Origin of the sequence: Acetobacter tropicalis (genome assembly GCF_001580915.1) — a bacterium.
Taxonomy (GTDB): Bacteria; Pseudomonadota; Alphaproteobacteria; order Acetobacterales; family Acetobacteraceae; genus Acetobacter; species Acetobacter tropicalis.
This window is the reverse complement of sequence record NZ_LHZQ01000222.1, coordinates 173,014-230,684: the sequence shown is the minus strand read 5'-3', so window position 1 is coordinate 230,684 and position 57,671 is coordinate 173,014. Positions and strand designations below refer to the sequence as shown.

Below are 57,671 nucleotides of genomic sequence, written 5' to 3'. Positions count from 1 at the left end.
CTTGCGGACCAGCCGGGACGGTTGATAAGTGCGCTTCATTGCTGCACTCCCTTCATTAAAATGTCATACAGGCAGCACAGAACCACCTGCCCAGATCAGGGGCGGCTTATACTGTTCAGATGTGTGTCCGTCAATCACAACCACAGAGTCTTCCAGCCGGTTTTACGCCACAAACGCAAAGGTTGATCCCTAGTGAACCAGATTCGTCCTTCAACCAGTCCTCTAATTGCCCTGTTCTGCCTACCGATCCTGGGAGCTCTTGTTTCAGGCGTACTGGGTCTCTCCTTCCCAGCAGGCCTGCTACCAGTGATATTGGCCGCTGCCATCGGCGCGTGGCTGGGGTGCCGATTGCATGTTGCGGCGCTCGGCCATCAGACTTCTTCTGAGACCACTCTTGCGCGCCCCGAGCAGGCCGCTGCCACCACACAACCCGCCACGCCGCCTGCCCCCTTTTCCGCAACCGGGTCAGAGTTAACGCCCAAGCTGCGGCATGATATTCGCGGCATTATCTCTCCCGCCATGCTGGCGGCCGATCAGCTTGATGAAAATCCCGACCCGCTTGTGCAGAAAGCCGCCCAGACCATTACCGAGTCCCTTGAGCGACTACTGCTCCGCCTGAAACAGCAGCCTCCTGCCTGATATCCATTTTATTCCAATCATTCAGACATCACTCAGCTTTCAGCGCTCATAAAAAATGCCGCCATGAAAGTGGCGGCATTTCCCCATCAACGGTCCTCCGAAGACTGTGGCCTTATTGTCAGTCAGGCCGCTGGATCAGTTCAATCTTGTAGCCGTCCGGGTCTTCAACAAACGCGATAACACTCGTGCCGAATTTCACGGGCCCGGCCTCACGCGTCACCTTGCCGCCACCAGCCCGCACTTTTTCTACGGCATCGGCAACATCTGGCACGCCTACGGCAAAATGTCCGAATCCTGTGCCCACGTCGTAGCTGTCATCCTTGCCCCAGTTATAGGTCAGTTCAATTTCGGCTTCTCCCGCAGCGTTATCTGCGTATCCTATAAAAACCAGCGTATACTGGCCTTCCGGCACTTCCCGACGGCGCAGTTCATGCATCCCCAGCAATTTGTAGAAAGCGATGCTGGCATCCAGATTTTTTACGCGAACCATGGTGTGCAAATAACGGGGCATAGGTTGTCCTCTCTTCAGTGCTCTGCGGTCTAAAAGAATTCTACACAGTATGGTTCACACAAAAAGCCGTATGAACTTTTTGAAAACAGAGGCTCCAAAACCCCATGGATACGCTGACGGTCCGGGTTTCAGTCAGCAAATGTCTCTGGCGTAATGGCTATCAGGAACAAGCCGGCCTGATCAGCGGCGGCAATGCAGGCTTCACGATCTGTCATCAATGTGTGGCCCGCTTCAAAGGCAATCCCTTTCAAGCCGGCAGCATGAGCATTCCTGACGGTAGCTGGCCCTATGGTCGGCATATCGGCGCGCTTTTCCTGTCCAGGTTTCAACATTTTGACCAGCACGCCGCCGTCACCCGGCTGACGGCATTCACCTGCGCGCGCGAGCATGCGGTCCGTGCCCTCCATGGCCTCTACGGCCAATACAAGGCCATTCTGCACCACGCAGCCTTGCCCGATGTCCATGCGCCCCAAAGCCTGCACAACCTGTATACCGCGCTGGATATCAGCCTTCGCCTGTTCATCCGGAACGATACACCCCAGCACCCCGGGTCGCGCCACAGACTGCGCAAGAAATTCATGCGCACCACGAACGGTAAACCCTTCTTCCCCCAACAGACGCACAAGGGCCGCCAACAAGCCGTCATCCCCCGCGAACAAGGCGCGCCCCAACCTTGCGAGAATACGTGCGCCTTCTGCATCAGGGTACAAACTACGGAGAGAAGGACGACGGATTGGGCCTATCAGCACCAGATCCGTGCACCCATGAGCACGCAGAAGAGAGAGCATCCGTCCGGCTGCACCCAGCCGAACAGTTTCATGAGGCCAAGGCGCAATGACCTCTGACTCAGCAAACCCTTCAAAGCCTAGAATAAAAACTGGACGCCCCGCAGCCGCAGCCGCCTCGGCAACACGGGCTGGCAGAGGGCCTCCCCCTGCCAGAATACCGACAGCGCCGGTTTGTGCGCTCACGCGCCCTCGGTTTCTGCCGTGCTGAAGTCACCCCGCGCCACGCGCACCAATCCGCGTTTGCTGGGGCCATCTATGAAGTCGAGAATTTCACGCACGCGCACATCATCGCCAAATTCACGACGCACCACATCCAGGCGCGATGCGAATGTACCGTCCTCGTCCGTCTTTGGATAAAGCGTGAAAAACGCCTTGCGCATCCTATGAATTTCAGCCGACCGCACTCCATTCCGGCGCAACCAGATCCAATGCAGCCCCACCAAACGCGCCCGGTTACCAAGCACGCTGCCATAGGGAATCACATCAGCTTCCACACCGGCCACGCCGCCAACGAGGGCTGCATGGCCAATCCGTACAAACTGATGGATGGCGGCAGAACCCATCACGCGGGCATCATCTTCAATCGTGACGTGACCGCCCATAACCACATTGTTAACGATAATAACGCGATCGCCCAGCCAGCAATCATGTGCAACATGCGCATTAGCCATGATCAATACGTTATGACCCACATGCGTCAGGCCTGTGCCGGTTGCCGTGCCGCGATGAATGGTCACGTGCTCACGCACCACCGTTCCGGCGCCAACCTCACAGCGGGTTGGTTCACCTTTATATTTCAGATCCTGCGGCGCCATACCCACAGTACAGAAGGGAAAATAACGAGACCCCTCACCCAACCGGGTATGACCATCAATCACAACGTGGGAAATAAGTTCCACATTGTCTTCAATAACCACATTCGGGCCAACCGAACACCATGGCCCAATCACCACACCACGTCCAAGCCGGGCTTCCGGTGCAACAATGGCAGACGGATGAATAACCGCTACCCTGTCTTCTCCTACAGCGTGCACCACCTCAGCTCCTCTCCTGCTTGCGCCACGCCTGCGCCTGTTTACGCATGAACCGTGAGCAGCCTTGCCTCAGAAAGCGGGCGTTTTCCGGGCAAAAATCGTCTCTATCAAAAATTAAAGCGCTAAAACGCTTCATTCAGCCCATGATCATGGCGCTGAACGTAGCTTCCGCCACAATCACATCATCGACTTTGGCAACACCACGGAATTTCCACACATTGGAACGGTGACGCTCTTTTTTTACATGGATGCGCAACTGATCACCCGGTTCTACAGGGCGACGGAACTTGGCACCTTCAATGGTCATGAAATACACAAGCTTGCCTTCAAAGGCCTTTCCCAGCGTCAGAACCACAAGGGTAGCTGCCGTCTGGGCCATGGCCTCCACAATCAAGACACCCGGCATGACAGGCCGCTCGGGGAAATGTCCCTGAAAAAACGGCTCGTTGACGGAAACATTCTTGATACCTGTCGCCTCTTCTCCCAGGACGATTTCCACCATCCGGTCGATCAGAAGAAAAGGATATCTGTGTGGAATCGCCTGCATAATGCGGTTGACGTCAATCTTGTCGATTGTCTGAACGTCCTGCTGCGACTCTTGTTTCGTCTCCACGTCCCCTAGACCACCCTGCTCGGCCGGACAACGCCCGGCATGTGTTCACTCTTTACCCGAACCGCCTTCAGCCGATCCGGACGCTTTCTTGGCCAACTTGCGCAACACGGCAACATTCCGGAAAAACTCCCGGAAAGGCATGGCCGGACTGCCAATAACATCCGCACCACTTTCCACATCGGACATTACGCCACACTGCGCGCCAATACGTGCTTTGGCACCAATACGGATATGACCGATCAGGCCAGCCTGTGCAGCCACAGTCACAAAATCTTCCAGAACGGTAGAACCGGAAATTCCTGCCTGCGACACCACAATGCAGCACCGTCCAAGACGGGCGTTGTGGCCGATCTGAACAAGATTGTCGAGACGCGAGCCCGCACCAATAACCGTATCGTTCACAGATCCGCGGTCTATGGTGGTATTCGCCCCTATTTCCACATCATGCTCAAGAACCACGCGCCCCAGTTGTGGCACGCTTTCAAAGCCCTCTGGCCCAACTGCAAAGCCAAAACCGTCCTGCCCGATCCGTGCGCCGGGCAGAATTATCACACGTTCCCCAATAACGGCATGAGAAACGGTAACATGGTTGCCAATCCGGCAATCCTGCCCAATTTGCACACCCTGCCCCACCACGGCGTGGGAACCGATAATACAACCCGGGCCGATTTCCGCACCGGCTTCAACAACTACAAATGGCCCTATTTCACAGGATGGATCCACGCTTGCGCTGGTATCAATGCAGGCAGAAGGATGAACACCCGGCTGTGCAGGCTTTTTGGGGTGAAAAAGGCGCGCCACACGTGACCACGCCAGATAAGGCTTGCTTGAAACCAGCGCGGCACAGTGGGGCGGAACCTTATCCGCAAAAGCGGGAGCAACAATAACCAGTCCCGCTTTTGTATCTTCCAGCAACGGAGCATAACGCCGGTTGTCCAGAAAGCTGACCTCCTGCGGGCCAGCCACCTGAAGCGGCGCAATACCTGTATATCCTGAGACAGACAGTGCCCCCTCCCGCGGAGGAAGCAGAGTGGCCTCAGCCGCATCTGCCAGAACCTGAGCCTCAAACGGACCAGACCGATTGAAAAACCGGGGATCAGCTGGCCCGGAAGAAGATGTCTGCCGCCCTGTCATGCTTATTTTTTCGGAGCAGCGGCAGGAACGGGAGCAGGCTCAGATGAACCAGCCTGCTGCTGGTCTGCGTCTGCCGTTGTCGGCATCTTGCCAGACTTTGCCAGCTCTTCCGGGTCCACATTGGCTTCCGGAATAAACACGCCCGGCAGAATACCGTTCAGCTGCTTCGCGACTTCGTTGGTAATATCCTGGCCGTCCACATGCAGAGCAACCTGCTCGCTGTGCAGAACCAGATTCATACCGTGAGATGCCGCAACTTTCTGAATGACCTGTACCAGTTCACGCTCAATCTGGCCCAGAGAAACCTGAGCGGCTTCCTGAATGATCCGATTACGGTTACGGAAATCACGCTGCGCCTTCATGACTCGTGCCTGAAGACTGCGTTCCCGCGTCTGGATCTGGTCAGACGTCATGGTTTTTGCCTGTGCCTGCAGCTTCTGCTGCTCATCACGCCAACCAGCCTGTTCTTTCTGCAAATCCTGCGCCAAGGCATCACGACGGCTGCCCAGAACACGTTCTACCTGCATGGCAGCAGAAGACTGACGCATCACGCCGGAAACACTGATAACCCCGATAATGGTTGTTGGCGGAGCCACGCCTTTAGGGAGATCGGGTGCTGCAGGAATAGGGGGCAGCGGCAGGACCGGCGGAGTTTGATCCGCTTCTCCGCTATCCGCTGGCGGTGCAGGCAATTGAACCGGTGCAGGTGCCGCACGGCGAGGCGCATGAGCCGCAGGAGGAGGCGCAGGCTGCTGCGCGGCCTTCGGCACAAACCAACCACCACCGGAATTCTGCGCCATGGCCATAGGAGCCAGCGCAACAGAAAATGACAGGAGAGCCGCACCAAAAACGGCTTTTCTGCAGAAATAGGGCATCATTACCTCAGAATTGCTGGCCGAAGCCAAAGCGAAGAAGCTGCGTACGGTCATTATGGCTACGCATAACAGGAACACCCAGATCGATGTTCAGCAGGCCGAAGGGACTCTTCCAGGAGAACCCGGCACCGGCACTTACGCGCGGCCGCAGCGTATCACCACTTACACGCGTATAGTAGGGGGCATCCGTAACAGGATTTGTCAGATTCCGGCGCACACGCAGGCCGGCCACACTCCCGGAGTCCACAAAGGCGCGTCCCTTGACGCCCATATCAGACAGGAACGGAATGGGGAAATTCAACTGGGCAGAGGCGTTATACATAAACCGCCCACCCAAAAGATCTTCAGAGGAGTGACCTGGCTGCCCCACACTACGCGGACCGGCACCCCCATCAAGGAAGCCACGCAGATTGTTACCGCCAAGATAGAAGTTATCGATAATATCATGACGACCACCGCCCCAGTCCGTCATGTAGCCCATCCCGGCACGGAAGGACGCGGTCCATTCATGACTGTTGGTCAGGTCATCAAGCGGGATGTAATAGGCCCCGTTGATCTTGCCACGCACATAGCGTTCATCGCCACCCAGCCCGGCAAAATCACCACCGACGGAAACCATGTACCCGCTATGCGGTGCCATGTGATTATCGCGGGTATCATACACCAGATTGGTGCTGAGCTGGGAAAGAAGAGACTTACCGGACTGATCCAGAATGTACCAGGAGGACTCACTCCACGTATCACCCACGCTACGGCGAATAAGGCTGTAGTTCCAAGATTGAGACAGATAGCGGTTATAGGCATACCCCATACGGAGTGTGATCCCATACCGGCTTTCTGAATAGTTCTGGTAGGTCTGATACTTGTTCTGGATGCCAAAAATATCCACACCGGCAACCAGGTTACGCCCAAGGAAAGCCGGATTGGTCAGCGAGAAATCCGCCTGTTTTTCCCACAGAGACATGGTGCCAGACAAACCCGCGTCCACGCCTGTGCCGAGTAGGTTGTGCTGCTTGAGGCCAATATTACCAATCACGCCCACGTCTGTTGAGTAACCGCCGCCGAGTGAGAATTCACCCGTCGGCTTTTCCACAACACTGACAGCAACGTTTGTCCGGTCCTGTGATGCTCCGGGCGCTTCATCAATGGAAACACTCTTGAAGAAGCCTAGATCCTGCAACGCGGCCTTGGCATATTTTTTGTAGCTGGGGGTATACGGATCGCTTTCCGCAAACGGAAGCTGACGGCGGATAACATTATCCTGCGTGACCGTGTTCCCATTTACATCAATACGCTCAATATAACGGCGCGGCCCTTCGCTCACATCAAACAGCAGATTGACCACGCCCTTTTCAGGGTTTCGGGCAATTTCAGGATGCACCATGGCAAAGGGATGCCCCTGCGCCTGAAGGGTTTCTTCCATGTCGGTCGCGTTATCCTGAACCGCCTTGCCATCGTACCACTGGTGCGCAAACAGTTCGATGTATTTACGCAGGGACTTGGCAGGAACGTGGCGCAGACTGGAACGAATATCCACTTTACCCAAACGGTAACGCGGGCCTTCATCCATCGTGAACGTCACATAGAACGATTTTCTATCTGGTGAGAGTTCACCCGTGGCATTCTTGATCTGGAAGTCCACATACCCGTTACTGAGATAGAAACGACGCAATAGCTCCGCGTCATACTTCAGACGGTCAGGGTTATATTCATCCGAGGACGAGAAAAAGCGGTACCAGGCTGTTTCTTTTGAAGACACAACACCGGACAGACGCGCTTCCCCAAACGCCCTATTACCGACAAAAGCAATTTTCCGAATAAGCGTCTGCGGTCCTTCGTTGATCTGGAACACCACATCAACACGATTATGCGCCAGACGGATAACCTGAGGCGTCACTACAGCAGCGTATCGCGCTTTCTGGGCATAAACCTCAAGAATTTTCTGGCGATCATCAGCCGTATTTTCAGCCGAGAACACCGCACGTGGGCGCAGGGAGATAACCTTCCGCAGGTCCTCATCCTTGGCGGCGTGATTGCCCTCAAACACGATACGGTTGACGATGGGGTTTTCCACCAGACGGACGTGCAGGATATTCCCTTCACGCCGCAACGTCACATCGCGGAACAGACCTGTAGCGTAGAGTGTCTTCAGCGAACGATCCAGATCATCCTGACTAAAGGAATCTCCGGGCCGCACCACCATGTAAGACAGCACGGTATTGGTCTCGATCCGGGTATTACCCGTGACCTGAATATCTTCAATCACACCACCCGGGCGCACCGGAGTAGAGGTTGAAGCGGTAAACCGATTATGGCGCTCTGCCGTTACGGCGGCAGGTGGAGTCGCCTGGGCGGCCGATGCCCTACCGGCCGCTGATGCACTACTGCTTCCCTGAACAAGGAAAGGAAGAAGGCAGACAGAAACAAACAGGGCTGAACGCTTACCCGTCAAGATATGCCACCCTCCATCCGGGTCGTTCTGTAGTCAGGAGCCGATCTCCCACCGTTGTGCCGCCCGCAGGGGGACGTATCCGATATAACCCTTGTCACGCAAGTTCTTCCGATCCAACCCTGCTGTAATTCAGCCAACAAGAGACGCAATCCATTTGAATAATCCAAAGCTGGACAGATCATTAAACGTTGAAAACAAGAACAGACCCGCAAGAACGGCAAACCCGGCCTGAAAACTGATTTCCTGAATCCGTTTTGAAACCGGACGTCCCCTGACTGCTTCTATGGCATAAAAAACCAGTCTGCCACCATCAAGAAGCGGCACCGGGAATAAATTTATTAGACCGAGGTTTACAGAAAGCAAAGCCATGAAAGATAGCAGACTGGCAAAGCCATACTGTGCCACCTGCCCTGAAAGCTGAGCAATCTTGAGCGGACCGCCCAGATCCTTGGCCGTATGCTGGCCTGTCAGGATCTGCCATACCCCTTGCAAGGTCTGCACGGAAACCTTCCAGGTTTCTTCCACACCCGCCACCACTGCATGTGGCACGGACATAGGTTTACCAACCTCGGTTGCAAACATCACACCCAGCTGGCCATGCGGCTTGGCGCTTGCCGAATCCGTGACGCTTCCAATGGTGATTGGCAGGTCCACATCCTGCCCATTGCGGCGCACGGTCAGCGTGGTCTGTACGCCCGGCTCAGCCATAACCGTGCCCTGCACATCTTCCACACCCGTAACCTGATGAGTGCCGATTCTCCTGATAACATCTCCCGGCTGTACGCCTGCGGTTGCCGCAGCACCATTGGAGACAACAGAGGCGATCTCGTTCCGTACTGAGGGCTGCCCTGCCGTGGAAAACAGTAGGGTAAACAGCACAATAGCCAGCAGGAAGTTGAAAACCGGCCCTGCAAGAATAACGATAGCGCGTGACGCAACGGACTTATCATGAAATGTGCGGCCCGGAAGCCAGGCTGCTTTCTGTTCCAGCGTAGCGTCCTCCGGATCTTCAAACCCATGAGGCCGCACATACCCACCCAACGGAATAGGGCATATACGCCATTCTGTGCCGCTCCGATCATGCCAGCGGAAGAGTGCGGGGCCGAAACCCAGCGAGAATACCTCCACATGCACCCCCCGCCAGCGGGCTGCCAGATAGTGCCCAAGCTCGTGAATGGTTACGAGCACACCCAGGACAAAGGCGAAGGAAACAAGCGTACGCAGGTATTCGTGTATCATGATAATCCGAGTATCGGCTCAAACGTGCGTGAACTCAAGCCGCGCGGGCTGGAGTCAGAGCCAAGGCTTCGCGTCGGGCTTGTGCATCCCAGTGCAGAACGGCTTCCAAGGTATCGGCGGGAGGCGCTCCCAGCTTGGTCATGACACGCTCTACAACGCGCGCGATATCCAGGAAACCGATCTGTTCGTTCAGGAAGGCTTCCACGGCCACTTCATTAGCGGCAGACAGAATAGCCGATGCCGCCCCACCTGCCCGCAGCGCTTCACGCGCCAGCCGCAGCGCCGGGAAACGCTGTTCATCCGGCGCTGAAAACTCCAAGGCGGCATACGTGGCCAGATCAAGCCGTGGAGACGTGGTGGCCATCCGCTTGGGCCATGCCAGCGTATGCGCGATGGGAATCCGCATATCGGCAGATCCCATCTGAGCAATCAGGCTGCCATCCGTGTATTGCACCATGCCATGCACCACGGACTGAGGATGCACCAGCACGTCAATACGGTCTTCTGTCAGGCCAAAGATACGGGCCGCCTCAATCACTTCCAGCCCTTTGTTGAACATGGTGGCGGAATCGATGCTGATTTTTGCGCCCATGCTCCAGGTTGGATGTTTGAGGGCCTGTGCAGGGGTAGCCGCTTCCATGTCGGCCACGGAAGCCTTACGGAACGGCCCACCAGAGGCCGTGAGAATGATTTTTTCCACCTGATCAAGCTGACGATCCGCCATCGCCTGGAACACGGCATTATGTTCAGAATCCACGGGCAATAAGGTGGCGCCTGCCGCATCCACGGCACGGAGCATGACATCTCCGGCACAGACCAGCGCTTCCTTGTTAGCCAGCGCCACGGCATTTCCATTGCGCACGGAGGCGAGCGTAGGCTCAAGCCCCGCTGCGCCGGTAATGGCGGCCATGGTCCAATCTGCCGGAAGCGCTGCCGCATCAATTACGGCCTGACGCCCACAGGCCACTTTGGTGCTGCTGCCCTTCAACAGTGCTGAAAGCTGTTCGAATGCACCTTCATCCGCTACCACGGCCAGCTCCGCATTCAGGCTCAGCGCCTGCTCCGCCAGACGGGTTGCATTTTTTCCACCCACAAGCGCCCGCACCCGGTACTGATCTCGTGCCTGCTCAAGCAGATCAACAGTAGAGCAGCCAATACTGCCAGTACTTCCCAGAACGGTTACGGTTCTCATGGTCTTTATTTTCCAACCCACACAATGGCGGCACTGACCAGCACGGCTTCAGCCACCAGATCCACCCTTAACCCGGCAGTTTCCCCGCCAGAGCCGCGAATATAGCATGGAGACCTGCCTGCCAGAATGGCACGCCCACCTCCACACACAAGGACGCCACAGCCGCCAGGGGCGCAGCAGCCACTAGACCATCAAACCGGTCCAGCAGGCCACCGTGTCCCGGCAACAGGGTTCCTGAATCTTTCACACCCAGCGCACGCTTCATGGCACTCTCGGCCAGATCGCCAGACTGCGCGGCCACTCCCAACAGGGCCGCCCAGACAGCCGCCGTGGCAATCCCTCCCTGCCCGGATACCAAGGCAATCAGGCAGCCCACCAGAACAGCCCCCAGCAGACCACCGACAGCCCCAGAACGTGTTTTACCGGGGGAGATACTCGGGGCCAGCTTGGGGCCACCCACAAGCCGTCCGGTCAGATAGGCGCAGCTATCGCTTGCCACAACAACACAGACAACAAACAGAACGGGCATCAGGCCGCCCAACCGTAACCACTGCAACGCCGTACCAGAGAGCACAATAACGCACATGATGGCACATAAGGGCGCACCAAAAACCAGAGATGTAATGCAGAAAACCGGGAAGGCATCCCACCGCCCGGTTGCCGCAGCAAGCCCCGCACCCAGCGCCCAGAGCACGTAAACGATCCCCCGCCAGGATTTTACGGAAACACCCAGTAGCGTAGCGGCTTCCGCCGCCATACCCGCCATGACACCCAGAATGAGGATTTGATACAGCAGGCCGCCCACACCAATGGCCGTACCGGCCACCGCAACCAACACCACGGCGGAAATCAACCGGACGCGTAAATCACGCCAAGCATTGTTGTTCCCTGCGTCACTCATACTGAAGGCCGCGCGCCAAAACGGCGTTCTCGCCGGGCGTACGTATCCAGAACGGTCGCAAAATGGCCTTCATTGAAATCCGGCCAGAACACATCCAGAAACACCAGTTCCGCATAGGCGCTCTGCCAGAGCAGAAAATTTGAGAGCCGGAACTCGCCACTTGTGCGCACCACAACATCAGGATCGGGCACACCGGCTGTCCAGAGTTTACCCGCAAACAGGGATTCCGTAATTTGCTCCGGCTTCAGGTCGCCCTGCTGCACAGCCTGCGCCACTCTGCGCGCAGCCTGCACGATATCTCCCCGCCCACCGTACGAGAGGGCAAGCAGCAAGGTGATCCGATCATTATTGCGTGTGAGGGTCTCAGCACGCGCCAGCTCCTCGCGCAGGCTCACATCAAAACGCGCCAGATCTCCAATAAAGCAGATCCGCACACCTTCGCGGTGTAGTTCGGCAACCTTGTGACGGAGATAATAACGCAGCAGGCTTGTAAGATCGGCAACTTCCGTAGGTTCGCGCTGCCAGTTTTCTGAAGAAAAGGCATAAAGCGTCAGGTATTTCACACCCCGATGAATGGCCGCCCGCAAACACCGCGAAACAGCCTCAGCCCCAGCCTTATGCCCGGCAAGGCGCGGCAATCCGCGTTCGGAGGCCCAACGCCCGTTCCCATCCATGATTACGGCAACATGCGCAGGGATAACTGCCTTACTGTCCGTTTTCCCTGCTGACATTACCGGCACTGATCCACCAAGAGGAGTCTGAGAAAGAAAACCTGACGCCACAAACGTCAGACCTGCTTAATCTCACGATCTTTTTCGGCCAGCATGTCATCAACTTTTTTCACATACTGGTCAGTCAGTTTCTGAATGGCGTCAGACCACGTCTTGACGTCATCCTGGCTGATTTCGCTTTTCTTTTCCAAACCCTTGGTTTTGTCCATGCCATCGCGTCGCACGCCACGAACAGCCACCTTTGCACCTTCAGAATAACGGGCGGCAGCACGGGCCAATTCGTGACGACGTTCTTCAGTCAACTGCGGAATGGGCACGCGGATGATCTGGCCATCAGCAGCCGGGTTGAGGCCCAACCCGGAATCCCGAATAGCGCGCTCCACTGCCCCTACCAGGGCACGGTCCCACACCTGCACGGTCAGCATACGGGCTTCCGGCACAGCAATGGAGCCAACCTGCGTCAGCGGCACTTCACCACCATAGGCTTCCACACGCACAGGCTCCAGCAAAGCCGGACTGGCGCGGCCAGAGCGCAGACCAGCAAAATCACGACGAAGACTATCCAGAGCACCATCCATACGGCGCGTCAGGTCGTCCATCAGAGCATTCAGATCAGACACGGTTTGTTTCTCCCGTTTCCCGGGCGGCTCTTATGCCGCCCCTTAGACAAGCAAGCAGCACACATGCCGCCCGATTAGATATCAGGCAGCTTCAATAATCTGCGTAAAGGCCCCTTCTCCGCGCATTACGCGCCCGAAAGCCCCCGGCTCACCAATGTTGAAAACAATAATAGGCAGCTTATTTTCGCGCGCCAGACTGATGGCTGCGGCATCCATGACGTTCAACTGGTTGGCCAGCACATTCATGTAGGTCAACTGGTCATAACGGACAGCCGAAGGGTCTTTTTTGGGGTCAGCCGAATACACGCCATCAACCTGCGTGCCTTTCAACAGCACATCACATTCCATTTCCGCAGCCCGCAGGGCGGCCGCTGTATCGGTTGTGAAGAAAGGATTGCCCGTACCCGCAGCAAAGATAACCACACGTCCTTTTTCCATATGGCGCACGGCCCGCCGCCGGATATAGGGCTCCGCAATGGAAGACATGTGAATAGCGGACATCACACGGGTGGGAATCTGTTCCCGCTCAAGCGCATTCTGCAAAAGCAGGGCATTGATAACGGTTGCCAGCATACCGGCATAGTCACCCTGGGCCCGGTCCATTCCCTTGGCGGCTGCGGCCAGACCACGGAAAATGTTTCCGCCGCCAACAACAAGGCAGACTTCCACACCACCACGGACCACATCTGCCACATCATTGGCAATCCGTTCGACCGTCTTCTGATCGACCCCGAAGGCACCATCACCCATCAGAGCCTCACCAGACACCTTGAGCAACACCCGTTTGCGGCTTGGCGTTTCGCCTGTGGAAGCAGTCATTGGCCCTCGATCACGCAGTACTAGTCTGAAATTAGGCCCTGCTCAGCTAGGGGGCAGGGCAAGCTGCCCCTCTCTTATCCTTCATACGCCAAGGCCACAAGCGGGCAGCGCGGCCTTATGGCACATCATCCAGCCCGATAGCCCGCAAACGGGCGCGTTCTTCATCCCAACCAGACCGTTCCTTCACGTTCAGAAACAGATGGCAGGGCCGTTCCAGCAAAGCCGAAAGCTGCTTGCGGGCGCGCTCACCAATCTGGCGGATTTTCTGCCCACGTTCACCAATCAGGATTGCCTTGTGTCCTGCACGGGAGACATAGATGGTCGCGTCAATCCGCACTGAACCATCCGGTCGCTCCTTGTAACTTTCCGTCTCGACCGTTGCGCCGTAGGGCACTTCCTCATGCGTCTGCATGAAAATCTGCTCACGCACCAGTTCCGCTGCCAGCAGGCGGTCCGGCAGGTCTGTCAGATCATCTTCCGGGTAGAGATACGGCCCTTCCGGCAGGTTTGCCGCCAGACGATCAAGCAGATCATCCACCCCGCTGCCAGACCGCGCGCTGACCATGAACACATGTTCAACAGTCAGTTTTTCGGTAATGGCCGCTGTAAGCGGAAGCAGAACCTCCGGTGTGACCAGATCCGTCTTGTTCAGCACCAGCCAGATCTTGCGTCCGGCCTTGGCCAGCCGATCAATGATTTCTGCCACCGCCTCCGTCAGGCCGGATTTGGCGTCCACCAACAGCAACGTGATGTCTGCATCATCCGAACCAGTCCAGGCTGCCGCCACCATGGCGCGATCCAGCTTGCGGCGCGGACGGAAGATACCGGGGGTATCCACCAGCAGAATCTGCGTATGCTCGCGCATGAGAATACCCAGCACCCGAAAGCGCGTGGTCTGAGCTTTGGGGCTGACAATGGAGAGCTTTGCTCCGGTCATGCGGTTCAGCAAGGTGGATTTGCCCGCATTGGGGGCTCCCACCAACGCTGCAAACCCGCACCGTGTTGTTTCAGCCATGACGTGTGCCTTCCAATTTTTCCAGCAGACTGGCAGCCGCAGCGCTTTCCGCCGCACGTTTGCTGCCAGCACGCCCCTCCCCGCTGTGACCACCTGCGCGGACTTCCACCACAAACAGAGGCGCATGCGAGGGGCCATCTGCCCCTATTGTTTCATAAACCGGCAGAACCTGCCCTCGCGCCAGAACCCATTCCTGCAACGCGGTTTTAGGGTCCTTGGGCGGACGCGCCTGCGCATCCAGCATGGGTTTCCAAGCCTGACGAACAATTTCACGAGCCGGATCAAGACCGCCATCAAGGAACACAGCCCCAAGAACGGCTTCAAGTGCGTCTGCCACAACGCTAGCTGTAGCCTGCACACCAACACGCGCTTCATGCGCCGCAACCGTCAGATAATCCGCCAGTTCAAAACGCTCGGCTATGTCCGCCAGAGTATTTCTGGAGACCAGATGCGCCAGCCGGGACCCTAAGGCCCCCTCCTGCTCATCCGGATAACGCTCCAGAAGCCATTCCGCCATCAGGAGGCCCAGAACGCGGTCCCCCATGAATTCCAGCCGCTCGTTAGAGCCTGCGCCTTTGGTCTTTTGGGAACGTCGCCGTCCGCCTGCGTTCTGATACGCTGCGGAGCGATGTGTCAGAGCTTCATGCAAAAGGGCAGGCTTTACAAACTGATATCCCAACCGCTGCTGCAAAGCTTGGGCAGCAGGATGCAGGCCTACAGTGGTGCGTTCGCGGCTCACATTACGCTCCGGAACAGGCGCGCCCAGCGCACTTCAACCGGCCAGTACCAGAACTGCCATGCTGGATGCGCGGAATCGATAGAGAAGAACACGCGCTGCGCTTTTCCCACCAGATTTTCCATCGGCACAAAACCCAGATCTTTCGGACCATCCCCCATGAAGCGGCTATCCGCACTATCATCACGGTTGTCACCCATGGCGAAGAAATGGCCCGGTGGCACAACGTAATCAGGCGTATTGTTCTGGGCACCATCATCCATCAGCTTCAGCACCTGATGCTTGACTACACCCGAACCCTCGCTGTCCGGAAGCTGCTCTTCACAGGCCTCCCCTTCCATGGAGACCTGAGATTCATCCACGGCTGTGTAAGGATGGGCATCCACACAGGGCACGAGCTTGTCATTCAGATACAAATGCCCGGCCGTGACACGAATATGGTCACCGGGAAGACCCACAATCCGTTTGACGTAATCAACAGATGTATCTTTGGTGAAACGGAAGACAGCAACATCCCCCCGATGCGGCGTGCCGGACCAGACGCGCCCCTCAAACAGATCAGGAGAAAAAGGAAGCGAGTATTTTGAATACCCGTAGCTGTATTTTGAAACCCAGATGTAATCACCCACCTGAAGAGTGGGAATCATGGAGCCTGATGGAATCACAAAAGATTCCACCAGAAAAGTCCGCACCACGGTAACAACCAGCGCCACAACAATAATGGTACGCGCATATTCAAGAATAATCTGCCCAGTTGATGCGGGACGATCCACGCCTGCCTCTGAGGGAGGATGTTCCAGTTTGGTCATGTCCTGCATCGCCTGTTTTACATCAGTTCTAAAAAGAGAAATCGTGAGGGATGAAGCCGTGCCCCCTTCCCCATGTCAACCCGGAGTGACAGAGATAATCACCTCGGCAAAAGCATAAGGGGGTTCATCCGTCATACTCAATACCAGATGCGGGCTGCTTCCGGCCGGGATGAGCGCAGCAAGGCGGAGTTTGGCCGCCCCTGCCAACACCAGAGTAGGTTGCCCTGAAGGCAGATTTTCCACTCCGATCAAACTATGCGCCACACCCTGAGCAAACCCGGTTCCCAACGCCTTGGCGCAAGCTTCCTTGGCGGCCCAGCGTTTGGCATACGCCCCAATCCGGGCCTGCCCGGACCGACGCTCCGCCCGTGCCCGCTCCGTAGGCGTGAAAACACGCTCCAGAAAGCGGTCCCCAAACCGGTCTATCGCTTTTTCAATCCGGCGCATGTCACACAGGTCCACTCCTGCGGCAACAACCGTCATGCCACCACGCTCCGATTAAAGACCACCCGGCGCATCATGAGCGGGCCCTGTCGGCCTGCGCAATACCGGACGCAGCCCTCAATCCTGCAATAACAGAAGAAAGATGCCGCAGGTCACGCACTTCCACATCCACCAGAATTTCCATGAAATCCAACTGCCGATGCACAATCTTGAGGTTCACCATCGAGGCGTCACTCTTGGAGAGGGCGTTGGTAATGGTAGCCAGAACTGAAGGCTCGTTTTCCGCCACGATTGAAATACGCCCCACCCGCATTTCCGCCGCCCCAACACGGGCCATGGCGTCATAATCCCAATCCACATCCAGAAAGCGTTCCGGAGTAGCGGCAAAGCTTTCCAATGTCTGGCAGGTGCGGGTGTGAACCGTTACGCCTTTGCCCGTTGCAACCACCCCCACAATCCGGTCTCCTGGCAGAGGATGACAGCAGGCTGCAAAATGCACCGCCACACCGGGACCCAGCCCCAGCAGAGGAATACTACCACCCGAACGCCGACTACCGCCCCCGGATGAGGGTGTTGGCGAGCGCGGCCGAGGCCCTGCCGTGCCCAGAACACCAGGAAGACCCGGCACCATACGCGGCGCACGGGTGGCCCGGCGCAGTTCTGGATAGGCCGCATACACCACATCCCGCGCACTCAGATTGTTATTGCCAACGGCAACGTACAGATCCTGCAAGGAACTCTGCTTCAGCCCTTTCAGGATGGGTTCAATAACTTTTTCGGAACCATCCACCCCTTCCTGCCGGAAGGCCTTGGCCAGAGCCGCACGCCCGCCATCCAGATAGGTCTGGCGCTGCTGGGCCGCCACATACCGGCGGATACGCGCACGGGCCTTCCCCGTAACCACAAACCGTTCCCACGATGGGGACGGAGCCCCACCGCGCGCGGTCATGATTTCAACCTGATCTCCGTTCTGCAATTCGTGCCGCAGCGGCATCAGGCGACCATTGATCTTGGCGCCTACGCAGGAATCCCCAATCTGGCTATGCACGGCGTAAGCAAAATCAACGGGCGTCGCCCCACGCGGCAGCGAGATAAGCTGCCCCTTGGGGGAAAAGCAGAAAACCTGATCCTGATAGAGTTCGAGCCTGGTGTTTTCGAGAAATTCGTCTGGCGCGGAGGAGGCTTCCAGAATTTCGAGCAGATCCTGCACCCAGCGCGGACGCCGGAAGCTGGCGGGACCGCTTTCATCCTCTGCTGTGCCTTCCTTGTAAGCCCAGTGCGCGGCCACCCCGTTTTCTGCCACATCATGCATGGCAGACGTACGAATCTGTACTTCTATCTTCTGGTTACGCGGAGACCGCAGCGTCACCCCCGTGTGAAGGCTCTGATATCCGTTGGCCTTGGGGGTTGAGATATAATCCTTGAAGCGGCCAGCAATAACGGGATAGGCGGCATGCACAGCACCCAGCGCCATGTAACAGTCTTCCCGTGTTTCCACGATCACGCGAAAAGCCATGATGTCTGAAAGCTGTTCAAACGCCACATTCCGACGCTGCATTTTCTCCCAGATGGAATAGGGAGATTTCTCCCGCCCTGAAACATGGACGTTTTTCAGGCCGGCTTCATGGCACAGGCGCAGCAATTCACGCCGCACTTCCTCAATAACATCAGCGCCCTGGCCACGCAGATAGTTCAGACGCGCCCGGATGGTGACATCTGCTTCCGGCTCAAGCTGGGCAAAGGACAGGTTCTGAAGTTCTGTCTTGACCCGATCCATACCGATACGTTCGGCAAGGGGGGCGTAGATATCCAGCGTTTCCCGCGCAATGCGTTGGCGACGGTCCACGCGCTCCACAAAATGCAGCGTACGCATGTTATGGAGACGATCCGCCAGCTTAACCAGCAGAACGCGGATATCCTTGGACATGGCGAGCACAAGCTTGCGGAAATTTTCCGCCTGCTTGGTACGGTCGGACTGAAGCTCCAACCGGGTCAGTTTGGTAACACCATCCACCAGATCGGCGACAGTATCCCCAAACTGCGCCCGCAATTCATCTTGCGTTACGCCGGTGTCTTCAATGGTATCGTGAAGCAACGCCGTCAGGATGGAGGGCACATCCAGACGAAAGCCGGCCAAAATCATGGCAACGGCCAGAGGGTGCGTTATGTAGGGATCACCATTGTCCCGAAGCTGCCCGTCATGGGCCTTCTTCGCAACAGAAAAGGCACGGCGAATCAAGTCAGCATCAGCCGCAGGAGCATAGTCCCGCACCACATTGACCAGCCGCTCACAATTTACATCACCGCGCCCTTTTTCTGGCGCAGTGGAAGTCGTCTCATCATTCTTGACCACGGCAGGCAGCGGAGCATCTGGCCTTCCGGCCTTTATAACAGGGACAACCGCCCCTGTTTGATTTTCGCGCCCTGCCTGCGTCACACGCGCTTACCGACGTGCACGGCCGCTCAGAGCTGCTTCAATAGCGCCAGCATCATCAGCGGCTTCTTCTTCAGGGGACACTTCCTGCAGACCAAAGATGTTCTGCTCAGTCGGCACCAGATCCTGCACTTCTTCATCCACAGGCTCAGGTTCGGGCTCACGGGCCTGAGAACGGATCAGATCATTGCGCAGATCAGGAAGCTTGACCGTTTCGTCAGCAATTTCACGCAGCGCCACAACCGGATTCTTGTCATTATCACGGTCAATGGTAAGCTCTTCACCACGAGAGATATTACGGGCGCGCTGGGCCGCGTACAGCACCAGCTCAAAACGGTTCGGGACTTTCTCTACGCAGTCTTCGACGGTGACGCGGGCCATTACGAAGAGCCTCCAGACAATTCAGCTACAAAATATAGAAAAACCATATTACCCCATCCCCCCGCCACAAGGAAGGGGCTATTCCTGAATTTGCCGGATTTCCTGCCCGCAAACCCTTTCCAGCAATGCCTCCAGCATCTGCCCCGTAGCAGGATGAACCCATTCCGGCATGACATCGCGCAGGGGAAGCAGCACAAACGCACGTTCATGCGCCCGTGGATGCGGCAGGATAAGATGAGACACATCCTGACACAGCCCCCCAAATGCAATGATATCCAGATCAAGTGTCCGTGCGGCGTTCCGCACGGAGCGCTCCCGCCCGAAATCCAGTTCAATCTGCTGCAAAGCAGCAAGCAGGGCATCCGGTGTAAGCGTGGTCGTGGCCCGCACCACCCCATTTACATAAGGCGGCTGCCCGGATGGCGGCACGGGCGCACTCTCATACCAATGAGATACCGCTACAACATGCAACCCAGGGAGGGCACGCAACGTTTCAACCACCTTACGGCATGTCTCTAACGCGGCTTGCCCACCAAGGGGCAGATTAGCCCCCACTGCAATCAGTACCATTTCAGCACCCTTCCAGAATTTCATGTTCGGTGATATATCTTTTTCCGCAATCAGCAGTATAGTTATGCAGCGCCAAGTGTTTTGTGTCCGAACCTGGCCCCAATTTTAACGAAATTTCACAATACCTTTGGGTTATATATTAAAGGACGACCACCAAATGAATCTGAAAAAAGATGAAAGAACCTGTCTTTTTATTGACGGTTCCAGCCTTTATTCTACCTCAAGAAGCTTGGGCTTTGATGTCGATTATAAAAAACTTTTAGATTTCTTTGCCTCAAAGACACACGTTATCCGCGCGTATTATTACGCTGCCATTCTTGATACCGAGGATTACTCCCCCCTTAAGCCCCTGACGGACTGGCTGTCTTATAATGGCTATTTTCTGGTCACAAAGCCCGCGCGCGAATTTACCGATGCAACCGGCAAGCGGCGCGTAAAAGGGAATATGGAAATAGAGATTGCCGTCGATATGATGGAAATGGCCCCTCATATTGATCACGCTATTCTTTTTACTGGTGATTCCGATTTCCGCCGCGTGGTTGAAGCCGTGCAGCGGCAGGGTACTCGCGTTTCCGTGGTTTCTTCCATGCGCTCTAGCCCACCGCTGATTGGAGATGATCTCCGCCGACAGGCCGATAACTTCCTTGAACTGGCAACACTGGGCGCAAACTTTACCCGCCGCCAGACGGAAGCCCCAATCCGCACCCGCACGGCGGCGCCTCCTGTTCGGCACCCGGCAGACCAACTGAGCGAGCCGGAAGAGGAAGACCCCCTGACCTAAACTTCATCTAGGCCCGAAATAGGTCTCTCACGGAGACATGCTCGCACATTTTTAAGGGGGCATGTCTCTGCTGAAGCTTGTTTTTCAACATGTCAGACTCTTCAAACCATTGATTTAACTATTTTTCTCTCCTTCTTTAAAAAAAAATTTCAGAAGCGGGGAAAATTATGGAGTGCCATGCGTTTAAAGCAACTCTAGTATGTTGCCATACGTAACGGTGATAGAGATTTCTCTGACTGCTTTAATTTGGAGCCGCTTATATGCCCACATGTTCTGAAGCCCGATCCAGCCTCGTTTCGCTTCTTCGTGGCGTTGAACATTTCAATACCGAGGTGTTCCCGGCAAAGGAGAAGCTTTTCGCCTCTCTGGCGAGCGGCCAATCTCCCGATGCCCTTTTCATTGCCTGTGCGGACAGCCGGATCAACCCAAACCTGATCACCCAGACCGAACCGGGAGATCTCTTCATTCTGCGCAATATTGGCAATATTGTTCCCGCCTATGGCGAGATGCTGGGTGGCGTTTCCTCCGCCATTGAGTATGCCGTTCTGGGCTTGGGCGTGTCCGCCATTATTGTGTGTGGCCATTCTGATTGCGGCGCGATGAAAGCCCTGCTTGCTCCCAAAAAGAGTGGGTTGGACGGTATGCCCACCGTTGCCACGTGGTTGCGCAACGCGGAAGCTGCTCGCGCCTCCATGGGGGAACTTCAGGCAGAAGATGCTGGCCCTGCCAATGTGCGCACTCTTTCTGAACGCAACGTGCTGCTTCAAATTGCACACCTGAAAACACACCCCGCTGTTGTGGCTGGGCTGGCGCGCGGGACACTCTTCCTGCAAGGCTGGTTCTATGACATCGGCTCAGGCGAAATCAGCATTCTGGATGAACAGACACGCACTACCGTTTCCATCCCTGAAACAATCAGCCGACTGGAAAGCGAAGTCGCCTGATAACAGGCTTCACCCCAACCGCTACACCAAGGCGGGGCTTCGGCTCCGCCACACTTGTTTCTATCCTGTTTATAAATTTTTACTGGCCGGGGCGCTGGGTATTTCCCTGATAAGCGGGACCTCTGCCTCCGCACACCCGCTAAAAATCGCCACGTGGAACATGGACTGGCTCGTGGACAACCTCCAGCCGCCCACACAGCCACTGCCTTCGGATATTCCTCATCGATCAGCCACCGATTTCACAGCATTAGCCGGTTATGCGGACGCGCTTGATGCTGATATTATTGGGGTGCAGGAAGTGGATGGCATCTCCTCCCTGAGCCGTGTTTTTCCAGCCTCACGCTATCAGCTTTTTCTCTCCAACGACCCCATTGCCCAGCATACGGGCGCAGCTATCCGCAAAGGCCTGACCGTTACCCGCAACCCGGATGTAACGGATATTGCTGTTTCCATACCCGGAACAGTCCATCCGCTGCGCAGTGGACTTGACCTGACAGTGCATGAGGGTTCCACTGTCTTGCGCCTACTGGTTCTGCACCTGAAAACGGGATGTTGGGATAACCCGCCTGAAGACAGAAAACATGCCTGCCCCACCCTCGTGCTGCAATTTAAGGCTCTTGGAAACTGGATTAGCGCCCGACAAAAAGCGAATGATGCCTTCTTGATTATGGGAGATTTCAACCGCCGCCTAACCGTTCACGACCCATTTTTTCTCAGCATTCTGCAAAGTGGGCCACTTCGTTTAAGCACTGCCGGGCAAGCCAACCCGTGCGAAGGCGGCACGTATTTTATTGACCACATTCTTCTGGGCGGCCCTGCCACGCACTGGGAAGTAAAAAATTCACTGCGCGTTCTAATGTATCAACCAGCAGACCCGGCTGCGCTCTCAGACCACTGCCCCGTCTCGCTCCGACTAGATCCGTCAGCAAAGTAGAAAGAGCCTTTTTCTAAAATAGAATACCCAGCATGAAAAAAGCCGCTCGGGTTTCCCTGAGCGGCTTCCTTACTACCGCAGCCTACAAGCCTGTGACGCTTTATTTAGTGAGCGCGACCTGCGGCAGCACGACCGCCACCTGAGCGACCACCTGCCCCACGCGGCGGAGCACCACGGCCACGGCCTGCACCGCCTCCACCGCGCGGTGGGCCACCACGACCACGGCCACCGCCACCTAGCACCGGCGGACGCATGGTGGAATTCTCAGCTTCCATAGAGTGCCACGGATGATCACGCACCACCGGAATGGACTTGCCGATCGTCTTTTCGATATCCCGCAGCCATGCCCGCTGTTCCGGATCACAGAAGGAAACGGCCCAGCCATCACGGCCCGCACGTGCCGTACGGCCAATACGGTGAACGTAGCTTTCCGGTACATTTGGTAGATCGTAGTTAAAGACGTGGCTGACATCATCCACGTCAATCCCGCGGGCAGCGATATCCGTTGCCACCAGCACTTTCACGCTGCCTGCCCGGAACCCCTTCATGGCGCGTTCACGTGCACCCTGGGATTTGTTGCCGTGAATAGCTTCCGCCACGATACTGTTTTTGTTGAGGAATTCCGCAACCTTGTTGGCTTCATGCTTCATGAGCGTGAACACCACGGCCCGAACCACTTTGGGAGATTCCACCAGTGTCAGCAGCGCATCGCGCTTGTTTGACCCATCCACAAACATCACAGCCTGCTGGATGCGATCCACCGTGCTGGAGGGCGGCGTGACTTCCACCTTTGCAGGATCATGCAGCAGCGAGCTGGCCAGATCGGCAATGCTGCGCGGCATGGTGGCAGAGAACAGCAGCGTCTGCCGTTTTGCCGGCAGGAAGGTCATGATACGGCGAATGTCGCGCACAAACCCCATATCCAGCATGCGGTCTGCTTCATCCAGCACCAGAACTTCAAGCGCGGAAAGATCGATATAACCTTGGCCGATCAGGTCCAGCAGACGGCCCGGAGCCGCCACCAGAACATCCACACCACGGCGCATGGCTTCAACCTGCCGCCCCTGCCCAACACCACCAAAAACCACGGCCTGCGTGAATTTCATGTGGCGCGCATAAGCCTTGAAGCTTTCACTGATCTGGGAAACCAGTTCACGCGTGGGGGCAAGAATAAGAACGCGTGCTTTTTTAGGGCCCGCAGGTTTGGGGTTCTTCAGCAGATGGTCCAGAATCGGCAGAGCAAAAGCCGCCGTCTTCCCGGTGCCGGTCTGGGCGAGACCAAGCAGATCACGCCCGGCCAGCAGATGAGGGATGGACTGAGCCTGAATGGGGGTGGGGTTTTCATACCCCTCCTCGGCCAGCGCCTTCAGCAGGGGCTCGGCAAGCTTCAGATCGGAAAACGTAGTCATCAGGGCGAAAACCTCTTCGTGCTGCCTGAAAAACGAGACGAAACCACCCCTTTTCAGTTGCGCACCTTGAATTTCAGCCTACACACCCGCCTATCTCTGAGCAGAAACAGCCGCACACGTGCACGCATGAACTTTTTGTAACAAATGGCGGCAGTGTCGTTCATTTTCTGGAAATCTTTTTGAAAACTCTGCCCTCGCCGTTCAGTATATAAGCGGACTTTTGTGGTCCTGCAAGCCTTCCGTACCAATTTGGTCCGAAAAGAAGCTTCTTAATGCTGTCCTCTCTTTTCTTTTTATGTGTTATTTATTTTAACATAAAAAATAGCTACTCTGCAAAATCTTTAGACATCTGAAACGAAGTTTCCAAAATAACGGGAAACAGGGTTGGAATAAAAAGCTCTCTTATTCCTGAAGAACCTAACAAATTTTTAAGAAGAAACTTGAGCAGGCAGAAACGTTACCCGTCTCTTTTTTACAAGACCGTAAGATTCCATGCAGAAATAAGTGGGGCCATTACCTCTGCAACACCACAGAAACCTGCCTCAAAAGCGATGAAATAAGGAGGCGAAATCACTCGCGATTCACCATAAATTTGGGGAGTCGGAACATCCCCATTCAGGATTTTCCGCCCATTGCGCTCTCGATAGCGCATGATCATCGCGATCAGGAAAAGGGGTTTTTAGTCCCCTCCAATCGCCGACTGATCAAGACGAAACCTTTATGAAGAAACGTTAGGCCAATGGCACGGGACACAGTTAATTGCTGAAAATCCGGCCATTTTATGTGACCGCCTGCGTTCTTCGGCTCTCAGCAAAAGCCACATTATTTCCTTCGGCGCGCTGGTTTTTCCGGCTCACAATCCTCTTTGCGCCCCAGCAGGAACAAGGCCTGCTCACCAAACAGATTGGCCAGTCGGATGGAGCGCCTCCATGGCGCGCGCTCCCCGTCCTCATCCACAGCCATCCATTGCTGAACACAATAGCCCTCTTCCTGGCACAGGGTCAGAAAGTCCCGAATGGTACAAGGGTGAATGTTCGGTGTCTCATACCAAGGCGTATGCCACACGCTTGTCATGGGCATACGCCCGCTGAACAAGAGCATCAGCCGCAGTTGCCAATGGCCAAAATTGGGAAAGGAGACAATAGCATGTCGGCCAATGCGCAACATCTGGCGCAGCACCTCACGCGGACGCTCCACAGCCTGCAACGTCCGCTGCAACACCACATAGTCAAACCCACCATCGGGATAATGCGCAAGATCGTGGTCGGCGTCGCCGTGCACCACGGGTAATCCATGCGCCACGGAACGCGTCACCTCACGCATGTCAATTTCAATGCCACGCGCATCACAGCCCCGAAGCCGGAACAGATGATCAATCAGCGTACCGTCTCCGCTGCCAATATCCAGCACACGGGTTCCCGGTTCAATCATTTCGGCAATCAGCCGTTGGTCAAGACGCATCAGCGCAGTCCCGCATGTTCGGCAACACCACACAGAAAACCGCGTACCGTGCGGTCAAAATCCGGTTCATCCAGCAGAAAGGAATCGTGCCCCTTGTCTGTGTCGATTTCCACAAAGGAAACGTTGGCGGCAGCCTGATTCAAAGCCCGCACCAGATAGCGGGCGCTTGAGGTCGGGAATAGCCAGTCAGACGTGAAGGACACCACACAGAACCGCACCGGGGTTCCTGCAAAAGCAGCGGGCAGTTCCCCATCATGTTCGGCGGCCAGATCAAACCAGTCCATGGCCCGCGTGATGGTGAGATAGGAATTGGCGTCAAACCGCCGCACAAAGGCAGACCCTTGATAGCGCAGGTAAGATTCCACCTCAAAGATATCACTGAACATGGAAAGGGAGGCCTCCGGCGCTTCCGCGTTGGAAGGGTCCTTGCGCACCCGCCGACCGAACTTGCGGGTCAACGCTTCCTCTGAAAGATAGGTAATGTGCGCCATCATGCGGGCCACGGCCAAGCCCCGTGCGGGCACCACGCCATGTTCCCAGTAGCGCCCGCCATACCAGTCCGGATCAGCAAAAATGGACTGCCGCCCCACTTCATTGAACGCAATATTCTGTGCGGAATGAAACGGAGACGTCGCAATAGGCATCGCGGCCAGCATCATGTGCGGATAGGTCACGGCCCATTCCAGCACCTGCATGCCGCCCATGGAGCCGCCCACCACAGCAAACAGACGTTCTATGCCCAGATGCCGCACCAGCATATATTGCGCGCGCACCATGTCCCGAATGGTGATGGGGGGAAAATCCGTGCCCCAGCGCTCAACGCCGTCGCCTTTTTCATCCGAACGCACTGACCGCGGCCCTGTGCTGCCCATGCAGCCACCCAGCACGTTGGTGCAAATAACAAAAAAGCGGTTGGTATCAATCGGCAGCCCCGGCCCCACCATGCGCGTCCACCAACCAGGCTTGCCTGTCAGCGGGTGGGTTTCCGCCACATACTGGTCCGCCGTAAAGGCATGACACACCATGATGGCGTTATCGCGCTTTTCTGAAAGGGTGCCGTACGTACGGTAAGCAACATCAATCGGAGCGAGATGCACCCCACATTCAAGATCCAGCCCTTGCGGGAAGGTGATGTGAGGATGATCGCCAACATCAAGAGGCGCTGTGCTGTTCATGGCTGGGTTAACAACTCCGGCAGAATGCCATCCGACATAAGCTCGGAAACAGGACGGATCAAGTACGCCTTATGCGGAAGAGGCTCTCCCCCTCTGCATAAGGCCTGACGAGAAAGGCAAAAGAGCGCCCTTAGCCATCCATCTTAAGTGCGGCAAGGAAAGCGCTTTGCGGGATTTCCACTTTACCAAACTGCCGCATGCGCTTTTTCCCTTCCTTCTGTTTTTCCAGCAGCTTGCGCTTACGGGAGATATCACCGCCATAACATTTGGCCGTCACATCCTTGGAAAGTGCGCCGATGGTTTCACGCGCAATCACCTTGCTGCCAATAGCCGCCTGAATGGCGATCTTGAACAACTGGCGGGGGATCAAGTCTTTCAGGCGGGCACAGATAGCGCGGCCACGGGTTTCTGCGGCAGACCGATGCGCAATGAAGGAAAGAGCATCAACGGGCTCCTGATTCACCAGAATGGAGATGCGCACCAGATCGCTCTCCTCATACCCATCCATCTGGTAATCAAAGCTGGCGTAACCGCGCGTCAGAGACTTCAGGCGGTCATAAAAATCGAACACCACTTCGTTCAGCGGCAGGCGATAAACCGCCATAGCCCGGTTGCCCACATACGTGAGGTCCACCTGCACACCACGGCGTTCTGTACACAATGTCAGCACCGCGCCCAGATATTCATCCGGCACCATGATGGTCGCCTTGATCCACGGTTCATCAATCCGCTCAATCAGGGACAGATCAGGCATATCCGCCGGGTTGTGCAGTTCTTCCTGCTGCCCGTTGGTAAGAGTGATGTGATACACGACGGACGGTGCCGTAGCGATCAGATCCAGATCGAACTCGCGAGAAAGCCGCTCCTGAATGATTTCCAGATGCAGCAGGCCAAGGAAGCCGCAGCGGAAGCCAAAACCCAGCGCCGCTGATGTCTCTGCCTCATAATGGAAGGAGGCATCATTCAGGCGCAGTTTGGAAAGGCTGTCCCGCAGCTTTTCAAAATCATCCGCCACAATGGGGAACAGACCACACCAGACCACCGGAATGGAGGGCTTGAAGCCTGTCAGAGCAGTTGCTGCCGGGCGACGATCATCCGTAATGGTGTCACCCACGTTACAGTCGGCCACGGTCTTGATGGCGGCGTTGATATAACCCATCTCGCCCGGACCAAGGCTTTCCACTGCCATCATGCGCGGGGCGAACACACCCACCTGATCAATCTGATGCACAGCCCCGCTGGACATCATGCGCATCTTCATGCCCTTCTGCAGGCGACCTTCCTTGACACGGACAAGCACGATCACGCCCAGATACGGGTCATACCAGCTATCCACCAGCATGGCCTGAAGCGGCTTTTCAGCATCGCCCGTGGGCGGCGGCAGGCGGGTGACAACGGCTTCCAGCACGCCTTCAATATTCAGGCCGGTCTTGGCTGAAATTTCCACAGCGTCATCAGCCGGAATGCCGATTACTTCTTCAATCTGCGCCTTCACCCGTTCCGGTTCTGCTGCAGGCAGATCCACCTTGTTCAGCACCGGCACAATTTCATGATTGGCGTCAATGGCCTGATACACGTTGGCCAGTGTCTGCGCCTCTACGCCCTGTGAGGCATCAACCACCAGCAGGGAGCCTTCACACGCGGCCAGAGACCGGCTGACTTCATACGCGAAGTCCACGTGTCCGGGCGTGTCCATCAGGTTCAGCACGTAGGTTTTCCCATCCTTGGCCGGATAGGTCAGCCTTACGGTCTGCGCCTTGATGGTGATCCCGCGCTCGCGCTCCAGATCCATGTTGTCGAGCACCTGATTGGTCATCTCGCGGGCGGTCAGCGCTCCACAAGCCTGAATCAGGCGGTCAGCCAGAGTCGATTTCCCATGATCAATATGAGCGATGATCGAGAAATTGCGGATGAGCGAAAGAGGTGTGTCGGTCATGATGCCCCCTTTAAGCGATACGGAGACAAAAGTCAGCCAGTTCCACGCGGCCCAGCCCCTGTTTTGCTGTAAATTTTTCAGCACACCAGCAGAGGCTCGTGCTTCCAGCGTCCACAAGTGGGGCTACGCTATACCGTCACCATGATAATACGCTGCACCCATACTCCCTCCGCATGGTCGGGCACCAGCACGCGGTTTGGGTTTTGAGCGTCCCCTGCCCCCACCTCTGAACCGCCCTCCGAGCCGAAAGACAAAGGCACATCATCTCTAACTCCCTCCTCGCCTGACCATCTGGAAGCCACCTCCTGAACAGCAATCGAGGAAGAAAACGGCCCATCCTCACCGAAGGGCGTAATACCGGGAGGGAACAGTCCATCCCATATACCGACCACCGGTTCCGCATCTGACCGAACCATCAGAACGCGATCAGACCATCGGGGTGGTAGGTCAGGCATCACGACAAGAGAACTGCCTTCGCGCAAAATGGGCTCCATGCGGTCTGTATCAATCCGCACCGCATACGCGCCCAAGGGAGCTGCACCCGGCAGAGTGATATCTTCCCACTCCAGCCCGGCAGGATGACCCGCTTCATTGAAAAGCCCGGCCCCTTTCAAGCGAGACAGGGGCAGACTCCGCATGCGATGAACCGTTTGGCGTTGATCCGCCGAACCTTCGCCCCGTTCCAGCTGCTGCCCGAATGTGCTGAGTGAAACACGCAGCACGGCAAGCGCCCTGAGCAGACTGTTCATCGCGGGCCAGCGCACTGCCCCATTGGCCCCAACCCGACGTGACGGATTAAAGGTTGTGGCATCCAATCCGGCGGCACGTGCAAGGCCGGAGGGCGTAAGCCCTTGTTCCAGCGCCAGAGAATCCAGCGCCTGCCACACATCTTCGGGGCGAATCATCGTTCTGAAGGCGTGGCTTTGCGGGTACCGTGGTGATGAGGAAGCGCCTGCGCAATTTTCAGCACTTCGCGGGTATGGCGGGCGGCACCTTCATCCGTCACAAAAAAGCGGCCTTCTGGAGTCTGGTGCACAAAGCCCATCTCCGTCATGCGCTTCAGGCACGGATCATCCCGCAGCCCTGTCGGGCGCCCCACTGATCCGGCCAGACACAGCCGATGCAGGGCAGAGCGGCAACAGGTTTCAAGATAGGGCTCGTTCCACATTGTGCTGAGGATCACCTTTCCCTGCTGCAGAAGCAAGAAAAGATATCACGCTCCCTCAGGCGTGCAGGCCGGGGGCTTCCTGCCCGGTGCGTGCCACATACTCCGTGTAGCCACCACCATACTGGTGAATACCCTCCGGCGTGATTTCCAGAACCCGATTGGAGAGGGCCGCCAGAAAATGCCGGTCATGGGAAACAAACAGCATGGTACCTTCATAATTACCAAGCGCGGTAATCAGCATTTCCTTGGTTGCCATGTCCAGATGGTTGGTGGGCTCATCCAGCACCAGAAAGTTTGGCGGATCATACAGCATCAGGGCCATGACCAGTCGGGCCTTTTCACCGCCTGACAGCACACGACAATATTTTTCAATCTCATCACCAGAGAAGCCGAAGCCTCCGGCCAGAGCACGCAACGAGCCCTGATTGGCCAGAGGAAAGGCCCGTTCCAGCGTTTCAAAAATTGTCAGATCTCCATCCAGAAGATCCATGGCGTGCTGGGCAAAATACCCCATTTTCACGTTACTGCCGATGGTTACCGCGCCTGCATCAGGCTCGGTGGTGCCCGCCACCAGCTTCAGCAGCGTGGATTTACCAGCCCCGTTCACCCCCAGAATACAGCAGCGCTCACCCCGGCGGATAAGCAGATCAAGCCCTTTATAAATAACCCGGCTGCCATAGCTTTTATCCACGCCCTGGAAATTGGCCACGATATCCCCTGAGCGTGGCGCAGGCGGAAACTCGAAGCTGAGGGTCTGACGCCGTTTTGGCGGCTCCACCCGGTCAATTTTTTCCAGCTTTTTCACGCGGCTCTGCACCTGCGCAGCGTGCGAGGCCCGCGCCTTGAAACGCTCAATAAAGCTGACTTCCTTGGCCAGCATGGCCTGCTGGCGCTCAAACTGCGCCTGCTGCTGCTTCTCGTTCAGGGCGCGTTGCTGTTCATAAAACTCGTAATCACCAGAGAAGCTGTTCAGGTTTCCGCCATCAATTTCAATCACCTTGTTGATGATACGGTTCATGAACGCACGGTCATGCGATGTCATGAGCAGCGCGCCATCGTAACCCGCCAGAAACTGCTCAAGCCAGATCAGGCTTTCAAGGTCCAGATGGTTGCTTGGTTCGTCCAGCAGCATCACGTCAGGGCGCATGAGCAGAATACGGCCCAGTGCTACGCGCATTTTCCACCCGCCGGAAAGAGCGCCCACATCGCCGTCCATCATTTCCTGACTGAAACCAAGGCCATGCAACACTTCACGCGCCTTGCCTTCCAGCGCGTAGCCGCCCAGATCTTCAAAGCGGGCCTGAACCTCACCAAAGCGTTCAATAATACTATCAAGCTGATCAAACTGCTCCGGGTCCGCCATGGCCGTTTCCAGTTCAGCCAGTTCTGCGGCAACCTCTGCTATGGGGCCTGCACCGGCCATCACTTCCGCAACAGCGGTGCGCCCGGCCATTTCCCCAACATCCTGACTGAAAAAGCCGATACTCACACCGCGATCAATCAGCACCTGCCCTTCATCGGGCTCATCCTGCTTGGTGATCATACGGAACAGCGTGGATTTCCCCGCCCCGTTTGGCCCGACCAGACCGACTTTCTCACCTTTCTGCAAGGCAGCCGAGGCTTCAATGAAAATCAGGCGCTGGCCGTTATGCTTGCTGATGGTGTCGAGACGGATCATCGGGTCCTCGTGGCTGGATCGTTCCGCGCACTTACCCCTAACCGGCGCGAAAGGTAAACCGCATCAGCCCGTAAATACGCTCCGAAAATAGGCTTCAAGGTCTGTTGGGCCCTTATGGAGCGGAGCAGAGTGGTCATACGGCTGCTCCAGAAACAGCTCCGTCATATGCGCGTATGATCTGGCTGCCTGTTGGGAAAATCCGTGCTGCTGATAGTACGCCAGCCAATCTGCCTTCGGGACGGAAGTAGCCTGTATCGCCCGGCCGAAAACCTGGGTGAACGCCGCAGCAACATCACGCGGCGAATAGGTATGCGGGCCTTCGCACGCATAAAGACCCGTTTCCTCAACAGGAGACATAAGCAGCTGCGCACCCAACACACCCACATCGTCAGGCGCAACCATTGGTACCTTCTGATCAACCGGCAACAGCGTGGAAAGCACCCCCGTTTCCTTCGCCTGTTTTGCCAGAGGAACCCAGTTGCTCATGTAATATGCGGCTCGCACACAGCATAAAGGTGCACCGAGGGCGAGGGCTCCTTCCTCAAACTCATGCAGCACCCCAAGGTCTCCGCAGTGCGGACCTGGCTGCGCGCCATAGGTGGACTGCAAGACGATTTTTTCAAGGGATACGCCCTCAAGCGCAGCAAGAATAGACTGCACAGAACGGCGTTCCTCCGTATCCGTATCACCCGCAACATTTGCTGGCGGATTCAGCAGAAAAACGCGCGTGACAGTCTTGAAAACAGCCGCCAGAGCGGGCGTGTCCAGAACATCCGCAACAGCAGCAGAGGCTCCCTTCTGCCGCCATGCCTGCGCTTTTTGCGGGTTGCGCGTCACAACTGTCACGGGCTGCCCCGCCGCAAGCAGGGTATTGGCAACAGCGCGGCCGACATGCCCTGTTGCACCAAGCACTCCATACATATTCTGCCCCTGTTTCCTGAACACATAATCAGATCCGGTTCTTCATGAGCGCCATGAAGGCTTGCATCCATCTGCAACCCGAAAGACGTCGATCTCTACCTGTGCGCTTTATCCTGCCTTGTGGGGGCTGTCTAAAAACTCGGTCCGGTCAATCTGGGGATGTTGAAGCACGCTGCCCTCCGAATAAAAAAGGGCGAACAGGTTGCCCTGCTCGCCCCTTTTGCGCCGTTACGTGACGTAATGCGGCTTACTGCTTGGCTGATGCATCCGGCAGTGCGTAGGCCACAATATAGTCGCCCAGCTTGGTGCCAAAGGAACCGTGGCCACCATCAGCCGTGACCACAAACTGGCGGCCATTGGCTTCATACGTCATGGGCGTAGACTGACCACCGGCGGGCAGACGGTCCTGCCAGAGCTGCTTGCCGGTCGTGACGTCATACGCGCGGATGTAATAATCCGCCGTGGATGTCAGGAACGCCACGCCACCCCCGGTTGTCAGCGGTCCACCAAGGGAGGGGATACCCACCTTGAAGGGCAGCGGCAGCGGAGAGCTGTCGCGCACGGTGCCGTTCCGGTGCATCCACATGATCTTGTTGGTCTTCAGATCAATCCCAGCCACGTAACCCCAACCCGGCTGTTTGCACGGAATGCCCAGCGGGGAGAGGAATGCGTGCAGGTCCACGCCATAAGGCGTGCCATATTGCGGCTGGAGCCCACTTTCTGAGCCGGAAGCCCCACCATGCGGATCAGGCTGCGCCGGGTTACCCGGTCCACGCGGAATCAGCTTGGATACAAACGGAATGGCGATGGGGTTGGCAAATGCCACCTGACGCACAGGGTCAACGGCCAGACCGCCCCATTCAAACATGCCGAGGTTGCCGGGGAACACCAACGTGCCCTGCAAAGATGGCGGGGTGAACGGCCCTTCATAACGCATCCGCTTGAACATGATACGGCAGACCATCTGGTCCAGCATCGTGCCGCCCCACATGTCTGCATCGGTCAGGTTCTTCTTGGGCCGGAACGTCAACTGAGAGAACGGCTGTGTGGCTGCCAGATGGTCGCCTGGTGCAGCTCCCTGCGGCACGGGTGTTTCCGGAGCCGGCACAATCAGGTTTCCGTTACGGCGGTCCAGCACAAAAATGTTGCCGGTTTTAGCCGGCGCGTACAGTGCAGGCACAACCGTTCCGTCTTTCTGACGGATATCCACCAGACTGGGCTGAGACGGGATATCCATATCCCACAGGTCATGATGCACAGTCTGATAGAACCAGACCTTCTCGCCCGTATCCCCATTCAGGGCCAGAATACCGGATGCATAACGTTCCTGATCTGCCGAGCGATGCCCACCCCAGATATCTGGGGTTGCAACACCTGTGGGGATGTAGATCAGGTTCAGTTTGGCATCATAAGCAGACGTGATCCAGGAATTGGGGGAGTTCGGTACGTAATGGTGCGTGTCAGAGGGCAGTTCGTTCGGGTTGGGGTTACCTGCATCAAAGGCCCACACCAGTCGCCCGCTATACAGATCATACGCCCGCGTTACGCCTGAGGGCTCATGCGTTGAGTAATTGTCCGTCACCGCACCGGAAACAATAACTACCTTGCTGGTGACAACCGGCGGAGATGTGGGTTCATAAAAGCCCAGTTCACGCATCGGCATGCCATCAGTCAGATCAACCGTACCCTCCGTGCCAAAGCCGTGGCAGGCTTCACCCGTTTCCGCATCCAGCGCAATCAGCCGACCATCATTGGTGGGCAGGAAGACGCGGCGGGAACATTCTGTTGGCACCGGAGAACCATCAGCCGTTACATCCCCTTCGTGCGCTTCGGCATAGGAAACACCACGGCAGGTCATGTGCTGGAAGCTGGGGTTGTATTTCAGCTTCGGGTCATATTTCCACTTTTCCTTGCCGGTTGCGGCGTCCAACGCAAACAGGATCTGATGTGGAGAGCACAGATAAAGCGTATCCCTGATTTTGATGGGCGTGACTTCATCCGTAATTTCGCCGGGGTCATTCGGGGTCTTGAGGTCATGCGTGCGGAACACCCACGCCACCTTCAGATCCTTCACGTTGGCCGGCGTAATCTGTGTGAGCGGGGAATAACGGTTGCCGAACTGGGTGCGGCCATAAGCGGGCCAATCCGCTGCCGGGGCTTCTGCCACATCGCCCGGGGTTACGGCGGGCCCCTGCTGTGCCACTGTTGGCAGAGTGCCTGCCAGATCCTGCGGGTCCTGCGTCAGTGCATAAACATAGACGGCCAGACCGGCCACAATGCCCACAGCCAGCGGCACGCGGTTTGCCGGGCTGGCTGGCAGCAGCTCACGCGAGACAAACGGCAATAGAAGCAGCAGGCCCAGCGGCAGAATAACGTCTCCACGCGGTGCCAGCGCCCAGAAATCAAATCCGGCTTCCGCCACAGACCAGATGAGGGTGGCAAACACCAGCGCCGCGTAAACCCACAGCGCCTCGCGCCAGCGCTTGAGCAGCATGATGGCTGTAATCAGCAGCACAATGCCGCTCAACAGATAAAACCAGGAGCCACCCAAAGCCGCCAGCCACGCTCCGCCGCCCGCCAGATACAGACCCAGCAGTACAAAGATCGTAATGGTTAAGTTCAGGAGCAACCCGGACCGGGAAGAGGATGATGGCATGCAAATCAACCATGAATGTTAGGAGGAATGTGGAATAGGAATAGCCCACTTCATAAAAGAACTGAATGATTGTTTCGGAAAATTCCGAAAAGAAACCTCCTTCTGCTGAAGCACACCATCACTGAAGTGCTCAAAACCTGTCTGTATTTCTTTTGGAATCCAAATAAATGGATGTCTGGTAACGTTCATGGAACCAAAAGGTTCTCACCACTGTTTCATTCTGTTTTAAGGCTCTGCCCGGCTTTTCGTGCTAGTGCTTTTGCTGTTGTTTCCTCCGCCGTGAAAGAGACTGATGCACACTCTTCTGCTGAAAAATGTCCTCCGTCTGGTAACCATGAATGACCAGAGAGAAGAACTGGAAGGAGGATGGTTACTGGTTAAGGGGCAGCAGATTGCGGCTATCGGATCTGCTACGGCCCCCCTGCCACAGGCTGATGACGTGCTGGATATGACGGGGCATATCGTCATGCCCGGCATGGTGAATACGCACCATCATATGTATCAGACCCTCACGCGCGCCATTCCCGCGGCACAAAACGCGTCCCTGTTCGGCTGGTTGCAGGCGCTTTACCCCTTATGGGCCGGGCTGACGCCTGAGATGATCCGGGTTTCCACCTGCACCGCCATGACAGAATTGCTGTGGTCTGGCTGCACCACCACCAGTGATCATCTTTATCTATTCCCCAACGGCAGCAGGCTGGATGACCAGATAGAAGCCGCCACCCAGATGGGCATGCGCTTCCACGCTGCCCGAGGGGCCATGAGCGTGGGAGAAAGCAAGGGCAGCCTGCCGCCAGATAGCGTGGTGGAGGAAGAAAGCGCCATTCTGGCCGATACCCAGCGCGTGATTGAAGCGTTTCATGACCCACAGCCTCTGGCCATGCAGCGTGTGGTTGTGGCCCCCTGCTCGCCTTTCTCCGTCAGTCGGGATCTGATGCGTGAAGCCGCGGCACTGGCGCGCGCCACAGGCACCATGTTGCATACACATCTGGCCGAAAACAGCAGTGACATTGCCTACAGCCGCCAGACCTTCAACATGACACCTGCGGAATACGCGGAGGATGTCGGCTGGGTTGGGCCGGATGTCTGGCACGCCCATTGCGTAAAACTGGATCAGCCGGGCATCAACCGTTTTGGCGCCACGCATACAGGCATGGCCCACTGTCCGTGCTCCAACATGCGCCTTGGTTCCGGCATTGCCCCGGTGCGGCACATGGTGGCTGCTGGCATGCGGGTTGGGCTGGGCGTTGATGGCTCGGCGTCAAACGACGGAAGCCACATGCTGGGAGAAGCGCGGCAGGCCATGCTCCTTGGCCGCCTTCTGGAAACCGAGGACAACCAGCCCATGATGCAGGCGCGTGAAGTGCTGGAACTTGCGACCCGTGGTGGGGCCGCTGTGCTGGGCCGGGATGACATCGGTCATTTGGCCCCCGGCATGGCGGCGGACATTGTGGCCTTTGATCTGCGCGGCATAGACCATGCGGGGGCGCAGTCTGATCCTGTCGCGGCCCTGTTGTTCTGCACGCCCCAGCGCGTAGCGTGCTCCATCGTCAATGGCCGCATTCTGGTGCGTGATGGCCATTTTATCAGCCATGACCCCATTCGTCTGGCTGAGCGCCATAATATCCTCGCCCGCCAGTTACTGGAAACGGCGTAAAGTAGGCAAAAACCAGCAGACCGGCTGTCTGTCTCCCCAAAATATAAAGGGAGGCGCAGCCGTGTTTTCCCGTCCCTCTGCTCGAAACGAGTGAACAAAAAACAGCGCAGCAGACGCAGCCTGTTCACAAAACAGCCAGAAAAGCCGTAAGCGTGCCATGCGGTATGAACATTTATACCCTTTGGCGCGTTTTATAGTGCGATATTATCCACTGAGGTACCCACTTCTATGATGTGTTGCTTTGCTGCTCTTTCCCCGAACCATAATTATACTCAGAAGAAGAAGGGCCGCAGCCTGTTTGAACACAGCATGATCGGACTGGGAGCACTGACCGCCTGCATGATGACATTTTCTCCAGATGCCAGCGCCGCCAGCACCTTTAAACGCGAGACCTTTGGCACGCTCTCCACCGGTCAGAAAGTCCAGCGCTACACCTTGCGCAATACGCACGGTATGAGCGTGCAGTTTCTCTCCTATGGCGGCATTATCACCGCCATTACGGTGCCAGACCGTAACGGCCAGCCCGCCAATGTGGTGCTGGGCTTCTCCAAGCTGGACGGATATGAGACCGACAGCGCCCACGCCAACCTTTATTTTGGCGCGCTGGTGGGCCGTTATGCCAACCGGCTGGCTAATGGCACTTTTCCGCTGGATGGCCAGACCATCCGTACAACCGTCAACAACCCGCCCAACACCCTGCACGGAGGGCTATGCGGATTTGATAAAAAAATCTGGCAGGTTCGCAAACTCTCCGGCCTCTCCCATGCTGTAGGGGCCGAGCTGACCATGACCAGCCCAGACGGGGAGGAAGGCTTCCCCGGCACCCTTCGCGTGACAGTAGATTATATACTGGATGACAGTAACCGCCTGAGCATCCGCTACCGTGCCACCACGGACCGCCCGACAGTGGTGAATCTGACCAACCACAGCTACTTCAATCTCTCCGGCGAAGGCGCAGGATCGATTGAGAACCAGACCCTCCAGATCAATGCCGATACCTTCACGCCGGTCGATCATGCAGCCATCCCGACTGGCCAGATTGCATCCGTCAGCACTACGCCGCTGGACTTCCGCTCCCCGCACCGCATAGGCGAACGCCTGCGGAGCAATCATCCGCAAATGCTGATTGGCCGGGGATATGATCATAACTGGATTATCAATGGATATGATGGCCACACCCAACGGTTAGCCGCCACAGTGACCGACCCCGCCTCTGGACGGACTCTTTCCGTCTTTACCACCCAACCGGGTATGCAGGTTTACACATCAAACTCGCTGGATGGCACCTACGCTGGCCCCTCCGGCCGAGCTTACCGCCAGACAGACGCCATTGCGCTGGAAACCCAGCATTATCCGGACTCCCCTAATCACCCGAATTTTCCAACTACCATCCTGCGCCCCGGCGAGCAGTTTGACCACACAACCAGCTTCCAGTTCGGTGTGGCGGCCTCTCCCGCTACGCCGTAAACCGCGCACGAGTTCGACAGCGCAAAAAGCAGGCATGTGAAACGACCGGAGGGGCGGACTTCTCTCCCCTTTACCTACAGAGAGAGACGCACCTAAACCCTCCCCTCTCTTGCTGATCAGAGGCTTACGGCAGCCCTTGCTTCCCTCCAAGCACAGCACAAAAAAACGGGGCCTCCCGAAGAAGGCCCCGTTCCTATTCGCCAAAAGGTCTGAAAAGACTGATCAGACGGAGTAGTACATTTCAAATTCAACCGGGTGCGGCGTGTGTTCGAAGCGATACACGTCTTCCCACTTGATGTTGATGTAGCTTTCAATCTGGTCCTTGGTGAACACACCGCCAGCCAGCAGGAACTCGTGATCAGCCTGCAGCGCTTCCAGCGCTTCACGCAGGGAGCCTGCGACTGTCGGGATCTGCTTCAGTTCTTCCGGCGGAAGATCATACAGATCCTTGTCCATGGCATCGCCCGGGTGGATCTTGTTCTTGATACCATCCAGACCAGCCATCAGCATGGCGGCGAAGGCCAGATAGGGGTTAGCTGTCGGGTCCGGGAAGCGGACTTCAACGCGCTTTGCCTTGGGGTTGGTTGCGTAAGGAATACGGCAGGATGCAGACCGGTTACGGGCAGAATAAGCCAGCAGCACAGGTGCTTCAAAGCCGGGAATCAGACGCTTGTAGGAGTTGGTGGAGGGGTTGGTGAACGCGTTCAGCGCCTTGGCGTGCTTGATGATGCCGCCGATGTAGTACAGCGCGGTATCAGACAGGTCAGCATAGCCATTGCCAGCAAAGGTCGGCTTGCCGTCTTTCCAGATGGACTGGTGAACATGCATGCCGGAGCCGTTATCCCCATAAATGGGCTTGGGCATGAACGTTGCGGTCTTGCCGTAGGACTGCGCGACGTTGTGGATGCAGTATTTGTAGATCTGCATGAAGTCAGCAGAACGCACCAGCGTATCGAACTTGGTGCCCAGTTCGTGCTGGGACTGCGCCACTTCATGGTGGTGCTTTTCGATCGGCAGGCCCATTTCACCCATGGTTGCCAGCATTTCCGCACGCAGGTCGGATTCGCTGTCCACCGGAGCAACGGGGAAATAGCCGCCCTTCACGCCCGGACGGTGGCCCATGTTGCCTTCCGGATATTCCTTCAGGGAAGCGCCAGGCCCTTCAATGCTGTCCAGCTGGAACTTGCCGAAGTTGGGGCCGGTGCCAAAGAGCACGTTATCAAAGATAAAGAATTCAGCTTCCGGACCAAAGAACGCTGTATCACCCAGCCCGGTGGACTTCAGATACTGTTCTGCCAGCTTGGCGGTGGAGCGCGGGTCACGGTTATAGGGCTGCCCGGTGGACGGCTCGATAATGTCACAGAACAGGATCAACTGCGGACGGGCAGAGAACGGGTCCATTACTGCGGTTTCAGGGTCCGGCAGCAGAACCATGTCGCTTTCGTTGATGGCTTTCCAGCCAGCAATGGAAGACCCATCAAACATGAAGCCTTCGGTAAAGGTATCGTCCTCAATCGTGGTGACGTACTGCGTGGTGTGGTGCCACTTGCCGCGCGGATCTGTAAAGCGCAGGTCAACCAGTTCAACCGAATTCTCCTGAATCAGGTCAAACACCTTGGCAATTGCTGCGGCTTTGGCATCACTCGCAGACGTTGTCTTTTTCACCATTCTCTCTTCACCTACAACCTGTTGCGCACCGGAACTCTTCCAGCACAGCTAGGATTATCAAACGCACGCCATGCCCTGCGGCATATCCTGAACCCGCACAAGGGCCGGACAGCCATCAGATGGCATCTTCTCCTCTTTCCCCCGTACGGATTCGCACCACGTCTTCCACCGGAAGGATAAAGATCTTGCCATCCCCGATTCGTCCCGTGCGGGCCGCGGCGGATATCGCCTCAACCGCCCGTTCCACCAGACTGGCGGGGCAGACAACCTCAATTTTCATCTTGGGCAGGAAATCAACAATATATTCCGCGCCACGATACAGTTCCGTGTGCCCTTTCTGCCGGCCAAAGCCCTTGGCTTCGATCACGGTAATACCCTGCAGGCCGAGTTCATGAAGGGCTTCCTTCACTTCATCCAGCTTGAACGGCTTTATGATGGCCTCGATCTTTCTCATGTCACGTCATCAATATATCACTGCTGTACCCTGTTTGAGGGGTCCGTCTTCGCTGCCGTCGCACCCCTTGGGGCATAGACGCTCAAGCCGAACGGCTCCAAACTTGCACGGGTTGGCCACAGGAGCAATCGGGCAGATAGGAAATAGTATCGATAAAGCACTGATCTTACCTCCGCCCCTTAGACGCAGCACCTGTTTTTCTCTCTCATTTCTCCCCTAGACCGCAACAAGGAACCCAGACATGACAAAACCGCTGAACAGACAGTTAGCGGCGCTGCCAACTACAATTTTCACCGTTATGTCTGAGCTGGCCCGTCAACACGGAGCCATTAATCTTGGTCAGGGCTTTCCTGATACGGAAGGCCCACACGATATTGTACAGGCTGCGGCGGACGCTTTACTTGATCAGAGAAACCAGTATGCGCCTCTCACAGGTCTGCCAGAATTACGCGCAGCCGTAGCCCATTCAAACGCCCGGTTTCAGAGAATCGAGGTTGATCCCGATTCTGAGGTGGTGGTGACCTCCGGCGCCACAGAGGCCCTCGCAGCTTCTCTCATGGCGCTGATTGAGCCGGGAGATGAAGTTGTCCTGATCGAACCCCTGTATGACACCTATCTGCCCATGGTACGCCAACTTGGCGGCGTGCCCCGCATTGTCCGACTGGAAGACCCTGAGTGGACCCTGCCCCGGCAGGCGCTGGCCGAGGCCTTCTCCGCCCGCACCAAGGCCATCCTGCTCAACACCCCCATGAACCCCACGGGCAAAGTGTTCTCCTGCGATGAGCTGACGTTCATCGCGGGGCTGCTGAAGCAGCACGATGCCTATGCCATCTGTGACGAAGTCTATGAGCATCTGACCTTCAATACCCCTCATCTCTCCCTTATGGCCCTGCCTGACATGCGGGAGCGCTGCCTGCGCATTGGCAGTGCAGGGAAAAGCTTCTCCCTGACCGGGTGGAAAGTGGGCTACGTTACCGCTCCTGCCCCGCTTGCGGCGGTGGTGGCCAAGGCTCATCAGAATCTCGTGTTCGCCACGCCCCCCAATCTTCAGCGCGCGGTGGCCTACGGCCTGAACAAGGACGAACGCTATTTTGCCGAACTCTCGGCCGATCTCGCCCATAAGCGCGATCTTCTCTCCGCCGGATTACGTGGGGTCGGGCTGGACGTCCTGCCCTGCCAAGGCAGCTACTTTGTCATGGCGGACATCACCCCGCTGGCGAATGGGCTGGATGACATGGCCTTCGCCCGCCTGCTGACAGAGCAGGCAGGTGTAACCACAATCCCGGCCTCAGCCTTTTATGAACCAGCTAACGGCGCTCCACCCTCCCATCTGCTACGCTTTGCGTTCTGCAAGCAGGAAAGCGTGCTGCGGGAAGCGGTAAGCCGCATTGAAGCCTGGCATAAACGCGCCTGAAAATTTTTTATGCCTGTCCGTCACTCTTTGCATTGACGGACAGGGCACATTTCTCTAAACGACCCCTAGCTGTGTGGCGGACGTAGCTCAGTTGGTAGAGCGCCGGTTTGTGGTACCGGTTGTCGCGGGTTCGATCCCCGTCGTTCGCCCCAGCTATATATTTCCCTTGAAAAAATAATCCTTTCTTTGCGGGCATTTCCGTTGCCCTTTACTCTGCTAATGCATCTTCATAAGGGCCGGTATCGCTTTGCGCTATGCTTCGGCCTCTGACTCCCCTTTTCTTCTTCTGGCTGATTGCTGAACAGCTTCCGTAACAGCAGGACAACGGCAAAGCCTGTTCCTCTGCATGAAGTGCGCAAAAATTCATTTCTCCTGAACTCTTGGCCTACGCTGACGTTGTAACAGCCAAACTGCGACCAGACGTCACGCCACCCCGTTTTAACAGGAGAAGAACCGTGCCTTTGCAGAAAAACTGCACACCAGACGCCCTCCAGAAAAAACGCAGACATGACCTCTGGTGCAACAGTTTCCTCTTTAAACGCCCACCCCAGCAGCCCTTGCCTCTTCTTACGCCTGAAAGCCGCCCCGCTAATGCAGGACCGTTACGCCTCTCTTCTCTCGAAACTGTAGCGCCTCCTAAGCCTGAAGGGTCTTAACTCTTTCCTCTCCCGCATTCTGAACAAGAGAGGGAAATGAACAAAGAATGAGCGTGTCACGACGTCTCACCCGGACACTGCCAGCGCTCTCTCAAAAATATCAGACACCATGAACTGGAGGCATTTCTGCGCGTCTTCACTGATGCCGTGAACAAACGGCGAAAGGATTGCATTCCGATGCTCATTACGGATTCAGACGCCCAGACCCATCAGCCTACTGCATTTCAGCCTCTCCCTTCATCCTATCTCCAAAGATCACGTATTGTCGCCATTCCGGCCTGTAATGAGGCCGACCATATTGTGCCCTGCCTTGTGGCGCTTGCCCGACAGGACGGTCTTCTGCCGCATAAAGTGATTGTCTGGATCAACAATACGCAAGATGACACCCGGCATCAGGTGCGCTCCTTGCAGGATACATTGCCTTTTGAGGTAGAAAGCGTTTGTGTTTCCTATTCCCCGGATCAGGCCCATGCAGGCCGCGCCAGGCATGATGCCATGGTCCATGCCGCTCATTACGCACCATCCGACGCCCTTCTTTTCACAACCGATGCAGATGCAGAAGTTGCGCCAGACTGGATGACACAGACCCTTGGGGCCTTTATCCGTTACAATGTTGCCGCTGTATTCGGGCGCGCGCTTCTGCTTCCGTCAGAATTCAAGAAAATCCCTTTACATCTACATAAAGATGACGAAAAAGAACAAGCCTACGCAGCCTTACTGGAGCACATAAAAGCCCTACTGGCACCCACGCCTTATGATCCATGGCCCCGCCATAGCGAACGGTCCGGCGCCAGTATTGCTGTAACGCGAGAAGCATGGCAGCAGGTGGGGGGCATTCCTCCTGAACCTTTGAGTGAAGATCGCGCTTTTTACGCTGCCTTGCATGAAGCAGGCCTTCCCGTGCGCCATGCACCAGAAGTCAAAGTCTATGTTTCTGCCCGCTTGGTTGGGCGTGCGCGGGGTGGCATGGCCGATACAATTTCCCGCCGCATTGTCCAGCAAGATGATTATCTGGATGACGCACTCGAACCTGTCTCCCGTTGCATGCTACGCCTCAGAAAAAAGAAAAAATACTCTGATAGAAATGATATTTCGTTAAAGTCGTCAGATTCATCTACGCGGGTCAACCGTGCGGATTTACACCTGCATCATCGTAGAGCCCAGCGCGTTATTGATTTTCTTCTTCAGAAAGACGCCTGCAAATTTTTTATGTCACCACAGAACGAAGGCAATCCAGCCGGTAAGTCTCACCGCGTTCCGCATGAACCGGCAGCCACTGATACGGATGACAGGCCTGAATAAAACAGTCTGCTGCGTCATCCCCGGTGCAAGGTGTATCTGTCTCTCCTGTCCAGTTAACCAGCACCACAGTAGCAGAAGGGGGCAGAGTCTCCATGATATAATCAACAAGTTTTTTGATATCGTTCTGCGCCATGAAATACAGGACTTCTGATATCACGATCACATCACAGCCAAGAACGGCAGATTTTGGATACCCCTCAGGTAAAAAGGCTTCCAGAAAAGAGACATTTTTTAAGTGGGAGCATCTGTCACGGGCCAGCGCCAAAGCTGTGGAGGAACCATCTACCGCCAGAACATGCGTGCAACGGGCCGCAAGCGCCTTTGTTCCCACCCCCACAGCACACCCAAGTTCAACCGCAAAGTTGATAGGCTCCTGTGGCAGGCAAGATAATAATCGGGCAAGTTTTTCCTGTTCATAGAGGCTTTTTTCAAAATCCCATGGGTCAGGATTTTTCTGGAATAACGAGTCAAAAATATCAGGAGACCATGTTTTTTTGCTCATGATAAAATATAGATCTCATATTTTTGGATGATTTTTTCCAACAACTCTTCCGGCATGATAAATCCGTCCGGATCATCCTCTATCACCAGCCCTCTCTGGCTTTCATGCGCCTTTACGGCCTCTCGCTTCGTGGGCAGATGCGGCTCTATGTTCAGGCGCCACCCTGCTGGAAAAGGCTGGTCCAGAATAACATCAGGCGGCAAGGTCAGGCCCCATACGGGATAAGACAGCAGACGCACATGGGGCAAAAGAGCCTTTAAAACCTTACCCATCAGCCATACTGCTTCATGATCACAATGAGGATCGTGCCGCCATGGCACCACAAGCGTTGAGCAATCATAATCAAGAGCAAGATCAGCCACACGCTCTACAGCGGCGCTAAACGCCTCCCCTTCTGTGGGCACCGCTGTATCCCGCAGCCCCAGAAAATGCAGACGGTCAGGGGGAAGGCCCAAAATTCTTACTGCATTACGGGCTTCTTTCTCTCTTTGCTCCACAAGGCGCACGGCAGGCCATTCCTGTGAGGCTGGATGAGAACCTGATCCATCTGAAACAATCACCACCACGGGTGGCCGCCCCTGGGCGACGGCTTCGGCAATAAATCCACCGCACCCCAGGCTTTCATCATCGGGATGAGGTGCCAGAATCAACGTTGTGCCCGGTGCTATTTCGTCCAGAGTCCTTATAGGCAGGCGAAAAAATTCTGCAGTCAGATCACTGCTTTTCATAATGTCTCTTCCGGCCAGTCACGCTCCACAAACCAGGCTGCGGCTTCTGTCAGTGTTTCATCGGGGGCAGGTTGGCGCAGATAGGTGGCCAGATCACGCAGTGTCTGCTCAACCTGCTTGCCCCGAATAAAAGCCGAAAGCCCTAGCGCCTGCTGCACCAGAGTAAGGAGCTGCACTCCTGCCTGCTCAACCGCAATGCGGGCCAGATTGACTATGGCGGCGCATTCCTCGGGTGCCACATGCACACCGTAAACCGCTTTGGCAGCTCGATGCACCCACTGGCTTGCTGTCTCCCGCAGAATAAGGGCCTCGCCAATACGCCGCTGTTGATGCGGGTTTTCTGCCCGCCCGCGTGCCCGAAGCTCCTGACGCATCAGATCAACCAGCGCATCCATACCGCCCAACGCAACGGCAGAGCCACGCCACGCACCAGCAGAAAATTCCGGCTGCCTTAAATAATCACCAGCCTGACCGATTATTGAATCGGCTGAAATCTCCACTCCCGTAAAATCGTATGCGCCCGTGCCGCTGGCCGCCATACCGGTCAATCGGCCTGGGCCTTTGCCAATGCGTTCAGGTTCAGTGGTAGGCACCAGAACCATGACATCCTGATCCTGTGCCGTCCGTGCGGTTATCAACGCCACACCGACCTGACGCACCGCACTGCAAAACCCTTTTACGCCGTTCAGACAATACCCTGTTGCGGTTGGCTCCAGCGTGACCGGCTGGGCACCATCAGTCACCCAGATTCCCCCCAGCACGCCCCGCTTTACAAGAGCGGCCAGATCCTTCTGCTGCCTGTCCGATCCATACAGGGACACCAGCCGCACCACATTGATATGTCCTTCGATACACCGCCCCAGAGACAGACTCAGTCTCCCCGTGACACGCAACAGGTCAATCAATCCCTGCATACCCTCTGGGGACTCATACAGCCCCAGTCCTCCATTTTTGACAGGCAAAACAGCGGACAAAGCGCCCAGATGTGTCAGTTTTTCCAACAAGACCGATGGAAAGGCGTCTTCCTGGGTTGGTGCGTGTGTCTCAAAGCCATCCCCATACAACCGCTTGAGAGCAGATCGGAAAACGATCGTCTTGGGTATTTTTTCTGCTGGATGACACACGGACATACTTGGCACGCTCCCCACTGACAACGGGTGCCAGCACACGCACCAAACGCCACAGGAAGGCAGAGGTTCAGACCCCGGACACACCGGAACAGAAGCCGACACGCTGATATGGCGCCGACTGCCATCTGTCAGACTCAGATTGACAAAATTGGAGAAAACCATTCGAGAGACGCTTCGCCTCTCAGGCAAGAGCGCGCAGGGCAGTGTTAACTTGACATACACTCACCAAGGAAAGCAGCAGGCCAGAGAAGGACGAAAATATTTCCCCTCTGTCTGCCTGCTGCCACACTTGCGCAGAAATTACCCTGCGTGACGTGCCTCTTGTGCGGCACGATGCTGGGCATCCCACCGTCGGGTAAATGGCAGGCACACTACAAACAGCAGAGTGCACCCCACCGCCAGCAGGAAAAGGGTGCGGAACAATCCTGCATAGATCGGCAATGTTACAGAGGGATCGCCCCCACTTACGGCTGAGCCCATGGCGGCCAGATTGGCCATCATGCTGCCCAGATACATGGCCACCCCATTGGACACACAATAACTGCCCATCATGAAGCCACCCACATTGGCGGGCACATACCGCGCCACCACAGCCAGCCCCAGAGCACTGATCAACAACTCCCCGACAGACAACGCACCATACGCCCAGAACATCACCCACGGAGAAACAAGGGTTGTGCTTGTAGCGGCACTCCACCACCAGATCAGAAACGCCAAGGCTACCAGCGAGAAGCCGACAATAAATTTCTCGGCAATGGGAAAATTCCAGCCACGTTCTTCCATGACTTTATACAGCCATGACAAAACCGGACTAGCCGCCATGATCCACACCGGGTTAAGCGCCTGAAACTGGCCCGCTGACATGGAAAACAGCGGCACACCAAACAGTGTGAACTGGGACTGCACATCACGCAGCGCAAACAGCGTGAGGGACGTGACCATCTGCTGATAAAATACAAAATAAAGCATGGTCTGCACAATCAGCAGATAAGCCAACCGCAGGCCGGGCCTATGCGCTGGCGTTGCCCGCCGGTACAGCAGAACCCAGATAACCGCGATAGTCAGTGCAGCAATCCACACACAGGCCTTACCGGCTGCGGGCACACCCAGAATGCCAACCATGACGGCAAGAGCCACCACCACTCCTGCCAGCACACCGGCAAGATGCCGGGGCACAACAGGCCGGAAATCCGGCGCGGACCCAATATTTTGCAAACGGCTCCGGAAAACTGCATAGCAGGCAAGCCCAAACACCAACCCGGTCGAACACACCAGAAAGGGCGGGCCCCACCCATAATGCTGCTGCAACCACGGTGTTAACAGGAGCGAGAACGTGGAACCAACGTTGATGCTCATGTAATAAATGGTGAAAGCCACATCTATCCGGGCATCATCCCCTTCATAGATACGGCGCACCAGATTAGCGGCATTCGCCTTGAACAGGCCGTTCCCCAAGGCAATGACGGCCAGCGCCACGAACAGGGCAAACTGCCCACCCAGATCCAGCCCCAGCAGAGCATAGCCAATGGCCAGCACGGCGGCCCCCATTGTCATGGTGCGCCGGGACCCCAGCAGGGCGTCTCCAATCCAACCACCAATAGCCGGGGCGGCATAGGTCACGGCGGAAAACGTGCCCCACAGCAGATTGGCCTGAGCATCATCAAACCCAAGGCGCTGCACCATATACAGTAGCAGGATGCCCTGCATGCCGTAGAACCCGAACCGTTCCCACAGTTCAATAGCCAGCACGACTGAGAAAGACTGCGAACGTGTTGGCGAAGAAGACAAAGATGCCGTCATAAAGTCCTGACCATATTGTGATAACACTCCCTAGAACAGATATGCCTAGCCCGTGCAAGCTGCGGGAAACTGGCCTTTTATGAGCACACTCCGGCAAAGCAGGCACGCCTGCAACGGCTATGCTGTCAGGAATGTGAATAGCCGCTGGCTCTCAAGGCTTTTAATCCGTTCATCCGCCTCTTGCATGATGCCCATACGCATTGCGCAAATTTTTCGAGATTTTTTCTGGAACGGATTTAACCATGGCAAAAATCAAGGTCAAAAACCCCGTCGTAGAGATGGATGGTGATGAAATGACCCGTATTATCTGGCATTTCATCCGGGAACGGCTGATTCTGCCCTATCTCGATATTGACCTGAAATACTATGATCTGGGCATTGAGCATCGTGACGCTACGGACGACAAGGTGACGGTTGAGGCAGCCGAAGCCACAAAACGCTACGGCGTTGCCGTGAAATGCGCCACCATCACCCCGGATGAAGCCCGCGTGACGGAATTCGGGCTGAAGCGCATGTATCGTTCCCCCAATGGCACCATCCGCAACATTCTGGATGGCACCATCTTCCGTGAACCCATCATCTGCTCAAACGTGCCGCGTCTGGTTCCGCACTGGACCAAGCCGATTGTCATTGGTCGTCACGCGTATGGCGATATCTACCGCGCGGCGGAAACCAAGATCCCCGGCCCTGGCAAGGTTACTCTTTCCTATGTGCCGGAAGGCGGTGGTGAAACCGTGACGCTGGATGTGCATGACTTCAAGGGCCCCGGTGTGGCCCTTGGCATGCACAACACCCGCGCCTCCATTGAAGGCTTTGCCCGCGCTTCCCTCTCCTACGGGCGGGATCGTGGTCTGCCGGTATATCTGTCCACCAAGAACACCATTCTGAAAGCCTATGATGGCATGTTCAAGGATGTGTTTCAGGAAGTGTATGACAAAGAGTTCAAGGCAGACTTTGAAAAAGCCGGCCTGACCTACGAACACCGCCTGATTGATGACATGGTGGCCTGCGCCCTGAAGTGGAACGGTGGGTATGTCTGGGCCTGCAAGAACTACGATGGCGACGTGCAGAGCGACATTGTGGCACAGGGCTTTGGCAGCCTCGGGCTGATGACCTCCGTTCTGCTGAACCCCACGGGGGATGTGGTGGAAGCTGAAGCCGCCCACGGCACAGTTACCCGCCACTTCCGTGAACACCAGAAGGGCAAGCCCACCAGCACCAACCCCATTGCCTCCATTTTCGCATGGACACGCGGGCTGGCTTACCGTGGCAAGTTTGATGACACCCCGGACGTGGTGCATTTTGCTGAAACACTGGAAAAAGTGTGTATCGACACGGTGGAATCCGGCCAGATGACCAAGGATCTCGCCATTCTGGTTGGCAAGGATACAAAATGGCTGGACACGCAGCCTTTCCTTGATGTGCTGGATGCCGGGCTGAAAAAGGAACTCGCCAAATCCTGACCTGAAACATCTCTCAGGTGGCATGGCAGAGGGGGCGCTCCTGGGCGCTCCCTCTTTTTTATGGGTCATGTTGTAGCGCTACCCCATTGCGCCCGCCCGCGTGGTAGCGCAAAAAAACAGCTTTCATCAGCCGGACCAAAGGGGAGATCCGCCGCGCCATGACTGACATGCCGATTGAGACAGACGTCGCCATTATCGGCGCTGGCCCTGCCGGGCTTTTTGCCGCCTTTCAATGCGCCATGTTGCGCCTGCGGTGTTTGTTAATTGACGTTCTGCCGGAAGTAGGTGGCCAGTGCGTGGCGCTGTACCCAGAAAAACCCATCTATGATATTCCGGCCTGCCCGGCGGTAGAAGGGGCGCACCTTATCGCCAATCTTGAAAAACAGATTGAACCTTTTGCCATCCCTCGCCTGCTGAAACACCGCATTGAAAGCCTGACCGGCCACCGCGGCGCCTTTACGCTGGGCACGGACAAAGGGGCGCAGGTCAACAGTAAGGCTGTTATCATTGCTGCCGGGGCGGGTGCTTTCGGCCCCAATCGGCCGCCACTTGATGGGTTGGATGCCTTTGAAGGCACAGGAGCCGTGCAGTATTACGTGCGCCGGAAAGCTGATTTTGAAGGCCGACGCATTGTGATTGCAGGCGGCGGCGATTCCGCGCTGGACTGGGCTCTGGCGCTGAAAGACAAGGCGGAAAAACTGTATCTTGTACACCGTCGGGATCGCTTCCGTGGCGCGCCGGAAAGCCTGCGCCTGTTGGATGAAGCTGTTGCCGCAGGGCAGATTGAAAAAGTGGTGCCTTATCAGCTTCATGCCCTGCGTGGGCAGAACGGCGTGCTGGAAGCCGTGGAGGTTGCAGATCTGGATGGCGCAACCCGTGCGCTAGAGGCCGATACCCTTCTGCCCTTCTTCGGGCTGGCAACAGACCTTGGCCCCATTGCCCGTTGGGGCGTGGATACCGTGCGTTCCACCATCCCTGTTGTGCCCTCAAGTTGTGAAACCAACATGCCGGGCGTGTTCGCTATTGGCGATGTGGCCACCTACCCCGGCAAACTGAAACTCATTCTGCAGGGCTTCAGTGAAGGGGCCATGGCTGCGCATGCCATCTACCCCATTGTGAACCCGGATCAGGCGCTGCATTTTGAATATTCCACCAGCAAAGGGGTTCCCGCTGCCTGAGGCGGACCTTTGCGTCCGCTTCGCTCTTATGGATAAATAACACGAAGTAAACGGAAAGAAGGGAAAGCAGCCATGCACATACTCAGGCCAAACAGCCCCCTTCTCTCCCCCTACCTTCGGCCATTCTCCGACTTATGAGTGTTCTCCCTCATGATGGGTGGGAAGGTGGCCATCTACTGATTGATCTGGCCGCCATTGCAGCAAACTACACGCAGCTTCAAACCCTTGTGGGCCCCCGCACAGAAACGGGTGCCGCAGTCAAAGCCAACGCCTATGGGCTAGGTCTCTCGGAAGTTGCACCTGTTCTGTATGAAGCAGGCTGCCGGACTTTTTTTGTGGCACATCTGGCTGAAGGGGTCGCCTTACGTAGCCTGATTTCTCGTGACAGCCGCATTTTTGTACTCCATGGCCCTCCGCCGGGAACGGCTCCCGCTTTTCTGGCGCACAACCTGTTACCTGTACTGAACAGCCTGCCACAGGTGCAGGAATGGCAGGCGCTCGCCCGTGATCAGAACAACACTCTGCCGGCGGCTTTGCAGGTGGATAGCGGCATGTCCCGCTTCGGACTGTCAGAAGACGAAGTAACCGGACTGAGCAAGGGCTCGGGCTTGGAGGGGCTCAAAATTGTGCTGGTCATGAGCCATCTGGCCTGTGCAGACACCCCTGAGCATCCGCTAAACCGGCAGCAGCGAGACAGTTTTGAACGAACGCGGAAACGGCTGCCTGCTGCTCCCGCCAGCCTGTCTGCTTCCTCCGGTATTTTCCTTGGGCCGGAGTGGCGGTTTGACCTTATCCGGCCCGGAGCAGCACTTTACGGTATTAACCCCACACCGGGGCGCCCCAACCCCATGCAGGCCACTATTCGCCTGCAAGCCCGTGTCATTCAGACCCGCCATATCCCCGCCGGAGCCTGTGCTGGGTATGGTGCCGCTTTTGTTGCCCCTAGCCCGACAGATATTGCGCTTCTGGGTATCGGGTATGGAGATGGCTTTCCTCGTCGGCTGGGTGAGAGAGGTGTTGTTGTTCTGCCAGAACGGCCTGACATCAAACTGCCAATAATCGGGCGTATCTCCATGGATTCACTGGCCGTAGACATTACGGCTCTTGCAGGGCTGCCCCTCGCGCCAGGCGTGGCTTTTGATCTGATTGGCCCCCACAACCCTCTTGATGAAACAGCTTTTCTGGCAGACACCATCGGCTACGAATTGCTGACAGATCTCGGCTCACGCTACCACCGCACCCACCACGATCCCCGGAAAGGATGACACCGTGAAAATCATCATTCTCGGCGCCGGCGTCATTGGCACCACCTCTGCCTGGTACCTGTCCAAACTGGGCCATGAAGTAACCGTGGTGGACCGCCAGCCCGCACCCGGGCTTGAAACCTCTTTTGCCAATGCGGCTCAGGTCTCTCCCGGTTATTCAACACCCTGGGCAGGACCGTCCCTCCCCCTACAGGCCATGAAATGGCTTCTTCAACGGCACCATAGTCCGCTTGTTATCCGCAAGCGGTTTGATCTGGCCATGTTCCGTTGGATTGAGCAGTTTCTGAAAAACTGTAACGTCCATGCGTATGATATCAACAAATCCCGCATGCTGCGTGTTGCCGAGTATAGCCGGGACTGTCTGGACGCCCTGCGTGAGGAAACCGGGCTGACATATGATGACCGCCAGCGCGGCCTGATCCAGCTTTTCCGCACCAACAAACAAGTGGACAAGGTCCAGCGGGATATGCGCCTGCTTTCTGAAAGCCACATTCCCCACGCCCTGCTGACGGTAGATCAGATTCTGGAACATGAGCCCGGTCTGGCCCATGCAAAACACCTGTTGAAAGCAGGCTTGTATCTACCCGGCGATGAATCGGGCGATGCCCATATTTTCACGCAACGGCTGGCCAAGATGGCCGAGGCACAGGGTGTAACCTTCCTGTATAATACGACCATCAAGGGGATGGATGCAGCTGCGGATGAGATCATGTCTGTCCGCACCAGTGCTGGCCACCTGCGGGCCGATGCCTATGTGGTCGCCATGGGCAGCTACAGCCCTCTTCTTCTGAAGCCGCTTGGGATTCATCTGCCGGTCTATCCAGTGAAGGGCTATTCTCTCACCCTGCCCCTGACGGATGAGAGCCACGCCCCGACCTCCACCGTGAATGATGAAACCTACAAAGTTGCCATCACACGGTTGGGCAACCGCATTCGTGTGGGTGGTACGGCCGAACTGACAGGCTATAATCTGCGCCTGAGCCCGGACCGGCGGGAAACACTTGAGCTCTCGTTTTCTGAACTGTTCGGAGGGGGCGATCTGTCCGCAGCCACATACTGGACGGGCCTGCGCCCCAACACTCCTGACGGAACACCTGTAATCGGCCCAGTATCCGCATTCAGGAACCTGTGGCTCAATACTGGACACGGCACACTGGGCTGGACCATGGCCTGTGGGTCAGGCCGCCTTATTGCTGATCTGATCCATGGCAGAAAGACAGATATTCCCGCTCTGGATCTTTCCCTCAGCCGTTACGACTGAAAAATACCCATAAAAAACAGGACTGAGGAGAAACTCCCCAGCCCTGCCTTTGACTCTACCCTGTTCAGGCAGAAACGTGGGAGGCTGTTAAGCCTGCACCAGCTTCTGATTACTGAGCAGAAGAATCGGAACCAGAAGCATCGCTTTCAGCAGCCTTCTTGGCCTTCTTGTGGCCATGGTGGTGCTTCTTGCCGTGGTGCTTCTTGCTCTTCTTTTTGGTGCCTTCTTCCTTGCCGGTTTCCGCAGCGCCAGAAGCAGCAGGTGCAGCTTCAGGAGTGGTCGGAGCTTCAGCAGACGGAGCAGCAGGGGTAGAAGGAGCGGCCGGAACGGCTGGAGCAGCAGGTGCGGTAGCCGGAGCTTCCTGAGCGAAAGACGGAGCAGCAGCGCCCAGCAGAGCAACGGTGGACAGAGCTGCGAGAAGACGACGAGAAATCATGAAAATTGTCTCCAAGAATAATCAGGCCCATCAAGACCATGATTTAATAGTGCCAGAGCGGCGTATGAGGTCATGCACCCGGCTGGCTTGTCATGACTCATATCATGTCGGAAAACCCGCGTCTCGCACTATAATTCTAAAAAACAGGAGTGTGCCGTGAGTTTGACGCAAGGCCACCTAACTCCCGACACAATCCCGTAAAAGGAGAGAGCCTCAGGCAGAGGACAGTCCTTCTCTCTGCGGCACACTACCGCGCTTTCAAGCGGCGAATACTTTGGAAATGGCAGCCTGGGCTTCATCCTGAATCGCTTTCAGATGCGCTTCACTTTTGAAGCTTTCCGCATAGATTTTATAAACATCTTCCGTGCCAGACGGACGAGCCGCAAACCAGCCGTTTTCCGTTACCACCTTCAGGCCACCGATGGGAGCATCATTCCCCGGAGCCCGTGTCAGCTTGCTGATGATCTTGTCCCCTGCAAGGGTTTCCAGCGGAAACTGCTCGGGTGTCAGCTTGCTCAGCTTGGCTTTCTGTTCGGGGGAAGCCGGAGCATCAATGCGGGCGTAGTACGGTGTGCCAAGACGCGCGATGATCTCATGATAATGCACGCTCGGGTTCTTGCCTGTCTTGGCCGTGATTTCCGCCGCCAGCAGGCCGAGAATGATCCCGTCCTTATCCGTGGTCCAGACCGTGCCATCACGCCGCAGGAAGGTGGCGCCAGCACTTTCTTCCCCCCCGAAACCAAGGGAACCATCAAGCAGGCCGGGCACAAACCATTTCAACCCAACGGGTACTTCCACCAGTTTACGCCCGATATCCTTGGCAACACGGTCAATCAAGCCACTGCTGACCAGCGTTTTGCCAATGCCCAGATCCTTGCCCCATTCCGGACGATTCTGGAACAGATAGGAAATTGCTACAGCCAGATAATGGTTGGGGTTCATCAGGCCATCCGGCTGCGCCACAATACCGTGCCGGTCTGCATCCGTATCGTTAGCGAAAGCCACATCAAAACGGTCACCCATCTCGATCAGGCGCGCCATGGCGTAGGGAGAGGAGCAGTCCATGCGGATCTGTCCGTCCCAGTCGGCCGTCATGAAGGAAAATGTCGGGTCCACTTCCGTGCTAACAACCGTGGCGTTCAGGCCGTAGCGGTCAATAATCGGCTGCCAGTACCCCACGGCAGCGCCACCCAGCGGATCAATGCCAATCTTTACCCCGGCATCCCGAATGGCCTTCATATCAATGACAGCATCCAGATCTTCCACATACGGGGTCACGTAGTCATGACCCTTGATGCAGACGGCCTTTTTGGCCTCTTCATACGGCAGGCATTTTACATCTTTCATGCCATCAGCAAGAAAGCCGTTCGCCATATCCTGAATGGCCTTGGTAATGCTTGTATCCGCCGGGCCGCCATTGGGGGGATTATATTTAAACCCGCCATCAGAAGGCGGGTTGTGGGAAGGCGTGATCACCACGCCATCGGCCAGCCCCGAGGTGCGGCCTTTGTTGTAGGTCAGAATGGCATGGGAAATAACGGGCGTGGGCGTGTAACCGCCTTTTTCATCAATCCGCACATCCAGACCATGTGCTGCAAAAACCTCAATAGCGGATTTCTGGGCCGGGCCGGAAAGAGCATGGGAATCCATGCCGATAAACAGCGGTCCATCAATACCTTCCGCCTTCCGGTGGCGGCTGATGGCCTCGCAAATGGCCAGAATATGATTTTCGTTAAAGCTCGTATGGAATGAAGAGCCACGATGCCCGGATGTACCAAAGGACACACGCTGCGTTGGGATCGAAACATCAGGCTTGCGATCATAATAGGCAGCAATCAGTGCTGGAATATCCGTCAGTTGAGCAGAAGGAAGAGTCTTGCCGGCCATAGGGCTGATCTGAACCATTGCTGTAAAAATCCTTACATCTCTACGGGCTATCGGCTAACGCCCGAACTCCTGAATGGCATGCAGAAAACCATGGATTGTGCTGGATGCCCAGAGAGGAGTGGCCCGACAGCAGGAAAAAGCGGGCAGATTCGTGCCCCTTGCCATCACCTCATGCCTTGCGAATCACCGTCGCGGTAATGGTCTGGTGCGGTTCAAACCCAAGCGCAGCATACAGAGCGATAGCAGCCGTATTGCTGGAATAGGAGTGAAGGAATGGCTGCTCCCCCCTGGCCAGAATACGGCGTGCCACCACCCGCATGAGGAACCGGGCATAGCCACGCCCCCGATAGTCAGGATGCGTGCAGACCCCGCTGACTTCCGTAAAATTTCCGGGTTTCAGCCGCTCACCCGCCATGGCGACCAACCGCCCCTGATCGCGAATGCCCACAAATGCCCCCAGCCGATACGTCTGAGGCAAAAACGGACCGGGAGCCGTCAGTCTGGCAAGGGCCAGCATATCACCGGCATCCTCCTCCCCCAGATCACAGTATGAAAGAGCGCAGTCTTCAGCAGGCACATCCCGCGCCACCATCTGAAGGCATTCCGCCGAACGCACTTTTCTGATCTGGGGAGGAAAAGCCACTTGTTCCTTTTCCATCACCCAGAGTTCTGCGCCGTCCGCCAGCGCCACCAGCGCGTCCCAGTTTTGCGCACTTTCCTCCCTGACCGCGCCAAACGGACTGATAGCCGGGTCAAAACAGCCCACGACGTCATTGCCCCTTGAGAGCGCAGCCTGCCGCCCCGTGAGCGCGTTCCAGACAGGCCTGTCCAACACGTTCCGGGCCGCACGCGCTTCACCCGCGGGAGAAGAGGCTTCTGACAGCAGCCGTCTGGCTGTGGTGAGTGCTGATGCCAATTCCTGCTGCCCTGCTTGATCCAGACGGGTAAGAACGGCCGCAATTTCATCATGCTGGCGTTGATCAATATCCGCGAAAAGCGCCCGCCCCTCCGCCGTCAGACTGATGGGGCGGGAGCGTCCATCCTGACCGGAGCGATCGCGCGAAACCCAGCCGTGCTTTTCAAAACGACTGATCATCCGGCTGAGGTACCCCCGATCCAACCCAAGCATGGCCTGCAAGGCGCTGGCCTGCACCGGTTCATTTCCGGCTATTTCCAGCAGCAGGCGAGCTTCTGAAAGGCTGACCCTGCTTCCCAGAAAATGGGCATCCAGCGCGCCAATAAAACGCGTGTAAAACCGATTGAATGTCCGGATGGCGTCTATTGTCTGCTGCATTTTGGCAGGATGCAGGCAATTAGTTGCTAAAGTCAACTATATATCCCGTCATTTCCCTTTCGGCCTACGTGGCTGAACTGCCCACACACATCCCGCACAGGATGATGTCACTCTTCCTTTGACAAAACCTGCTCATCGGAGGGCTGATAAAGAGAGAATAAGGCAAGGAAAGGCACGCCATGAGGAGACGACATTTTTTATGGGGCAGTTCCGCCTTGCTCGCCGCACCCGCTATAGCTGGCACATCAGCGCCCATCGTGATCTCGCAGTATGAGAACGAGACTGGTGGTCACGTTGGTTTCTACGCAGAAAATACAAAAACCGGCGCAACTCTTGGGTGGCGGACAGACGAACGCTTTGTCATGTGCAGCACATTCAAGGCATCGCTTGCGGCCTGTGTGCTGGCCCGCGTTGACGGAGGACTGGATACTCTTGAACGCCCGCTCTCTTACACTGCGGCGGATATTGGGGACCTTTACGCGCCTGTCGCCAAGGCCAATCTGGCAAAAGGCCAGATGACCATCCGGGAACTCTGTGCTGGCGCGGTAGAGCAGAGCGATAACACCTGCGCCAACCTGCTACTGACCCACATTGGCGGGCCTTCTGTTCTAACAGCTTTCTGGCGACATCTTGGGGACAAAACAACACGCCTTGATGATGTCGAGCCCTATCTGAACCGCACTCCGCCGGGCGCCATACAGAACACTACCACCCCGCGCTCCATGGCTTTTATTCTGCAGCATCTGGTGTCGGGACCGGTTCTGTCCGCTCCCTCCCGCACTATCCTGACAGACTGGCTCATCAGATGCCGGACGGGCGAGCACCGGCTTCACGCAGGGTTTCCGAGCGCATGGAAGATTGGAGATAAAACAGGCAATAATGGCAAGGATGCCGCAGGAGATATTGCCGTTATCTGGCCGCACCCTGAAACCAGCATTGTTGTCTGCGCCTACACTCGGGGCGGCCACCCGACGGAACAGCAGCTTTCCTCTGTTTTTGCGGGGATAGGCAAACTGGTGGCAACACGGCTGACAGCCTGACACATCGCGGCAGGCCTCCCGATACAAAAAAACCTGCCTGCATTTTCATGCAGACAGGCTTCCTTCGGG

Annotated in this window: 52 protein-coding genes and 1 tRNA gene (1 of these 53 running past the window's edge); 14 read left to right on the top strand and 39 right to left on the bottom strand. The window is 56.4% G+C overall.

Annotated elements, in window-relative coordinates:
• Positions 1-39, bottom strand: the 5' end (the start) of a protein-coding gene (gene rpmH / locus AD944_RS15840) for a 50S ribosomal protein L34 (protein WP_035378099.1). It extends 96 nt beyond the left edge of the window; 39 of the gene's 135 nt are visible here — the first part of the coding sequence; its start codon is at positions 37-39; its stop codon lies off the left edge, out of view.
• A 153-nt stretch (positions 40-192) separates the two neighbouring features.
• Here rpmH and AD944_RS15835 point away from each other — a divergent pair, with 153 nt between their 5' ends.
• Entirely contained in the window at positions 193-639 is a 447-nt protein-coding gene (locus AD944_RS15835; protein ID WP_045543026.1) for a hypothetical protein, read from the top strand.
• Between the two features lie 118 nt (positions 640-757).
• On the opposite strand, the gene gloA is transcribed toward AD944_RS15835, so the two are convergent.
• From gloA to folK, 20 genes are all read right to left on the bottom strand, one after another.
• Positions 758-1,150 carry a lactoylglutathione lyase gene (gloA, locus tag AD944_RS15830; RefSeq protein WP_045543025.1) on the bottom strand — a complete coding sequence of 131 codons (393 nt, stop codon included), beginning with the start codon at positions 1,148-1,150 and terminating at the stop codon, positions 758-760.
• A 128-nt stretch (positions 1,151-1,278) separates the two neighbouring features.
• The gene (locus tag AD944_RS15825) at positions 1,279-2,121 is read right to left on the bottom strand and encodes an LpxI family protein (RefSeq protein WP_045543024.1); all 843 of its coding nucleotides are present in this window, start codon (positions 2,119-2,121) and stop codon (positions 1,279-1,281) included.
• Entirely contained in the window at positions 2,118-2,972 is an 855-nt protein-coding gene (gene lpxA / locus AD944_RS15820) for an acyl-ACP--UDP-N-acetylglucosamine O-acyltransferase (RefSeq protein WP_045543074.1), read from the bottom strand. Before lpxA ends, AD944_RS15825 begins: the two co-directional genes overlap by 4 nt.
• Positions 2,973-3,108: 136 nt before the next feature.
• Positions 3,109-3,585, bottom strand: coding sequence for a 3-hydroxyacyl-ACP dehydratase FabZ (gene fabZ / locus AD944_RS15815; protein WP_081938952.1), 477 nt, complete (start codon positions 3,583-3,585; stop codon positions 3,109-3,111).
• A gap of 45 nt (positions 3,586-3,630) precedes the next feature.
• Complete coding sequence (lpxD, locus tag AD944_RS15810; RefSeq protein ID WP_045543023.1) at positions 3,631-4,719, bottom strand: UDP-3-O-(3-hydroxymyristoyl)glucosamine N-acyltransferase; 1,089 nt, start codon at positions 4,717-4,719, stop codon at positions 3,631-3,633.
• A gap of 2 nt (positions 4,720-4,721) precedes the next feature.
• Positions 4,722-5,597 (bottom strand): OmpH family outer membrane protein, encoded by an 876-nt coding sequence (locus tag AD944_RS15805; protein WP_081938951.1) that lies wholly within the window; start codon positions 5,595-5,597, stop codon positions 4,722-4,724.
• A 4-nt stretch (positions 5,598-5,601) separates the two neighbouring features.
• On the bottom strand, positions 5,602-8,046 hold the full coding sequence (gene bamA, locus AD944_RS15800; protein ID WP_035378089.1) for an outer membrane protein assembly factor BamA: 2,445 nt from the start codon (positions 8,044-8,046) through the stop codon (positions 5,602-5,604).
• A 129-nt stretch (positions 8,047-8,175) separates the two neighbouring features.
• On the bottom strand, positions 8,176-9,288 hold the full coding sequence (gene rseP / locus AD944_RS15795) for an RIP metalloprotease RseP (RefSeq protein WP_179946500.1): 1,113 nt from the start codon (positions 9,286-9,288) through the stop codon (positions 8,176-8,178).
• 31 nt (positions 9,289-9,319) lie between these two features.
• The gene (gene dxr / locus AD944_RS15790) at positions 9,320-10,477 is read right to left on the bottom strand and encodes a 1-deoxy-D-xylulose-5-phosphate reductoisomerase (RefSeq protein WP_045543022.1); all 1,158 of its coding nucleotides are present in this window, start codon (positions 10,475-10,477) and stop codon (positions 9,320-9,322) included.
• 67 nt (positions 10,478-10,544) lie between these two features.
• On the bottom strand, positions 10,545-11,378 hold the full coding sequence (locus AD944_RS15785; protein WP_045543021.1) for a phosphatidate cytidylyltransferase: 834 nt from the start codon (positions 11,376-11,378) through the stop codon (positions 10,545-10,547).
• A complete protein-coding gene (gene uppS, locus AD944_RS15780; RefSeq protein WP_045543020.1) occupies positions 11,375-12,109 on the bottom strand; it encodes a polyprenyl diphosphate synthase in 735 nt (244 codons plus the stop codon). Before uppS ends, AD944_RS15785 begins: the two co-directional genes overlap by 4 nt.
• Before the next feature lie 56 nt (positions 12,110-12,165).
• Complete coding sequence (frr, locus tag AD944_RS15775) at positions 12,166-12,708, bottom strand: ribosome recycling factor (RefSeq protein ID WP_035378233.1); 543 nt, start codon at positions 12,706-12,708, stop codon at positions 12,166-12,168.
• A gap of 102 nt (positions 12,709-12,810) precedes the next feature.
• Positions 12,811-13,548, bottom strand: a complete 738-nt coding sequence (gene pyrH / locus AD944_RS15770; protein ID WP_035378083.1) for a UMP kinase — start codon at positions 13,546-13,548, stop codon at positions 12,811-12,813.
• A 115-nt stretch (positions 13,549-13,663) separates the two neighbouring features.
• On the bottom strand, positions 13,664-14,563 hold the full coding sequence (gene era / locus AD944_RS15765) for a GTPase Era (RefSeq protein WP_045543019.1): 900 nt from the start codon (positions 14,561-14,563) through the stop codon (positions 13,664-13,666).
• The gene (rnc, locus tag AD944_RS15760) at positions 14,556-15,302 is read right to left on the bottom strand and encodes a ribonuclease III (protein WP_179946497.1); all 747 of its coding nucleotides are present in this window, start codon (positions 15,300-15,302) and stop codon (positions 14,556-14,558) included. The genes era and rnc overlap by 8 nt, the downstream gene beginning before the upstream one ends.
• A complete protein-coding gene (gene lepB / locus AD944_RS15755; RefSeq protein WP_045543018.1) occupies positions 15,299-16,108 on the bottom strand; it encodes a signal peptidase I in 810 nt (269 codons plus the stop codon). The genes rnc and lepB overlap by 4 nt, the downstream gene beginning before the upstream one ends.
• A 75-nt stretch (positions 16,109-16,183) precedes the next feature.
• The gene (gene acpS, locus AD944_RS15750) at positions 16,184-16,591 is read right to left on the bottom strand and encodes a holo-ACP synthase (protein ID WP_035378078.1); all 408 of its coding nucleotides are present in this window, start codon (positions 16,589-16,591) and stop codon (positions 16,184-16,186) included.
• A 34-nt stretch (positions 16,592-16,625) separates the two neighbouring features.
• The gene (locus AD944_RS15745; protein ID WP_373317138.1) at positions 16,626-18,914 is read right to left on the bottom strand and encodes a RelA/SpoT family protein; all 2,289 of its coding nucleotides are present in this window, start codon (positions 18,912-18,914) and stop codon (positions 16,626-16,628) included.
• An 81-nt stretch (positions 18,915-18,995) separates the two neighbouring features.
• Positions 18,996-19,367, bottom strand: a complete 372-nt coding sequence (rpoZ, locus tag AD944_RS15740; protein WP_035378074.1) for a DNA-directed RNA polymerase subunit omega — start codon at positions 19,365-19,367, stop codon at positions 18,996-18,998.
• Positions 19,368-19,445: 78 nt separating this feature from the next.
• Positions 19,446-19,961: a 2-amino-4-hydroxy-6-hydroxymethyldihydropteridine diphosphokinase gene (gene folK, locus AD944_RS15735; RefSeq protein ID WP_231873613.1), complete on the bottom strand. Its 516-nt coding sequence runs from the start codon at positions 19,959-19,961 to the stop codon at positions 19,446-19,448.
• Positions 19,962-20,094: 133 nt separating this feature from the next.
• On the opposite strand from folK, the gene AD944_RS15730 reads away from it, so the two are divergent.
• From AD944_RS15730 to AD944_RS15720, 3 genes are all read left to right on the top strand, one after another.
• Complete coding sequence (locus AD944_RS15730) at positions 20,095-20,718, top strand: LabA-like NYN domain-containing protein (RefSeq protein ID WP_035378072.1); 624 nt, start codon at positions 20,095-20,097, stop codon at positions 20,716-20,718.
• 260 nt (positions 20,719-20,978) lie between these two features.
• The gene (locus AD944_RS15725; RefSeq protein WP_035378070.1) at positions 20,979-21,662 is read left to right on the top strand and encodes a carbonic anhydrase; all 684 of its coding nucleotides are present in this window, start codon (positions 20,979-20,981) and stop codon (positions 21,660-21,662) included.
• Entirely contained in the window at positions 21,595-22,596 is a 1,002-nt protein-coding gene (locus AD944_RS15720) for an endonuclease/exonuclease/phosphatase family protein (RefSeq protein WP_236709271.1), read from the top strand. The genes AD944_RS15725 and AD944_RS15720 overlap by 68 nt, the downstream gene beginning before the upstream one ends.
• A 104-nt stretch (positions 22,597-22,700) precedes the next feature.
• Here the strand turns inward: AD944_RS15720 and AD944_RS15715 are convergent, their stop codons facing one another.
• From AD944_RS15715 to AD944_RS15670, 9 genes are all read right to left on the bottom strand, one after another.
• Positions 22,701-24,005 carry a DEAD/DEAH box helicase gene (locus tag AD944_RS15715; protein WP_035378068.1) on the bottom strand — a complete coding sequence of 435 codons (1,305 nt, stop codon included), beginning with the start codon at positions 24,003-24,005 and terminating at the stop codon, positions 22,701-22,703.
• Positions 24,006-24,827: 822 nt separating this feature from the next.
• Positions 24,828-25,466, bottom strand: a complete 639-nt coding sequence (gene metW, locus AD944_RS15705; RefSeq protein ID WP_035378063.1) for a methionine biosynthesis protein MetW — start codon at positions 25,464-25,466, stop codon at positions 24,828-24,830.
• On the bottom strand, positions 25,466-26,641 hold the full coding sequence (metX, locus tag AD944_RS15700; protein WP_035378062.1) for a homoserine O-acetyltransferase MetX: 1,176 nt from the start codon (positions 26,639-26,641) through the stop codon (positions 25,466-25,468). Before metX ends, metW begins: the two co-directional genes overlap by 1 nt.
• A 130-nt stretch (positions 26,642-26,771) precedes the next feature.
• A complete protein-coding gene (lepA, locus tag AD944_RS15695; protein ID WP_035378060.1) occupies positions 26,772-28,577 on the bottom strand; it encodes a translation elongation factor 4 in 1,806 nt (601 codons plus the stop codon).
• Between the two features lie 128 nt (positions 28,578-28,705).
• Positions 28,706-29,482: a helix-turn-helix transcriptional regulator gene (locus AD944_RS15690; RefSeq protein WP_052427235.1), complete on the bottom strand. Its 777-nt coding sequence runs from the start codon at positions 29,480-29,482 to the stop codon at positions 28,706-28,708.
• Positions 29,479-29,745: a hypothetical protein gene (locus AD944_RS15685; protein WP_045543067.1), complete on the bottom strand. Its 267-nt coding sequence runs from the start codon at positions 29,743-29,745 to the stop codon at positions 29,479-29,481. Before AD944_RS15685 ends, AD944_RS15690 begins: the two co-directional genes overlap by 4 nt.
• A 55-nt stretch (positions 29,746-29,800) precedes the next feature.
• Positions 29,801-31,423, bottom strand: a complete 1,623-nt coding sequence (locus AD944_RS15680) for an ABC-F family ATP-binding cassette domain-containing protein (protein ID WP_045543016.1) — start codon at positions 31,421-31,423, stop codon at positions 29,801-29,803.
• Positions 31,424-31,486: 63 nt separating this feature from the next.
• Positions 31,487-32,344: an NmrA family NAD(P)-binding protein gene (locus tag AD944_RS15675; RefSeq protein ID WP_045543015.1), complete on the bottom strand. Its 858-nt coding sequence runs from the start codon at positions 32,342-32,344 to the stop codon at positions 31,487-31,489.
• 247 nt (positions 32,345-32,591) lie between these two features.
• Complete coding sequence (locus AD944_RS15670; protein WP_045543014.1) at positions 32,592-35,000, bottom strand: glucose/quinate/shikimate family membrane-bound PQQ-dependent dehydrogenase; 2,409 nt, start codon at positions 34,998-35,000, stop codon at positions 32,592-32,594.
• A 292-nt stretch (positions 35,001-35,292) separates the two neighbouring features.
• On the opposite strand from AD944_RS15670, the gene AD944_RS15665 reads away from it, so the two are divergent.
• Positions 35,293-36,657 (top strand): 8-oxoguanine deaminase, encoded by a 1,365-nt coding sequence (locus AD944_RS15665; protein ID WP_082741290.1) that lies wholly within the window; start codon positions 35,293-35,295, stop codon positions 36,655-36,657.
• 228 nt (positions 36,658-36,885) lie between these two features.
• Entirely contained in the window at positions 36,886-38,124 is a 1,239-nt protein-coding gene (locus AD944_RS15660) for an aldose epimerase family protein (protein WP_236709269.1), read from the top strand.
• 222 nt (positions 38,125-38,346) lie between these two features.
• On the opposite strand, the gene glnA is transcribed toward AD944_RS15660, so the two are convergent.
• Both glnA and AD944_RS15650 read right to left on the bottom strand, forming a co-directional pair.
• Positions 38,347-39,792, bottom strand: coding sequence for a type I glutamate--ammonia ligase (gene glnA / locus AD944_RS15655; RefSeq protein ID WP_006557469.1), 1,446 nt, complete (start codon positions 39,790-39,792; stop codon positions 38,347-38,349).
• 115 nt (positions 39,793-39,907) lie between these two features.
• Positions 39,908-40,246: a P-II family nitrogen regulator gene (locus AD944_RS15650; RefSeq protein WP_006557470.1), complete on the bottom strand. Its 339-nt coding sequence runs from the start codon at positions 40,244-40,246 to the stop codon at positions 39,908-39,910.
• A gap of 241 nt (positions 40,247-40,487) precedes the next feature.
• Between AD944_RS15650 and AD944_RS15645 the strand changes: the two genes are divergently transcribed.
• The 3 genes from AD944_RS15645 to AD944_RS15635 all read left to right on the top strand — a co-directional run bounded on the left by AD944_RS15645 (position 40,488) and on the right by AD944_RS15635 (position 43,618).
• Positions 40,488-41,660 (top strand): aminotransferase, encoded by a 1,173-nt coding sequence (locus AD944_RS15645; RefSeq protein WP_045543013.1) that lies wholly within the window; start codon positions 40,488-40,490, stop codon positions 41,658-41,660.
• Between the two features lie 76 nt (positions 41,661-41,736).
• A tRNA-His gene (locus AD944_RS15640) sits at positions 41,737-41,812 on the top strand.
• Positions 41,813-42,493: 681 nt separating this feature from the next.
• A complete protein-coding gene (locus AD944_RS15635) occupies positions 42,494-43,618 on the top strand; it encodes a glycosyltransferase (protein WP_045543012.1) in 1,125 nt (374 codons plus the stop codon).
• Here the strand turns inward: AD944_RS15635 and AD944_RS15630 are convergent.
• From AD944_RS15630 to AD944_RS15615, 4 genes are all read right to left on the bottom strand, one after another.
• The gene (locus AD944_RS15630; RefSeq protein WP_045543011.1) at positions 43,524-44,120 is read right to left on the bottom strand and encodes a class I SAM-dependent DNA methyltransferase; all 597 of its coding nucleotides are present in this window, start codon (positions 44,118-44,120) and stop codon (positions 43,524-43,526) included. The genes AD944_RS15635 and AD944_RS15630 overlap by 95 nt on opposite strands.
• Positions 44,117-44,848, bottom strand: a complete 732-nt coding sequence (locus AD944_RS15625) for a PIG-L deacetylase family protein (RefSeq protein ID WP_179946496.1) — start codon at positions 44,846-44,848, stop codon at positions 44,117-44,119. The genes AD944_RS15630 and AD944_RS15625 overlap by 4 nt, the downstream gene beginning before the upstream one ends.
• Positions 44,845-45,978: an acyl-CoA dehydrogenase family protein gene (locus AD944_RS15620; RefSeq protein ID WP_045543064.1), complete on the bottom strand. Its 1,134-nt coding sequence runs from the start codon at positions 45,976-45,978 to the stop codon at positions 44,845-44,847. The genes AD944_RS15625 and AD944_RS15620 overlap by 4 nt, the downstream gene beginning before the upstream one ends.
• A 300-nt stretch (positions 45,979-46,278) precedes the next feature.
• Positions 46,279-47,778 (bottom strand): peptide MFS transporter, encoded by a 1,500-nt coding sequence (locus AD944_RS15615; protein WP_045543009.1) that lies wholly within the window; start codon positions 47,776-47,778, stop codon positions 46,279-46,281.
• Between the two features lie 242 nt (positions 47,779-48,020).
• Between AD944_RS15615 and AD944_RS15610 the strand changes: the two genes are divergently transcribed.
• The 4 genes from AD944_RS15610 to AD944_RS15595 all read left to right on the top strand — a co-directional run bounded on the left by AD944_RS15610 (position 48,021) and on the right by AD944_RS15595 (position 52,945).
• Positions 48,021-49,241, top strand: a complete 1,221-nt coding sequence (locus AD944_RS15610) for an NADP-dependent isocitrate dehydrogenase (protein WP_045543063.1) — start codon at positions 48,021-48,023, stop codon at positions 49,239-49,241.
• Between the two features lie 158 nt (positions 49,242-49,399).
• On the top strand, positions 49,400-50,419 hold the full coding sequence (locus AD944_RS15605; protein ID WP_045543008.1) for an NAD(P)/FAD-dependent oxidoreductase: 1,020 nt from the start codon (positions 49,400-49,402) through the stop codon (positions 50,417-50,419).
• Between the two features lie 134 nt (positions 50,420-50,553).
• A complete protein-coding gene (gene alr, locus AD944_RS15600) occupies positions 50,554-51,684 on the top strand; it encodes an alanine racemase (RefSeq protein ID WP_045543007.1) in 1,131 nt (376 codons plus the stop codon).
• A 4-nt stretch (positions 51,685-51,688) separates the two neighbouring features.
• Entirely contained in the window at positions 51,689-52,945 is a 1,257-nt protein-coding gene (locus AD944_RS15595) for a D-amino acid dehydrogenase (protein WP_045543006.1), read from the top strand.
• A gap of 109 nt (positions 52,946-53,054) precedes the next feature.
• On the opposite strand, the gene AD944_RS15590 is transcribed toward AD944_RS15595, so the two are convergent.
• The 3 genes from AD944_RS15590 to AD944_RS17295 form a co-directional block, all read right to left on the bottom strand.
• Entirely contained in the window at positions 53,055-53,381 is a 327-nt protein-coding gene (locus AD944_RS15590; protein ID WP_035378020.1) for a hypothetical protein, read from the bottom strand.
• 258 nt (positions 53,382-53,639) lie between these two features.
• Positions 53,640-55,286 carry a phosphoglucomutase (alpha-D-glucose-1,6-bisphosphate-dependent) gene (pgm, locus tag AD944_RS15585; protein WP_045543005.1) on the bottom strand — a complete coding sequence of 549 codons (1,647 nt, stop codon included), beginning with the start codon at positions 55,284-55,286 and terminating at the stop codon, positions 53,640-53,642.
• A gap of 151 nt (positions 55,287-55,437) precedes the next feature.
• Complete coding sequence (locus AD944_RS17295; protein WP_145912875.1) at positions 55,438-56,598, bottom strand: GNAT family N-acetyltransferase; 1,161 nt, start codon at positions 56,596-56,598, stop codon at positions 55,438-55,440.
• 143 nt (positions 56,599-56,741) lie between these two features.
• On the opposite strand from AD944_RS17295, the gene bla reads away from it, so the two are divergent.
• Positions 56,742-57,602 carry a class A beta-lactamase gene (gene bla, locus AD944_RS15575; RefSeq protein WP_045543004.1) on the top strand — a complete coding sequence of 287 codons (861 nt, stop codon included), beginning with the start codon at positions 56,742-56,744 and terminating at the stop codon, positions 57,600-57,602.
• The last annotated feature ends 69 nt before the right edge of the window (positions 57,603-57,671 follow it).

Excerpts from the sequence above, each read along its gene's own strand:
- lepB (WP_045543018.1), bottom strand. The coding sequence starts at position 16,108 with ATGACCAAACTGGAACATCCTCCCTCAGAGGCAGGCGTGGATCGTCCC.
- bla (WP_045543004.1), top strand. The coding sequence starts at position 56,742 with ATGAGGAGACGACATTTTTTATGGGGCAGTTCCGCCTTGCTCGCCGCA.
- AD944_RS15660 (WP_236709269.1), top strand. The coding sequence starts at position 36,886 with ATGATGTGTTGCTTTGCTGCTCTTTCCCCGAACCATAATTATACTCAG.
- lpxD (WP_045543023.1), bottom strand. The coding sequence starts at position 4,719 with ATGACAGGGCGGCAGACATCTTCTTCCGGGCCAGCTGATCCCCGGTTT.
- metW (WP_035378063.1), bottom strand. The coding sequence starts at position 25,466 with ATGCGTCTTGACCAACGGCTGATTGCCGAAATGATTGAACCGGGAACC.
- AD944_RS15720 (WP_236709271.1), top strand. The coding sequence starts at position 21,595 with ATGAACAGACACGCACTACCGTTTCCATCCCTGAAACAATCAGCCGAC.
- AD944_RS15630 (WP_045543011.1), bottom strand. The coding sequence starts at position 44,120 with ATGAGCAAAAAAACATGGTCTCCTGATATTTTTGACTCGTTATTCCAG.
- AD944_RS15685 (WP_045543067.1), bottom strand. The coding sequence starts at position 29,745 with ATGTGGAACGAGCCCTATCTTGAAACCTGTTGCCGCTCTGCCCTGCAT.
- AD944_RS15610 (WP_045543063.1), top strand. The coding sequence starts at position 48,021 with ATGGCAAAAATCAAGGTCAAAAACCCCGTCGTAGAGATGGATGGTGAT.
- pgm (WP_045543005.1), bottom strand. The coding sequence starts at position 55,286 with ATGGTTCAGATCAGCCCTATGGCCGGCAAGACTCTTCCTTCTGCTCAA.
- AD944_RS15670 (WP_045543014.1), bottom strand. The coding sequence starts at position 35,000 with ATGCCATCATCCTCTTCCCGGTCCGGGTTGCTCCTGAACTTAACCATT.
- AD944_RS15625 (WP_179946496.1), bottom strand. The coding sequence starts at position 44,848 with ATGAAAAGCAGTGATCTGACTGCAGAATTTTTTCGCCTGCCTATAAGG.
- alr (WP_045543007.1), top strand. The coding sequence starts at position 50,554 with ATGAGTGTTCTCCCTCATGATGGGTGGGAAGGTGGCCATCTACTGATT.
- AD944_RS15785 (WP_045543021.1), bottom strand. The coding sequence starts at position 11,378 with ATGAGTGACGCAGGGAACAACAATGCTTGGCGTGATTTACGCGTCCGG.
- gloA (WP_045543025.1), bottom strand. The coding sequence starts at position 1,150 with ATGCCCCGTTATTTGCACACCATGGTTCGCGTAAAAAATCTGGATGCC.
- AD944_RS15725 (WP_035378070.1), top strand. The coding sequence starts at position 20,979 with ATGCCCACATGTTCTGAAGCCCGATCCAGCCTCGTTTCGCTTCTTCGT.
- AD944_RS15620 (WP_045543064.1), bottom strand. The coding sequence starts at position 45,978 with ATGTCCGTGTGTCATCCAGCAGAAAAAATACCCAAGACGATCGTTTTC.
- AD944_RS15645 (WP_045543013.1), top strand. The coding sequence starts at position 40,488 with ATGACAAAACCGCTGAACAGACAGTTAGCGGCGCTGCCAACTACAATT.
- glnA (WP_006557469.1), bottom strand. The coding sequence starts at position 39,792 with ATGGTGAAAAAGACAACGTCTGCGAGTGATGCCAAAGCCGCAGCAATT.
- AD944_RS15635 (WP_045543012.1), top strand. The coding sequence starts at position 42,494 with ATGCTCATTACGGATTCAGACGCCCAGACCCATCAGCCTACTGCATTT.
- AD944_RS15665 (WP_082741290.1), top strand. The coding sequence starts at position 35,293 with ATGCACACTCTTCTGCTGAAAAATGTCCTCCGTCTGGTAACCATGAAT.
- frr (WP_035378233.1), bottom strand. The coding sequence starts at position 12,708 with ATGGACGACCTGACGCGCCGTATGGATGGTGCTCTGGATAGTCTTCGT.
- AD944_RS15675 (WP_045543015.1), bottom strand. The coding sequence starts at position 32,344 with ATGTATGGAGTGCTTGGTGCAACAGGGCATGTCGGCCGCGCTGTTGCC.
- AD944_RS15650 (WP_006557470.1), bottom strand. The coding sequence starts at position 40,246 with ATGAGAAAGATCGAGGCCATCATAAAGCCGTTCAAGCTGGATGAAGTG.
- lepA (WP_035378060.1), bottom strand. The coding sequence starts at position 28,577 with ATGACCGACACACCTCTTTCGCTCATCCGCAATTTCTCGATCATCGCT.
- pyrH (WP_035378083.1), bottom strand. The coding sequence starts at position 13,548 with ATGACTGCTTCCACAGGCGAAACGCCAAGCCGCAAACGGGTGTTGCTC.
- folK (WP_231873613.1), bottom strand. The coding sequence starts at position 19,961 with ATGAAATTCTGGAAGGGTGCTGAAATGGTACTGATTGCAGTGGGGGCT.
- uppS (WP_045543020.1), bottom strand. The coding sequence starts at position 12,109 with ATGTCAGCAGGGAAAACGGACAGTAAGGCAGTTATCCCTGCGCATGTT.
- era (WP_045543019.1), bottom strand. The coding sequence starts at position 14,563 with ATGGCTGAAACAACACGGTGCGGGTTTGCAGCGTTGGTGGGAGCCCCC.
- rpoZ (WP_035378074.1), bottom strand. The coding sequence starts at position 19,367 with ATGGCCCGCGTCACCGTCGAAGACTGCGTAGAGAAAGTCCCGAACCGT.
- AD944_RS15730 (WP_035378072.1), top strand. The coding sequence starts at position 20,095 with ATGAATCTGAAAAAAGATGAAAGAACCTGTCTTTTTATTGACGGTTCC.
- AD944_RS15615 (WP_045543009.1), bottom strand. The coding sequence starts at position 47,778 with ATGACGGCATCTTTGTCTTCTTCGCCAACACGTTCGCAGTCTTTCTCA.
- AD944_RS15590 (WP_035378020.1), bottom strand. The coding sequence starts at position 53,381 with ATGATTTCTCGTCGTCTTCTCGCAGCTCTGTCCACCGTTGCTCTGCTG.
- AD944_RS15690 (WP_052427235.1), bottom strand. The coding sequence starts at position 29,482 with ATGATTCGCCCCGAAGATGTGTGGCAGGCGCTGGATTCTCTGGCGCTG.
- dxr (WP_045543022.1), bottom strand. The coding sequence starts at position 10,477 with ATGAGAACCGTAACCGTTCTGGGAAGTACTGGCAGTATTGGCTGCTCT.
- acpS (WP_035378078.1), bottom strand. The coding sequence starts at position 16,591 with ATGACGGTTGTTGCCGCAGGAGTGGACCTGTGTGACATGCGCCGGATT.
- metX (WP_035378062.1), bottom strand. The coding sequence starts at position 26,641 with ATGAACAGCACAGCGCCTCTTGATGTTGGCGATCATCCTCACATCACC.
- AD944_RS15715 (WP_035378068.1), bottom strand. The coding sequence starts at position 24,005 with ATGACTACGTTTTCCGATCTGAAGCTTGCCGAGCCCCTGCTGAAGGCG.
- AD944_RS15680 (WP_045543016.1), bottom strand. The coding sequence starts at position 31,423 with ATGATCCGTCTCGACACCATCAGCAAGCATAACGGCCAGCGCCTGATT.
- AD944_RS15605 (WP_045543008.1), top strand. The coding sequence starts at position 49,400 with ATGACTGACATGCCGATTGAGACAGACGTCGCCATTATCGGCGCTGGC.
- AD944_RS15805 (WP_081938951.1), bottom strand. The coding sequence starts at position 5,597 with ATGATGCCCTATTTCTGCAGAAAAGCCGTTTTTGGTGCGGCTCTCCTG.